This is a genomic window from Frigoribacterium sp. ACAM 257, assembly GCF_007954365.1.
Taxonomy (GTDB): domain Bacteria; phylum Actinomycetota; class Actinomycetes; order Actinomycetales; family Microbacteriaceae; genus Frigoribacterium.
The window spans coordinates 54,829-110,478 of the sequence record NZ_VOLO01000005.1; the positions used below are offsets into that span (position 1 = coordinate 54,829).

Below are 55,650 nucleotides of genomic sequence, written 5' to 3' on the forward strand. Positions count from 1 at the left end.
GAGGTCGGCCGGCTCCGTCGGGCTCGCGCCGCGCTCCAGGCCGTGGTCCGCGGGACGGGGTCCGAGGCCCTCGACGAGCTCGCGAGCGTCGCCGACGGTGCGGTGCAGACGCCCCGTGTCACGCACGACGGCGTGGTGTGGGACCTCGTCACGGCAGGCGACGCCCGTCTCGCGACCGAGGTCGTCCTGGCGTGGTCGAGCGTCAGCGACCGGCTCCCGGGCCGGCTGCGGGCCTGCGCGAACCTCGAGTGCAACTTGTTCCTCGTCGACCACAGCCGCCCCGGCACCGCGAAGTGGTGCTCCATGGCCAGCTGCGGCAACAGGATGAAGGCGCGCGCTCACGCCGGTCGCGGCAAGATCTGATCGCGGGCGACGGGCCGTCGCGGGCCGTGGTGCCGTTCCCCGAACTGGGGGAACCGGTCCCCATGCGGGCGCATACAGTGGCACCAGCACGCGGGGGAGCGCCCCTCATCCCCGTGGCTCCTCTGATCGGATCTGTCCATGTCGCTCGCGTCCGCGTCGCCCTCCGGTGCCGAGCTGACGAGCGAGCACCTCCTCGCCCTCGCTGCCGAGGGAGACGATCGTGCCTTCGCGGCGTTCTACGACCGGACGGCGTCTCGCGTGCTCGGGCTGGTCCGACGCATCCTCGTCGATCCGGCGCAGTCCGAGGAAGTCGCCCAGGAGGTGTTCCTCGCCACGTGGCAGGAGGCCACGACCTTCGACCCGACCAGGGGCACGGCCCTGGCGTGGCTCCTCGTCCGGGCCCGACGGCGGGCGATCGACCGTGTCCGGTCCTCGCAGGCGTCCCGCGACCGCGACGTCGGCGTCGGGCTGCGCGACCTCGAGGTCAGCAGGGACGACGTCGCCGAGAAGGCGGAGATCCTGATCGAGCACCATCGCGTCGCCACCAGCATGAGAGCGCTGACCGCTGCCCAGCGGGAAGCTCTCGAGCTGACGTACTTCGGCGGGTGCACCCAGTCGGAGGCGGCGATCAGGGCGGGGGTCCCGCTCGGCACCATGAAGACCCGGATCCGGGACGCCCTGACGGCGCTGCGCGCCCTCGTCTCCGAGCCTCGCCCCGCGGGGGCCTGAGGCAGCGGCGCCGCGGCGTCGCAGCTGCGCGCCGCTGCGACGGCCGGCGATCGAGCCCGGCTCAGCTGTGCGTCGTGCCCGCCCGCATCTCGTCGACGGTCATCTCCGGGGCGCCGCCGGCCGCCGCCTCCGGGTCCATCCAGACGTGGTCCCAGTGGTGGCCGTCGAGGTCGTCGAAGCTCTTCGAGTACATGAAGCCGTGGTCCTGCTCGCCGGCGGGCGTGGCGCCGGCCGCGAGTGCCTTCGCGTGGATCGCGTCGACCGCCTCCTTGCTCTCGGCGCTGAGGGCGAGCTGCACCTCGGTCGAGGTGGTGGCGTCGATGATCGACTTGCTCGTGAACTCGGCGAAGAACTCGCGCGTGAGCAACATCGCCGTGATCGTGTCGCTGATGACGACGCTGACGGCGTTCTCGTCGCTGAATCCCTCGTTGATCGAGTAGCCGAGCGACTGGAAGAACGCTCGTGAGCGCGACGGGTCGCTGACGGCCAGGTTGACGAAGATCATGGTGGACATCGGCGTCTCGTCTCTCTCCGGGAGACCGGCGGGCGTTCGCCTCCGGTCGTCCCTGCATGATGGCGAGGTGCCGGCGACCGCGTCAAGGCCCGGTCGTCGGCCCGGGTGACGAGAGGCCCCGGTCCGGCTCCCGCGTGGGCGGGGAGATCGGATCGGGGCCTCTCGTGGAGCTCGTGGAGAGCCGGCGGCGCGAGCGGACTCAGGCCTCGTCGGCGTCCGAGTCCTTGTCGTCGTCGACGAGACCGTCCTTCGAGCCGTCGGCGAGCTGCTCGGTGTGCTCGGCCTGCTCGTCGGTGACGTTCGTCGAGCCGTCGGGGGCGGTGTCCGGGGTGGTGTCGTCGTGATCGATCATGCGGGCGACGATACGCCGCCGTGCGGCCCGCAGTCCGGTCCGGCCGAGCCCCGAGCATGCCAATATGCTGGATGTGTGATTCCTATGAGAAGTACCTCACGCCGAAGAGGATGGGCGAAGGCAGCGATGCTGTGCCTGCCCCTGACACTCGGCCTCCTCGTCGCACCGTCCACAGCTGCAGGGTCGAGCACCACGGCCGGGCAGCATCAGACCCATCCCGGAGGCTGGTCCTCCTTCGTCTCGGACAAGAAGGCCACGTCGTCGTGCCTGCCGTCGGACTTCATGGTGGGCTTCAAGATCCGCGGATCCTCGATCGGCGGTGACACGGACTCCGCGACGCGGTGCGCCTGGGTCGGTCACCGTTCCAACGGGACGCGCGTCTTCAGGGGCGCCCTGCACAAGTCTCCGGTCATCTCGGACAAGACGAAGGTCTGGGAGTGCCCGGCGGACACGGCGATGTACCAGCGCCTGCACTTCAACAAGTGGCCGGGTCAGGCGCAGTTCCGGTGCGCCGAGCTGATCGCGTTCGACGACTCGATGCCCGGCGGCGACGGGACGGCGAAGCTGACCTTCGCGCGCTCGTGGTGGTCGGACTGGACCTACCCGCAGGGCGAGTTCAGCTGCCCCGACGGCTCACTCCTCGGCGGCGTCGAGTCCAGCATGAACGTCACGCACCGGTTCCAGTGCCGTGTCCTGGCCTAGGGGGACGACCGTGCACACCACCTCCTGCACCACTTCTCGATCCGCCACGCGTGCCAGGCGATCCGTCCGTTCGGTCCTCTCCGCCGTGGCGATGGTCACGGCCGCAGTCCTGCTCGCCACCGTCGTGCCGCCGCTGGCGCCATCGGCGTCCGCGGCGTCACCGGTCGCATCGGACGTCGGCACGCTCGCGCCCGGTCGGTTCCCCGCGCCCTCCCAGGTCCCCGACTTCGTCTACCGTTTCGACACACGATCACCTGCGGAGATCGTGGCCGCGGAGGGGTTCAACCCGAAGGGCGAGAACTGGAACCTCGCCGACCACGTGATCGGTGGGCGAGGTCGTGAAGCGACGTCGAAGTTCGTCTCGACGGCGGGCAGCGAAGAGTCCGCGGTCGAGTTCATGCGACGCACCGGCAAGCTCGAGGGCTACATCTACAAGATCCAGCCCGACCTGTTCTTCACGAACGTCCCGATCAGCATCAACGCAGCCCTGCTCGAGAACCCGTCGTGGTACGCGAAGTGGCAGAGCCGTTCGGGCGGGAAGTTCGCCCGCTTCGTCCGCAGCCAGAACGAGTGGGCCTCAGGCGGTCCGATCGACATCGGGCAGATCCACAGCGCTGACTACTGGGTGCACGCGAAGGTGGACGATCGTCCCCCGGGGTTCGTCAAGGCGAGGCCGGGCGATCCGCACCACTGGCGCAACCCGAGCCCCGAGCCGGTCGCGCCGGGGTGGGAGGCGACCCTGGACCCGTACGAGATCAAGAGCGACACGGGCTGCGTCGTGCAGTCCCTGTGCGACCTCACGCCGCCCTCGGAGGAGGAGCTCTCCGACCTGCACGGCGACCGCTTCGACGGCGAGGTCGACGACCTCGACCTCACGTTGCGTCCCGAGGACCTCGAGATGGCAGACGGATCCCTCCTCGCCCCTCTGCCAGAGTCGATCGCCACGGTCGACGCCTTCGCGGAGTCCTCGATGGACGCCGCGGAGCTCGGACGCTTCGGCGACGAGCTGACCGGCTCCTTCAGGGCCGACCAGGCCGCGCTGAAGACGCTCACGGCTGACGCCGACCTCCTCCGAGCGGTCGGTGCGAAGCTCGGCCGCGCCGTCGACCTCGGCAGCGAGCTCGTCCCCTACGTCGGCATCGCCGCGACGGGCTACGCGCTGGCCGAGGACGTCGAGGCAGGCAGGTGGGGCGACGCGTCGGCCGACGCGATCATGGAGGGGCTCCAGGTGACCGAGGCCGAGTTCCCCGAGTTCACGCCGTTCCTCGAGCCTCTCATCATGGCGACAGCCGTCGTCCAGATGATCGGCGACTTCCTCTGGTCGTGGACGCATCCGAAGCCGGCAGTCTCCGCGGAGCAGGAGGGCGAGATCCTCGGGGCCGCCGACGCCGCCGACTCCGTGCTGGGCAACAGCACGGAGGTCTGGAACAAGGAGAAGACGACCCTCGCCCAGTCCTACCTGGAGCAGCACGTGACGGCGGGCATGGCGGACGCCCTCGCGGCGCGGATCTCGGCGGACCTCGCGATCATCGTCGCGGGGCGTGACGCCGCCTACGACGAGCTCTGCGGAGCGCGTCACGCGGCCGAGCTCCAGGCCGGCGGGCCGACCGCGGAGATCCAGCGGCACTTCGACGAGTCCGTGCAGTCGCTCCTCCTGGCGGCCCATGACGCGCAGATCGACCGGCTCGAGCAGTACCGGGAGCGGATGGGCCCGATGATCGACGCCACCGCGGCGGAGATCTGGGCTCACGACGACCTCGGCGTGGTCCGCCAGAAGTTCATCGACGAGACGCTCCAGCCCTATGTCAGGGACTCGACGCGTGTCGTCTGGGAGGCCTTCACGGGCAAGAAGGAGTCGCACTGGTACAGCGAGCTCGGTGGCGACTGGGTGCACGACACGCAGGTGGAGCGGGCCGCGTGGGAGGCCAACACGGCTTGGGCGTTCGTCCAGATGGACGAGAACCGCCGGGCACCCTCGTCGGGCTACCTGCCCGACGAAGGGCACATCGGTCGCCTCCTGAGCGACGCGGTCGACGATCGCATCCAGGCGGCGCTCCTCGACCCGCTGCCCGGCCGAGCGCGCCTCGAGCGGGCCGAGTGGTGGGACGACTCCGTGCGTATCAAGGGGGCCGGCGTCCCGCAGACCGCCGTGGAGACCCAGCAGGAGAGCGGGGAGTGGCTCCCGAACAGGCCCGTCCTGTTCGAGACGGGTCCGGACGGCCGATTCGCCGACATCACCTGGGTGGAACGGATCGTGGACGGGAAGGCGGCCGTCCGGATCGGGGGGACGGTGTCGAACGCCGTCGCCCCGCGCCCGTCGATCACACGGGTGTCCTGGGACGGGAACTCGATCACGATCGAGGGCTACGGCGAACCGGGTGCCGTGGTCAAGACCACCAACGACCCGACGGCGGGGTGGTACGACATCGAGACCGGACGTGTGCGCACCGACTCGAGGGGGCACTTCACGGTGACCACGGAGCGCTCCGTCGGAGGCGCGGCGCAGGTGGCGTTGTTCGGCAGGACTCCGGGGCCCAGCCTCTCGGACATGAGGCGGCCCGGCTGACGATCGCGCCCTGATCGAGAACGCCGGCGGCGGGTCGCCGCCGGCGTTCCCCTCAGCCGGCTTTCGGCAGCGAACCTCGACCGCGCCTCCTGCGTTCGCCCCTTGCGCACCACACCCTTTACGGCGCAGTGCACCCCTGAATTCGGGGGTGCAGTGCACGGTAGGGGGTGCGGCAGCTCGAGTGGCCGCTCGCTAGCGCGCGGTCTCGCCCGCGTCCGCGATGCAGCTGAGCGCCTGCTGGCCCGCGTCCGACTGCTCGGCGGTGGCAGCCTCGGACGCGACGGGCCAGGTCGACGACGACTGCGCGTCGTCGTTGACCGACTCGAAGGTGCCGTCGAACTCGTCGGACTCGACGTCCCCCGTCGTGGTCCAGAGGCCGACGGTCTCGCTGAGCACGTTGTTCTCGCCGACGGGGGCGGCGACGTACCAGGTGCCGTAGTCCTCACGGGCGTAGGCGAGCAGCACGTCGTCGTCGACCTCGTCGCCGAGCGCGTTCAGCGCGCTGTCGAGCACGCGGGTGCAGTCGACCTGGTTCGACTGGGCGGGGCTGGTCGCCGTCTTCTCGCTGCCGGGCGCGTCGCCGGCCGGGTCGGTGACCTGCGCGCCCCCGGTGCAGCCCGTCAGCGGCAGCAGCAGGAGGGCGGCGAGGGGGAACAGCGTCTTCTTCGTGATCATGGGGCGACCGTACGGCGGTGGGCGGCGCGGCGTCCGCATTCACAGGAGGTCGTGCCCTGCGCGAGCACGGGGCCTGCCGCCACGTCGTCGTCAGGCCGCGCGACGTGCTGCACGAGACGAGGAGGCGCGGATCGGTATAGTGGACTCGCCCGCTCCTGAGCGGGACGGCCGCCCGAGCGGCTGCGCGAGTGTAGTTCAATGGTAGAACTCCAGCTTCCCAAGCTGGTAGCGCGGGTTCGATTCCCGTCACTCGCTCCGTGTCCACCACCCCCGCGCCGTCGAGCGCCTCTCCTGCTCCGCTGCCTGCCCTCACTCTCGGCCCGCACAGCAGGCGACTCGGTCGCATCGCCGTCGTCGCCACGTTCGGCGGGCTGCTCTTCGGCTACGACACCGGCGTGGTCAACGGCGCGCTCGACTCACTCGGGCGCAGCTTCGGCCTGACCCCCGTCACCGAGGGCGCGGTGGTCTCGGCCATCCTGGTCGGCGCGGCCGTCGGCGCCTTCTTCGTGGGACGCGTCTCGGACGCGATCGGCCGCAGGCCCACGATCCGGGCGCTCGCCGTCCTCTTCTTCGTGGCGGCGCTGGTCTGCGTCGTCTCGGCGACGTGGGAGGTCCTCGCGGCTGCCCGCTGCCTCCTCGGAGTCGCCGTCGGCGGCGCCTCGGTGACGGTGCCGGTGTTCCTCGCCGAGCTCGCGCCGACCGAGCAGCGTGGCGGACTCGTCAGCCGGAACGAGCTGGCGATCGTCTCGGGGCAGCTCGCGGCCTTCACGATCAACGCCGTGATCGGCAGCGTCTGGGGGCAGCACGACGAGGTCTGGCGCGTGATGCTGTCCGTGGCCGCGCTGCCCGCCGTCGCGCTGTTCGTCGGGATGCTCCGCGTGCCCGAGAGCCCGCGCTGGCTGACCGCGCAGGGCCGCGACGACGAGGCGCTGGCCGTGCTGCGGCAGGTGCGCTCGCACGGCCGGGCCGAGGCCGAGCTGGCCGAGGCGCGCCTCCTCGCGGCCCAGGGCGGGGAGGCGGCACGGGCTCGCTTCCGCGACCTCGTGTCCGCGTCGTGGCTGCGACGGGTGCTCGTGGTCGGGGTCGGCCTGGCCGTCGCGCAGCAGCTCACCGGCATCAACTCGATCATGTACTACGGCACGCAGGTGCTGCAGCAGTCCGGATTCTCGCAGTCGGGCGCGCTCATCGCCAACGTGGGGGCCGGGGTCGTCGCGGTCGTCGCGATGGTCGTCGCCCTGCGCGTCGTCGACCGGGTGGGCCGACGGACGATGCTGATCGTCGGCTTCGCGGGCATCGCCGTGTTCCACCTCCTGATCGGGCTGTCGTCCGTGCTCGTGCCCGAGGGGACGACCAGGGCGGTCGTCGTGCTCGTGTTCGTCATCTGCTTCGTCGGCACGATGCAGGGCACCATCGGCCCGCTCGTGTGGCTGATGCTCTCCGAGATCTTCCCGCTGCGGCTCCGCGGCGTCGGCACGGGCGTCACGGTGCTGGTGCTCTGGACGACGAACTTCACGGTCAGCCTGTCGTTCCCGGTGCTGGTCGCCTCCGTCGGCATCTCGACGACGTTCTTCGTGTTCGCGCTGCTCAACGTCGGGTCGCTGGTCTTCGCGGTGACGCGCGTCCCCGAGACGAGCGGCCGCTCGCTCGAGCAGCTCGAGGGCGACCTGCGCGGCTGAGGGCCGTGCGGCGGCCTCCGACGTGGCGGTGCGCGGCAGCTCCTGGTGACGTGCGGGCCGCTACTGTGCGGGGAGCACGAGAGGAGCCGCCCGTGACCTGGCAGATCGAGGTCGTGGTCGCGCCCACCGCCGCCGGCGCCCCGCCAGGCCGCTAGGCGGCGCGAAAGCGACAAGACGACGCGATGTTCCGCGTCGCCTTGTCGCGTTCGGGTCGTCGAGCGGCGCGCGCGTCAGGCGAGGCGAGGCGAGGCGAGGCGTCAGCGCGGGAGCGTCAGCCGGAAGACGGCGCCGCCTGCCGCGGCGGCGGTAACGGCTCCGGGCTCACAGACGAGGTCGCCGCCGTGCGCCCGTGCGATGCCGCGGGCGATGGGGAGGCCGAGGCCGGCGCCTCCGTCGCCCGTCCGCCGGGCCTCGTCGAGCCGGACCAGCCGGTCGAAGACACGCTCGCGATCGGCCTCCGGCACCCCGGGGCCGTCGTCGCCGACCTGCACGGCGACCCCCTCCGGGGCGGAGCCGTCGACCGTCAGCACGACCGTGCCCGTCCCGTGGGTGGCCCGGGCCGCGTTGTCGACGAGGTTGCCGAGCACCTGTGCCAGGCGGCCGGCGTCGCCCAGGACGACGAGAGGACCAGCGCCCCCGCCCGTGCGGCTCACCTCGACCCGCAGGTCGAGTCCCGGCCGCCGCAGCCGCTGTCCCTCCACGACCGAGGCGACCAGCTCCTCCAGGTCCACCGGGGCGACGTCGAGCTCGAGTCCGCGGTCGACGCGAGCCATCAGCAGCATGTCGTCGATCAGCCGTGACGCCCGGGCCGCCTCGCGCACGACGTGGACGGCCAGCCGTTCGCGCTCGTCGGGCCCGACGTCGCCGCCCGAGCGGACGAGGGTGTCCGCGGCCGCTCGCATGCCGGCGACGGGCGTCCGCAGCTCGTGGGCGGCGTCCGAGACGAACGCGCGCACTCGTTCCTCGGCGTCGAGGGCCGTGCGCTCTGCCGTGAGCGCCGTCTGCTCGGCGTGCAGCGCCGCGCGCTCGGCCTCGAGCGCAGCCCGTTCCGCGCCCTCGACGCCGTCGAGCATCTCGTCGAAGGCGGTGGCGACCCGGCCGATCTCGGTGGACTCGTTCGCCGGTCGCAGCCGCCGCCCACGGTCGCCGCGGGCGATCGAGCGTGCCACGGACGTCATCCGGTCCAGCGGCAGGAGGGTCGCCCGCACGACGAGCACGAGTCCCGCCGCCGCCACGACGAGGAACACGCCCGACGCGCCGAGCATCACCCAGCGCAGCTGCCCGAGCGTCTGCCCGACCGAGCTCGAGTCGGTCGTCAGGGTGATCGTCGACCCGTCGCTCAGCTCGCTGACCAGCGTCGTCACGTCGTCGTCGGCCGTGACGCTCGACGCGGTGACCGTGACGGCCGCGGCGTCGTCGGCGGCCGCGGCCGCGTCGGCGGGGTCGGAGGAGGTGCCCGTCGCCTCCTGCCCCGGAGCCGCAGGGTCTGCGGTCGTGCCGCCGGAGGGCGTGTCGGTGCCCGCGCCTCCTGCGCCCCTGCCCGGTCCGGCCGGAAGGCCGTCGCCGAGCGCGGGCGGGCCCTCGCGCAGCTCGTCGGGGGAGGGGCCGGCGACGATCGCGCCGCCGTCGGCGTCGCGGATCACGACCGAGAGTCCCTGCGCCGAGAGCCGGTCGGCGAGGTCGTCGCCGTCGACGGTGCCGACGAGTGCGGCGGCGGCGGAGGCGCGATCGCGGAGGCGGTCCTCGACCTGGGCGCGGAGCCGCTGGCCCAGGGTCGCCTCGACCGCGATCGACAGCCCCGCGAGCAGCAGCGCGAGCAGCACGAGCGCGGCGACGACGGTGCGGGCGCGGAGCGAGCCGGTGCGGAGCCGCGCCGAGTCGTGTCGCGCGGCGTCGCTCTGCGCCGCGTCCTGTCGCGCTGTGTCGTGTCGCGCTGCGTCCTGTCGCATCGTGTTCCGCGCGTCACGTCCCGTCACGACGTGACGCGATGCTCGGAACACGATGCGACCGCAGCCGCGGCGGCGGCGCGGCCCGTCACGCGCTCATCCGGTAGCCGAGCCCGCGCACGGTGTGGACGAGGCGCGGCCCCTCCCGCTCCATCTTCTTGCGGAGCGAGCTGAGGTGCACCTCCACGAGGTTCGGGTCGTAGTCGTCGTAGCCCCACACCTGGGTGAGGATCTGGGTCTTCGAGACGGTGCGGCCCCGGCTCTCGGCCAGGAACGTCAGCAGGCGCTGCTCGGTCGCGGTCAGGTCGAGCGCGACCCCGGAGCGGGTGGTGACCGCCGCCTCCGGGTCGACGACCAGGTCGGCCACCTCGATGACCGAGGGGATCCGCCCCCGGCGGCGCAGCACCGCGCTGATCCTGGCCAGCAGCTCGGCCACCGAGAACGGCTTGACGACGTAGTCGTCGACGCCCTCGGCGAAGCCACGGAGGCGGTCGTCCAGTTCGTCACGTGCGGTCAGCATGACCACGGCCGCGTCGCTGCTCGTGCGAACGGTCGCCGCGAGGCGGATGCCGCTCGCGCCCGGCAGCATCCAGTCGAGGACGACGAGGTCGGGGACGAACGCGCGCAGCGCCTCCGGCAGCTCGGAGCCGTCGGGCAGGCCCTTCACGGCGAAGCCCTCGGCGCCGAGCGCGGCGACGACGGACGAGAGGAGGGCAGGGTCGTCGTCGATCACGAGGACGCGGGCAGGGGAGATCACCGGGCCGACGGTACGAGGCCGAGATGCGTCGTCGCCGCCGACCGCCTATGGAAAAGCTGGGTGCCGAGGCGACTTAAGCGCGGCTTCAGGTGCGCTCCCGAGGTTGGTCACAGCGGCGGACGACCCGTCCGCGACAGCATCGGCACTCGTCAGGAGACGACATGAACGACCAGCAGAACCCCTTCGACCACGACCACGACCGCGACCGTGACGGCAACGGCAACGGCACCGGAGCCGGCGACGGCGACCGTCACCGCGACCAGCGCGACGCGTTCGGCGCCCCCCGCCAGGACTCGACGGCGCACGACTCGACCGCCCACGACGCGACTCGCGAGCTGCCCGTCTCCCCGCAGGCCGCGGCGGAGCAGGGCGTGCCCGCCGCTCCCCGTCGGCGCGTCTCGCGGCGCCTCGGGATCGGCCTCGGCGTGGCCGCGGTCGGGCTCGCGCTCGTCGGCGGATCGGCGGCGGTGGCGTCGTCGGGCGGCGGCGCGAGCACGGTGACGGCGGCGACGTCGAGCGCGTCTCCGACCCCCAGCGCGAGCTCGGACGCAGGAGGCGGCACGGACTCGACCGACGGGTCCCGTCCCGCAGCCCCCGGCTCGGACTCCACGGGGTCGCCGACGCCCGCCGCCCCGGGCGCAGTCGGCGACGCGCCGGGCGGTGACGCAGTGGACGGCGAGGCACCGGCCGGTCCCCGCGCCGGCAGCCCCGGCTGCGCGCCCGCCGCGCCCGCACCCGGTGACGCGCCTGCGCCCGGCGACGCCCCCGCCCCGGGCACGAAGAGCTCCGACGGAGCCGCGCCCGCGACGCCGCCCGCCCCGCCGACGGACGCTCCCGCCCCCGGCGAGGAGGGCGCTGGCAGCGGCGACCGCCCCACGCCGCCGACCGGCGCCCCCACGCCGCCGACCGACGCCCCGTCGGCCCCCGCCGACGAGTCCGCCACCGGCAGCTGACCTGCCCGCCCGGCCCGTGCCTCCTCGTGCACCCTGGAGTGGACGAAGCACCCCGTCGTTCCGGGGTGTCTCGTCCACTCCGGGGTGCGAGGCGGCCAGGCGGCCGCGTCGGTCGTCCGCTGCCGCCGGGGAAGCCGGAGAAGCCCGAGGCGCCCGATGAGCCCGAGACCCCTAGGGCAGACCGCTCTGTCTGTCCGCAGGACGTACGCGCCGCGACGACCGCTGGCGCCGTCGATCCGTGCGCATGTACCGTCATCGAGCGCCACCGCGCCACCCGACCGGGACGGAACCCGGCACCGCACCGCCAGGACGGCCCATGAACACCTTCCGAGCTCGCGCCGCAGAGACCCTGCTCGCGCTCGCGCGCCCCTACCTCGCCCTCCACCTGGGTGTGCTCGGCGTCGAGATCCGCCGGGCGCCGTTCCCTCGGGACTCGTCGTCGGCGACCCTGCCCGGACCGCGTGCCGCCCGCCTCCTCGTCGTCGGGGACCTCGCCGCCTCGGGGTACGGAGTTCTGCTGCACGGCATGGCGTTCCCGGCGCAGCTCGCGGGCGCGTGGTCGGTCCGCACCGGCCGGGGCTGCTCGTGGACGACGATCGCCGACCCGCTCATGACGGTCCGCCGGGCTGCTCACCACCCGCGCCTGGGCACCGCCGCGGCCGCCGCGGACGCCGTGGTCGTCGCCCTCGGCGTGCCGGACGTGCTCCAGCTCACCGCCTCTGCGGACGTCGTCGCGTCCGTCGGGCGTCTCGTCGTGCGCGTCCGTTCCGCAGCCGGCCGGGACGTGCCCGTGCTGCTCGCGGGGCTTCCCCCGATGACGCAGTTCCAGGGGCTCCCGCCTGCTGCCGCGCGCCTGATCGGCTCGCAGCTGCAGCGCCTGGACGACGCCCTGCGCCAGGTCGCCGCGCAGCACGTCGGCGTCGGGTTCGTCGCGTTCCCCTCGTGGGACCTCGGCGGCTCGACGCTCCGTCGGGCCTTCTCGTTCGGCGCGATGCACCGGGGCTGGGCGGTCGCCGTCGCGGCGCGGCTCGAGCTGCCCGACCTCGGCTCGGCACCCGATCCCGATCGCGATCCCGAGTCCGCGGTCGTCGTGCAGGCCGAGCAGGTCGCCGAGGAGGCGGCGGTCGCGCCCGACGCGACCGGCGGCCCCCTGACGCTGGCCGCGTAGCGACACGACCCGGCTGCGCGGAGACGCCGCGGTCGCGGTGACGAGCGGTCGCGCGACGAGCGCGCGCACGACGAGCGAGCGTGCGACGGAGATCAGCGAGCAGTCGACGGCGACCGTGACGGCCACCCTCAGCGGGGTCGTCTCCCGCGCCGCGCCTCCTCGGCTCAGCCGACCTGGTGCACCGCGTAGCTGGCGACGAAGCCGAGCACGGTCACGAGCCCGGTCAGCGTCTGCGCCTTGCGGAACGCCTCCGGGATCATCGTGTCGCAGATCATCGCCAGGATCGCCCCGGCCGCGAACGCCATGACGAACGACTGCGCGCCCTCCGGCACACCGCCGAGCAGCACGTAGCCGCCGATCGCCGACAGGGCGCAGATGACGGCGATCCCCGACCAGAGCCCGAACACGTACCGGGCGCCGCGCCCCGACTCCTTGAGGTCGGCCGTGCTCGACATGCCCTCGGGGAAGTTCGAGATGACGACCGCGACGAGGATCGCCACGCTCAGCGTGCCGCCGCCCGTCAGGCTGACGCCCTGCACCGCCGTCTCGGGCACGCCGTCGAGCAGGGCGCCGAGGGCGATGCCGAGGCCGGTGCCGCCGCTCGCCGCCGCGGCCTTCCCGCCGCGGCCGCCGCCTCCGTGGCTGTCGCTCGTGCTGTCGCCCTGGCTGCCCTCGCCGTGGTGCCGGCGGTGCCTCTTCCGCCGGAACCCGCCGTGCTCGAGCAGCTGGTCGAGCACGACGTAGACGACTGCGCCGACGACGAAGCCCGAGACCGTCGGCACGAAGCCGCCGCTGCTGGTCGCCTCGTCGACGAGGTCGAACGCGAGCGCAGAGATGAGCACGCCGGCGCCGAAGGCCATCACGAGGGCCACGAGCTCGCGCGGCACCCGCACGAACCAGGCGACCAGCGAGCCGACGACCAGCGACAGACCGGAGAGCAGACCGGCGAGGCCGGCGAGGAGGAGCGGTGAGGTCACGCGATCCGGTGTACTCCGCCTCGGGTGCGGTCGACCGTCGCCTGCCTGTACCCCGTTCGCCTGTGGTCGTGAGCTATAGCGCACCCCTCGTTCGGGGCGCAACCCCCTGCCGGACATCCGTCGCCGTCCCTAGATTCAGGAGACCAGACAGGGCGGTCACCGTGGTCGACACGGCCCTCGCCGCCCGCCTGATCTCTGCCTGCTTCCGCCTCACCTCCGCCTCACGGGAAGGACCACACGATGAGCCTGTACGTCTCGGATCCCCGCGTGCACCCTGCCTCGGTCGCCGCGTACCGCAAGCGCCGTCGACCGGTCACGGTGCTGCCGCCCATGCGGTCGGCTCGGCCGCCGGAGCCCGCCTACGCGGACTTCTTCGAGGTCGGACGAGCCGCGACGATCGCCGCCGGCTGACGGATCGCCCCCGGCTGCTGGTCAGGCCCGGCGCGTCCGCACGACGAGCTGCACGGCCGCCCCGGCCCCGACGAACGCCGTCATCAGCCCGCCCATCACGAGCGCCTTGCCGCCGAGAGCGCCCGCCAGCGGCGTCGCCAGGCCGCCGAGGCCGAACTGCAGCCCGCCCTGCAGCGCGGCCGCCGAGCCGGGCCAGCGATGTCCGAGCGCCTGGGTCAGCGTGATCGACCCGGGGATCACGAAGCCCCAGCCCGCCGTGACGAGCGCGAGCGCGGGCCAGATCAGCACGGGGCCGACGCCGGTCGCCGCGCCGACCAGCACGAGCGCCGACCCGGCCGTGCAGGTGACGAGTCCGGCCGTGTAGAGGGAGTCCTCGGCGAAGCGCCCCACCAGCCGGCGGAACAGCAGGGTCGACAGGATCATGCACGACGCGTTCGACGCGAAGACGAGGGTGTAGCCGAGCTCGCTGAAGCCGTACTGCTCCTGGAACACGAACGACGACGTCGAGATGTACGAGAAGAAGCCGATCGTCGCGGCGCAGCCCGTGATGAGGTACCAGCGGAAGCGCGGGATCCGCAGCAGCTCGGCCATCCGGCTGCCGGCTGCGCCGAGCGAGGCGCCCGACCGGGAGGCGGCGGGCAGCGTCTCGGGGAACCTGACGGCCGACAGCAGCGTGAGCGCCAGGCCGAACACGGCGAGCACCACGAAGAGCGACCGCCAGGCGGCGAACGTCAGCACGACGCCGCCGACCAGGGGCGCGACGACCGGGTCGAGCGAGTTCACGACCGCCAGGGAGGCGAAGAGCCGGCTGCGGCGCGTGCCCGTCGTGGAGTCGCCGACCATCGCCCGCCCCGCGATGCTGCCCGCCGCCCCGCCGAGGCCCTGCAGCACCCGCGCGACGATCAGCGTCGTCGCGTCGGGCGCCAGGGCACAGCCGAGGGAGGCGACGGTGAAGATCGCGGTGCCGATCAGCAGCACCCGGCGCCGGCCGATCCCGTCGCTGAGCGGGCCGATCACGAACTGGCCCAGCGCGAAGCTGACCAGGAAGGCCGTCAGGCTGAGCTGCGCGACGGCCGTCGTGGTGCCGAGGTCGCGGGCGATGGCGGGCAGGGCCGGGACGTACATGTCGGTCGCGAACGGCGAGATGCCGACGACGAGGGCGAGCAGGGTGACGGACGACCGCCGGCGGGTCCACGAGGAGGCGGGGTTCGTGTCGTCGTCGTCCACCTGACCGACGGTAGTCGTCCTGCGTCCTGGGCCGCGCCTCCTGCGGGGTGCCGGTCGTCTCGCTCTTCTCAGGAACTCGGCCGAGGCAGATCCTGGATCGTGCACGAATCAGGACTCGCGCTCACCCCGCCTCGGGACTCAGGACGGAACTTCCTGAATGAGGAGGTCAGGAGGCGCGTGAGCGCTGGCGGACCCGGATCGTGAGCACGGCCGCGCCGATCAGGGCCGAGACGAGCGAGCCGACGAGCACGCCGACCTTGACGACGTCGTCGCGCTCGCTGCCGGCGCCGAACGCCAGCTCGCCGACGAGCAGCGACACGGTGAAGCCGATGCCCGCGACGAACGAGAGGCCGACGACGTCGGGCCAGCGCAGGCTCGGGTCGAGCCGGATGCCGGGGAGGCGCGTCACGAGCAGCGACGACACGGTGATGCCGATCGACTTGCCGAACACGAGGGCCAGGATGATCCCCAGCGCGACGCTGTCGGTCAGGGCCTCGCGCAGGCCGGCCAGGCCGCCGACCGTGACCCCGGCGGAGAAGAAGGCGAAGATCGGCACGGCGACGCCCGATGAGAACGGGCTCCAGCGCTCGGCGAAGTGGTGCGTCAGCGGGTGCCGCTCGACGTGGCCGTCCGGGCCGGTGTGGTCGACGCCGGCGCGGCGCGTGGCGATCGCGGGGACGAGCAGGCCGAGGACGACCCCGGCGATGGTCGCGTGGATGCCCGACGCGTGCACGAGCGCCCACGCGACGACGCCGAGCGGGATCAGCAGCCACCACGACCGGACGCCGCGACGGACGAGCAGCGCGAACGCCGCGAGCGGGAGGACCGCGGCGAGCAGCGGCAGGAACAGGATGCCGGAGGTGTAGAACACGGCGATGATCGTGATGGCGAGCAGGTCGTCGACCACGGCCAGGGTCAGCAGGAACGTGCGGAGCGCCGGCGGCAGCCGCTTGCCGACGACCGCGATGACCGCGACGGCGAACGCGATGTCCGTCGCGGCGGGGACGGCCCAGCCCTGCAGGGCGTCGCCGCCTGCGTCGAGGTTCACGAGCGTGTAGATGACGGCGGGCAGGGCGACGCCGCCGAACGCGGCGGCGATCGGCAGGGCCGCCGCGCGCGGGTCGCGGAGCGAGCCCGCCACGAACTCCTGCTTCAGCTCGAGGCCGACGACGAAGAAGAAGATCGCCAGCAGGCCGTCGGCCGCCCAGGTCCCGATGCTGAGGTCGAGGTGCAGCGCCGCCGGGCCGATCGTCGTGTCGCGGACGGCGCCGTACCAGTCGGCGGCGGGGGTGTTCGCGAGCACGAGCGCGAGCACGGTCGCGCCGAGCAGCAGGAGCCCGCCCGTCGTGTCGCGGCTGACGAAGCGGGCGAGACGGGCGCCGCGGCCGAGCGGGCCGGGGGCGTGGGCGGGCGGCGCGGGTGCGCTGGGCGCAGCGGCAGCGGCGGGCGCACTGCGCTCGGGGGAGGGGGACGAGGAGGCGTCGGGGACGTCAGGGGACACGGTGGCTCTCAGAGGGGGTCGCGGGACGGCGGGCACGGGACTGCGCCCGGGTCGTCGACGACCCGGACGTGGTCACGCCGTGGGCGGAGGGCATCCCGCGATCTCGCCGTGGGCGTTGCTGCCCCAGAGGCTCATCCAGCCGTTGGTGCCGCACGTGCGCTTGGTCAGCACGAGCCGCTTCGGGAACGCCTGCCGGGCCGCGCGCTGGCGGCGCGTGCTGCGGGCGATCGGGTGGCTGGTCACCCTCCGAGACTACCCGCGCCTCCTGCCTGAGCACGCGGCGTCTGCCCTCGACGGGAGATCGTGCGCGCGGGCCGTCAGCCGAAGGAGGTGCGGCGGGAGTCCGCTGAAGGAGGCGCGGTCGCGTGAAACTCCGCGAAAGCGACGAAGCGACGCGATGTTCCGCGTTGTCTTGTCGCTTTCGCGGAGGGATGCGGGCGGCGCGGCGCGCGGCGCGGCGGGCAGCGGGCGGCGGGCAGGCGGCTGCCGCGTCAGCGGGCGCGGGCGGCGAGCCGCAGGTCGACTCCGGCGTCGCGCAGCGCGGCGGCGGCCTCGTCGCCGAGCGCGTCGTCCGTGATGACGCCGTCCAGCTCGTCGAGCCGCAGCGCGCGGTAGCGCCCGAAGCGCCCGTACTTCGAGCTGGCGGCGACGAGCACGGTCCGCTCCGCGACCGCGAGGGCCGCGCGCTTCGCCTCGATCTTCGCCTCCACCGGGGTCGTGACGCCGTGGGCGAGGTCCCACGAGCTGGACGAGACGAAGGCGAGGTCGAGCGAGAGCTCGGCGAGGGCGACGCCGGTCAGGCGTCCCATCGTCGACTGGTTCGCCCGGTCGACGCGCCCGCCGATGCAGATCAGGTCGACAGTGGGGTGGTCGACGAACGCCTGCACCGTCGCGAGGTCGTTCGTCACGACGGTCAGGTCGGAGACGTCGTCGAGGTGCCGGCGCATCGCCTGCACCGTGGTGCCCGCGTCGAGGTAGACGGTCATGTGGTCGTGCACGAGGGCGGCCGCCTCGCGGGCGATGGCCTCCTTCTCGGCGACGTCCGCCTCCTGCTTGACGGCTCGGCTCGGCTCCTCGACCAGGCGAGAGGCGAGCTTGGCGCCTCCGGCGGTGGCGCTGACGCGACCGGCGTCCTCGAGGGCGGCGACGTCGCGGCGGACCGTCATCTGGCTCACGCCGAGCAGCTCGGTCAGCTGCCGGTAGCTCAGCACCCGCTCGCGCTGCAGGTGCTCGACGATCGACTCGCGGCGCTGCTCGGGGATGAGGGGGGTCGACACGCGCGCCAGCCTAGTTGCCGGTGTCCGCGCCTGCGGCGGGCGAGACCCCTGCCGAGACCGCCGCCGAGGAGGCGCCCGCCTCGTCCGCGGGACCGGTCCAGGGCATCCCCCACGCGGCCGTGATCGCCCGGACCTGGTCCGCGGCGATCAGCCGGCGGGCGGCCCCCTGGGTGAGCAGGGCGATGCGGCACGCCTCCTCGAGCTCGATCGTGCTCTGCACGGCCCGGTCGAGGTCCTCGCCGCTGACGACGGCGCCGTGGTTGGACAGCAGGGCGGCCCGGAACGGCAGCGGGCTGTCGCCGACGAGCGCGCCCATGGCGGGGTCGCCCGGGGCGACGAACGGCAGCAGTGGCACCTGGCCGACCCGCATCAGCGAGTAGGGCGTCAGGGGAGGGACGGCGCTGTGGGCCGACCACGGCTCGAGGCACGACAGCGCGACGGCCGACGGCGAGTGCACGTGGACGACGGCGGTGTGGGCAGGGTCCTTGGCGTACATCGCGAGGTGCAGCGCCACCTCCTTCGAGGGGGCAGGACCGCCCAGGTGCGTGCCTGCCAGGTCGAGCACCGACAGATCGGCGAGGGCGAGGTCGCCGAGCTGCGTGCCGGTGCCGGTCATCAGCAGGCGGTCGCCGTCGCGGACGCTGACGTTGCCCGAGCTGCCGGGGCTCAGCCCGGCCGCGACGAGGGCGCGACCGGCGGACACGAGGAGGCGGCCTGCCGTCGCGTGCTCCGCCGCGGTCTCGCTGCTGCTCGCGTTCGTGCTGCTCGCGTTCGTGCTGCTCACGCCGGAGCTGCTCACGCCGGAGCTGCTCGTGCCGGTGCCGCTCATGCCAGCGCCTCCCAGGCGGTCGAGAAGAGGTCGACCGCGCCGAAGTTGCCGCTCTTGAGGACGAGCGCGACCTCGCGGCCGTCGTCGGTCCTGGCTGCGCTCCAGCAGACGCCGGGCGCGAGCAGGGGGCCGATCGTGAGCAGGCCGATGCCGAGGCAGCCGACCACGGCGCCGCTCGTCTCGCCGCCCGCGACCACCACCTGGTCGACCGTGCCGTCGGCGACGAGGTCGAGCACGACGCCCGACAGCACCGCCTCGACGGCGTCCGCGGCGCTGACGACCGCGCCCACGCCTCCTGCGGGCAGTGCCCCCGCGGGGACGACGTCCGACGGCTGGCCGACCGAGTAGACGACCGGCACGGAGCCGGCGTCGAGTCCGCGCACCCACTCGGCCACCGAGGCGGTCTCGGCCTCAGGGTCGGCCAGGGCCTGTGCGATGTCGACCTTGCGGGTCGGGTGCCCGGCGGCGACCGCCGCGGCGACCTGAGCCTGCGTCGTGGTCGAGGCCGAGCCGCACACGACGAGGCGACGACGCGAGAAGGAGGGGAACGGGGCGACCTCGCGCGCTGCCGACGCCGGCTCGACCGGCTCGAGCCCCAGTGCGAGCCCGGCCCCGCCGCTCACGAGCCGGTGCCCGGCCGTCGCCCGCGAGATCGTGCGCAGGTCGTCGTCCTCGACCGCGTCGACCACCAAGTACCCCGCGGGGGCGTCGTCGAGCGCCGCGCGCAGTGCCTCGGACCCTCGGCGCACCACGTCGAGCCCGATCTCCGTGACGGTCGCCGTCGTCTGGGGCGCGAGCAGGTCGCGCAGCCGCGACCGCGTCATGGGCGTGAGGGGGTGGTGCCGCATCGGCGAGTCCTCGAGCAGGTCGTCGCCGACCCAGAGCGAGCCGTCGCGCACGGTGCGGCCGTTCGCGGGGAACGCGGGCACGACGACGCTGCGGTCGGCGCCGAGGCGCTCGCGGAGCGCGTCGAGCACCGGCCCGATGTTGCCCTCGTCGGTCGAGTCGAAGGTCGAGCAGTACTTCGCGTAGAACCGGTCGGCACCCCAGCCGAGGAGGCGGTCGGCGGCCCCCAGGGACGCGGCCACCGCCTCCTCGACCGGCGCCGTGCGCGACTTCAGGGCGACGACGACGGCGTCGAGGCCGTCGACCTGCTCGTCGGCGACGGGGCGGTCGCCGATCACGACGGCGGTGCGCAGCCCGCGCGAGTGCAGGGCGGCGGCGAGATCGGTGGCTCCTGTGAAGTCGTCGGCGACGGCACCTGTGAGCATGGGGACCTTCCGGTGGAGACGTTCGTCCGTCGTCGGACGCGACGGAGCCATCTCAGCATATGTGATTATTTGGTGCGATCTTTGACAATCTGTGAAGTCAGGCTACGGTTGCCCACGAAGCTCAGGCCGACCGACCCCTCTCGGACGACAGGCCACCTCGAACGAACGGGAACAACGGTGATCCTCCACTCGACGTCGCGCCGCGCGACCCAGGCCCGCGAGACCCCGGTCCGCGTCCTCCTCACCGGAGCGAACGGCGGGTACGGCCGCACCCTGCTCGACCAGCTGCGCCGGCTCGACGACATGGTCGCGACCCAGCTCGTCGACCCCGACGTCAGCGGCACGATCCGGATGCTCGACGAGCTCGGCGTCCCCGCCGACCGCGTCGCGACCCCCTCCACCGTCGCCGAGACCGCCGCCGCGCTCGCCGCCGGCCGGGTCGCCGTCGTCGCCGACGGCGCCGCCGTCGACTGGAGCGCCGCCGACGTGCTCGTCGAGGCCACCGGGCGCATCGAGGCCGGCCACGGCTACGCCGACACGGCCCTCGACCACGGCGTGCACGTCGTCATGGTGAGCAAGGAGATCGAGTCCGTCGCCGGCGTCGCCCTCAGCGCCAAGGCCCGCGCCGCCGGCCTCCGCTACCTGCCCGGCGACGGCGACCAGCCCGCGAACCTGCTGCGCCTCGTCGCCTGGGTGCTCGACTGCGGCTTCGACATCGTCGCCCTCGGCAAGTCGAGCGAGTACGACCTCGCCTTCGACCCGGCCACCGGCGTCGTCGACCAGGCCGGCACGACCGTCGACGCCCCCGGGCTCGCCGACCTGCTCGAGCTCGGCGACCGCCCCCTCGAGACGGTGGAGGCGCGGGCCGCCCAGGTCGCCTCGCTCAAGCGCAGCGCCGCGGCCGACCACTGCGAGATGACCGTGGTGTCGCTCTACACCGGCGCCCGTGCCGACGTCGAGGGCATGCACTATCCCGTGGCCCGGCCGCACGAGCTCGCCGACCTCTACGCCACCCGTGAGGACGGCGGCCTGATCGGCCGCACCGGCAGCGTCGACGTCTTCTCGATGCTCCGCCTGCCGGGCGAGGCCAGCTTCGCCGGCGGCGTCTTCGTCGTCGTCCGCACGGGCGACCCCGTCACCTGGGAGACCCTGCGCGGCAAGGGCCACGTGGTCAGCCGCGACGGCCGGTACGCCTGCATCTACTGGCCGTACCACTTCATGGGCGTCGAGACCCCGTTGACCATCGCGGCGGCCGTCGACGGCACCTCGTCCGTCGCCGAGCCGCGGCAGCACACCGTGCTGGCCGCACGCTCCGCCTCGGCGCTCGCCGCGGGCACGACGTTCCGCGTCGAGGGGCACCACCACGAGATCGCCGGCGTCGCGCCCGTGATCGTCGATCCCGACGACCACGGCGTCGCGCCGTACTACCTGCTCAGCGGCGCGCGGCTCGTGGCCGACGTCGCCCCGGGCGAGCTCGTGCGCCTCGACGACCTCGCCGACGTGCCCGCCGCCGCGCTGGCCGCGTACCGGACGGGCCTGGCCCTCGGGGTCTGACCCGCGCCTCCTTCCTCTCTTCCCGCCCCCGCAGCACCCACCGCCCCCACCGCACAGGAGATCGACGACGATGCCCCTCAGCCCGACACCGCCCGCCCCCGCCCCGACCGAGGTGACCTCGTGAGCGTCGAGATCATCGCGCTGATCGTGCTGGTCGCCGTCTTCACGATCTCGGCCGTGCGCAACGTCCACATGGGCGCGCTCGCGCTCGTCGCCGCCCTCGTGGTCGGCGTGCTCGTCGTCGGCGAGAGCCTCGACGACGTGCTCGGCGGGTTCCCCGTCGACGCCCTGCTGATCCTGCTCGGCATCACGTACCTGTTCGGCATCGCTCGGGTCACCGGCACCATCGACTGGCTGGTCGACCGCTCGGTGCGCCTGATCGGCGACCGCGTCGCGCTCATCCCGTGGGCGATGTTCGTCATCGGCACGCTCGTGGCCTGCCTCGGCACCTCGCACGCCGCGTTCACGATCGTCCCGATCGCGATGAGCCTCGCGCACAAGCACAAGATCCACTCGACGATGATGGGCATCGTCATGAGCTCGGCGATCGTCGGCGGCGCGCTCGCCCCGACGAGCATCAACGGCATCACCGTGATGACCGTGGCCCGCACCGCGGGGATCCCCTACAACCCCGCGCTGATGTTCGGGCTGTCGATCGGCATCAACACGCTCGTCGTGCTGGTCGCGTTCTTCCTGTTCGGCGGGCGCGAGCTGATCGCTCGGACGCGCGCAGCAGGTGCCGCCGCCGCCGCGGGCGGCTCCGGTTCCGGTTCCGGCTCGGGTCGTCGCCGTGCCGGCGGCCCCGGGATCGGCGGCTCCGGCCTCGCGACGACCGTCGCCACGAGCGAGGGTGCCGTCGGAACCGCGGCCACCGGTGCGGACCGCGCCCAGGCGGGCGCCGCCTCCTCGGACACGACCGCCTCCGTGACCTCGACGGCCACCGCGACCGCCGCCTCCTCGACGAGTTCGACCTCGGTCGACGCCGCGCCGTCGGAGAAGCTGAGCGGCTACCAGCTGCTCGTGCTCGTCTCGATCCCGGTGCTGATCGTCGGCTTCTTCACGATCACGCTGCTCGACGTCGACCTGAACCTCGGCGCCGTGGCCCTGACGATCGCCGTGCTGCTCGCCTTCGTGAACCCCGACGTGGGTCGCCAGGCGCTCGGCCGCATCGACTGGGGCACGATCCTGCTGCTCGGCGGGATCATCACCTACGTCGGCGTCCTGACCCGCCTCGGGGCGATCGACCAGCTCGGCGAGGCTGCTCGCTCGGTCGACTCGCCGCTGCTGGCCGCCCTCGTGATCTGCGTGATCGCGGGGCTCGTGTCGGCCTTCGCGTCGACGATCGGCATCCTCGGTGCGCTCATCCCGCTCGCCGTCCCCCTGCTGATCCCCGGCGGCGGACTCGAGATGACCGGCTTCATCTACGCGCTGGCCATCTCCGCGTCGCTGGTCGACTGTGCCCCGTTCGGCACGACGGGAGCGACGATCGTCGCCTCGGGAGTCGAGGAGGAGCGACCGCGCCTCTACCGCCACCTCATGCTCTGGGGCCTGTCGATGGTGGTCATCGGGCCGGTCGTGACGTTGGCGCTGTTCGTGGTGCCCTTCCTCTGGGCGTAGCCCTGCGCCCCGTCGGGCACGACCCGACGCAGAAGCGACGAACCTCCGTGATCTCTCACGGAGGTTCGTCGCTTCTGCGTCGGCATCCGCGCCTCCGCGCCGCGCCCGCACCTCCTGCGGTCGGCAGTTCTTCTCGAGGGCGGGTCATCGGGGTCGAGGGCGGGTCGCCGCTGACCCGCCCTCGACCTCGCTGACCCGCCCTCGGCCTGGTGGCGGTCGCGGCGAAGGAGGCGCGGGTCGGGCCTCGGGGAAAGTGCGGGTCAGGCCGCGGGGGAGTCGCCCGCCGCGGGGCGCAGCAGCGCGGCGACGACGTCGCCCATCAGCTCGCCGGGCGCGACGTCGCCGGTCGCCGGGGCGTCGAAGGCCGAGCCGACCGAGATGGTGATGAGGAGGCGCGCCAGCTGGTCGGAGGAGAGCCCGGTCGCGTCCGGGGTGCGTCCCTGGAAGACCTGGTCGACGAGGCCGCGCAGCGTGTCGAGCACGGCCCGCCGCTGCTCGACGAAGACCTCCATGACGAGGGGATCGGCGAGGGCCTGCGAGCGCAGCTCGGACATCAGGCTGAAGTCGTCCGCGGTGCCGGGCCCGTAGGGCGCGAACGCCGTCCGGATCGCGGCGGGCAGGTCGGGCAGGTCGGTGCCGGGCACCCGCATCTCGTGCAGCGCGCGGAGCGCCCCGTCCGTCTCCCGGCGCAGCAGGGTGACGACGAGGTCGGCCTTGGAGTCGAAGTTCGAGTAGACGGCGCCCTTGCTGAACCCCGCCGCCCCTGCCACGTCGTCGAGGGTCGTCGCGTGGACGCCGTGTCGTGCGAAGAGCCGACTCGCGGCCTCGATCAGACGTTCGCGCACCTCGGCTCGGGGCGGGCGCTTGGCGGGGGCGCTCCCGGTCGCGGACATGCGGTCACCCTAACCTCCGCGCGACGGCTGTCGTCCGCGGCGCGCAGATCGGAGAATCGTTACATACTCACGGGTATCCCCGCGCTACGATCGTCTTGCCTGGTGGACCCGAGACATCAGGAACGACCGAGTGCGCGTCGAGCGCGGCCGCCCGAACGAGCCGCCGCTCCGCGCGCTCGGTCCCGTCCCGGCGTCGACGCGCCTGTCGCGTCAGTCCGCCCGGGGCCCCGCGGCGCTGCCCCTGTGGATCGAGGAGGCGCGGCGCCTGTGGACTTGTCCACAGGAGGCCGGGCATGAAAAGCCCAGATCAGAGACCGACAACGGAGTTACACGGCTGTAATTTCCACATCATGATCCACAGCCCCGCGAGGTTATCCCCGAAAAAAGCCGCTCTCGACACAAGTTGTCCACACCCTTTTCCACATGTTGTGGGGAGGTCTCGGACGGGGGCGGCTCACCCTCGGGCTGGGTGTGCCGGCCAGCCGGCCGGTCGGCCTGGGCCGCGCGCCCGCTGCACGACTCGGACCGCGCCCTCAGTCGTAGACGCGACCGAGCACCCACTGCCCCGCTCCGTCGCGGAGCACCTCGAACATGTGCGTCGTGCCGACGCCGTCGGTGGCCTGGAACCGCCACCCCACGAACTGCTGTGGAGGGTGCGTGATGAGCGCGGGCACGAAGGCCGGCTCGTGCCACATCTCGGTCGGGGTGTCCGTCACGCGCCAGCGGGTGCCGTCGTGCACGAGCCGGTCGGGCGTGCCGTCGACGAACCAGAGCGCGACGGCCGAGCGGGTGGTGGAGATGTTCATCGAGGCCGCCTCTCTCTCGAACACGTGTTCGAACAGATGGTGAGTGTAGGCAGGCCGGATCGGCTCGCGCAACCGCTCCGGCGTGTCGTCCGCCGCGCCTCCTGAGGGCCCTCTCGGTGGTGTCGGCAGCGTCAGGCGCGCGCGGGCGGCGCTCCGAGCGGCATGCCGAGCGCGGCGGCGACGCCCGGCGCGACGACGGCGCCCGCGACCACGTTGAGCCCGGCGGCGAGTGCCGGGTCCGCCGCCGTGGCCGCCTCCCAGCCCCGGTCGGCAAGCGCCGCGACATAGGGCAGCGTCGCGTTCGTCAGCGCTCGGGTCGACGTCTCGGGCACGGCGCCGGGCATGTTCGCGACGCAGTAGTAGACCGTGTCGTGCACGGCGAAGGTGGGGTCGTCGTGGGTCGTCGGCCGCGACCCCTCGAAGCAGCCGCCCTGGTCGATGGCGATGTCCACGAGCACGGCGCCGGGCTTCATGGTCGCGACCATCTCGTCGGTGACGAGCTTCGGGGCCGCCGCCCCCGGGATCAGCACCGAACCGATCACGAGGTCCGCCTCGCGCACCTGCGCCGCGATCTCGAACGGTGACGAGTGCCGCGTCGCGACCCGGCCGCCGAAGCGGGCCTCGAGCGCACGGAGGCGCGGCAGCGACAGGTCGACCACGGTCACGTCGGCGCCCAGGCCGAGCGCGTTGGCGGCCGCGTGCTCGCCGGCGACCCCGCCGCCGATCACCACGACCTTCGCGGCCGGCGTGCCGGGGACGCCGCCGAGCAGGGTGCCCCGACCGCCGGAGGCGCGCATCAGGTGGTACGCCCCGACCGTGATCGACAGACGCCCCGCGACCTCGCTCATCGGCTGCAGCAGCGGCAGCGAGCGGTCGGGCAGCTGCACCGTCTCGTAGGCGATCGCGGTCGTGCCCGAGGCGACCAGCGCCTCCGTCAGGGCCCTGTCGGCCGCGAGGTGCAGGTAGGTGAAGACGACCTGGTCGGCACGCAGGTGGCGGTGCTCGGAGCTGATCGGCTCCTTGACCTTGAGCAGCAGGTCGGCGGCCGCCCAGACCTCGTCGGCGGTCTCGACGATCGTCGCGCCGACCGCGGCGTAGTCGTCGTCGTGGATGCGCGAGCCGAGGCCCGCCCCCGCCTGGACGAGCACCTCGTGGCCCCGGCGCACCAGGGCGTCGGCCCCGGCGGGCGTGAGCGCCACCCGGTTCTCGTTGTTCTTGATCTCGGTGGGGACTCCGACGCGCACGGCTGCTCCGATCTTCGTCAGGGCTGCCTCGTCGCGACCCTGCTCCTCCAGTGTGGTCCGATCGTGGCGATCGTTCGTTTCTGGCCTGTTTCAGTCGAAGGATCTTCTGCGAAGATGCCACCATGACCGACGACGAGCCGAGAAGAGACCTCCCCTCCCGGTCCGGGCCGAACGATCTTCGCGCCTCCGGGCCGCTCGACGAACTCGACCTGCGCCTCCTCGACGTCCTCGGGACGGACGCGCGCATCTCGAACGCGGCGCTCGCCGCGGCCGTGGGCGTCGCGCCCTCGACGGCGCACGTGCGGCTGCGCTCGCTGATCGACCGCGGGGTGGTGACGGGGTTCCTGACGAGCATCGACCAGCGCAGCCTCGGGCTGCCGTTGCAGGCGATCGTCGGCGTGACCCTGCGGCCGGGGTCGCGGCAGGCTGCGATCACCGCCTTCTCGGAGGCCGTGCGGAGCCTGCCGCAGGTGCTGCAGGTGTTCTTCCTCGGTGGTCACGACGACTTCATCGTGCACATCGCCGTGGCCGACTCGAGCGAGATCCGCACCTTCGTGGTCGACCACCTCTCGGCCCAGCCGTCGGTCGCCTCGACGCGCACGAGCATCGTGTTCGACTACCACCGCAACGGGGTCGCGGCGTCGTTCCGTTGAGGAGGCGCGGGTCACGGTCCCCTGGGAGTCGCGGTCGACCTCCGCCCGCCTCGCCTACCGTCCGGCTCATGCGATCGACACGAGCAGCCCTCACCGAGCAGGCCCCCGTCCGCACGACCCTGACCGGCGCCGCACTCGCGGTCGCCGTGCTCGCCGCCACGGCCGGCTGCACGTCAGCCGAGGCCGAGGCCGAGGGCGCGACCCCCACGGTGACGGTCACCGCGGCCCCCGCGCCCGCCCCGTCCGCGTCGGCGACCCCCGCCGAGTCGCCCGAGGTCCAGCTCGTCCGCGAGTACCTGGACGCCGCCGCGGCGGGCGACGCGGCGGCGGCCTGGCCGCTGCTGACGCCCGAGGCGCAGGCCTTCTACCCGTCCGAGCAGCAGTTCGCGTCGGCGTTCGGCCGTGACGGGACGGTCACGCCCGAGGCGGCCGGCCAGCTCGTCGGCGCGACCTTCCAGGAGGCGGAGGCCCTCGAGGGCGCCGTCACCGTCGTCAGCGTGACGACCGAGGCCGAGGCCGACGCGTGGGTCGTCCGGGAGTCGTCGGCCGGCCTCCGCATCGACGACGCCGGGGTGCCCTCGACGGGCGACTCCGTCTACGAGTGGACCAACCCGGCCGCAGGAGCGGAGGACGTGCAGTCCGACGCGGGCGCCGCCTCCTTCGACGACTCGGCCCCCGCCTCGATCTCGTTCGCGTCGCCGGCCTCGGCCGACGCGACGGGGCCGTCGGTCGTCGGGTACCCGACCGGCCTCTTCGCCTTCGTCGACGGGGTCGAGACTCCTGTCGACGAGCCCGTCTCGGCGGGCTCGGGCAGGCAGTTCACCATCCCCGTCGGCTCGGCCTCGACCGACGGGGCACCAAGGGGGCTGACCGTCGTGTGGCAGGTGGGCGACGCGCCGGCGTCCTTCCGGAGCAGCACGGTGCTTCTCTGACCGCGGCAGCTACGGCGGCCGGAGCGGCTGAGTCGGCGGCGGCGTGCGCCGATGTCCGTCCGGCGCACTGACCCCCGTCCTGCCCGCCGGGGCAGGTAGCCTCGCCCTCATGGACGACAGCGACCTCGCGGGATCCCTCCTCGCGGCCCTCCCGGTGTCGGGAGTGTCCGTCGCGACGATGGGCGGGCTGCTGCGCACCGAGACGGTGTCGGCGAGCGACCCGGTGGCGGCACGGCTCGACGAGCTCCAGTTCGACCTCGGCGAGGGCCCCTGCTGGGACGCTGTCAGCGAGCGTCGCCCCGTCTTCGAGGCCACCCTCAGGATCGCGCCGCGACGCACCTGGCCCGCCTTCTCGCGCGCCCTGCTCGACCACGACGCCGTCGAGGCCCTGCACGCGTTCCCCCTCCTGCTCGGCCCCCTCGCCCTCGGTGCGATGGAGCTCTGGTGCGACCGCCCGGGCGACCTCCCCGACGCGAGCGCGCGCCGCGCCTCCGCCCTGGCCGGTCAGGTCAGTCGTCACCTGCTGCGGCGCGCGGTCAGCGACGTGGCCGACGACCAGGCCGAGGAGGTGCGGGTCGACAAGTACTCGCGGCGTCGCATCCACCAGGCGACCGGCATGGTGCTGGCCCAGGCCGACCTCTCGGCCGAGGACGCCGAGCTGCTGCTCCAGGGCCACGCCTTCGCCCAGGGCGTGCCGATGCGCGAGGTCGCGGACGCGGTGCTCGACGGCCGGCTCAGCTTCGCGTCCGGGGCCGACGGGATCGTGGAGCGATGAGCGCCGACGACCGCGACGTCCGCGGCGACGCCCGCGGCGAGGCCAGCCGCGAGGCCGTCCTCGTCGACACCTTCGCGACCCTCGCCGACAGCCTCGTCGCGGGCTTCGACGTCATCGAGCTGCTGCAGACGCTGGTCGACACCTGCAGCCGGGTGCTCGACGTCGACGAGGCGGGGATCCTGCTGGCCGACGAGGACGGCGACCTCGAGGTCGTCGCCTCGACCAGCGAGTCGAGCACGCTCGTCGAGACCATGCAGCTCGACGCCCGCTCCGGCCCGTGCTGGACGAGCTTCACGACCGCCGCGCCCGTCTCGCTGCCCGACGTCGACGTCGACCGGGAGCGCTGGCCCGAGTTCGTCGAGGTCGCACGGCAGCAGGGCTTCCGCGCGGCGCACGCCGTGCCGCTGCGGCTGCGCGGCACCGTGATCGGCACCCTGAACCTGCTCCGCAACTCCGTCGGAGAGCTGAACGACCGCGATGTCCGGGTCGCACAGGCGCTCGCCGACGTCGCGACGATCGGCATCCTGCAGGAGCGCACCGTGCGCGAGAGCGCCGTCGTGCAGCAGCAGCTGCAGGGCGCCCTCGACACCCGCGTCGTGATCGAGCAGGCCAAGGGCGTCGTCGCGCACGTGCGCGGCGTCAGCACGGACGAGGCGTTCGCGCTGATCCGCCGCCACGCGCGCGAGAACCGGCTGAAGCTGGCCGACGTCGCCGCGCAGCTCGTCGACCGCCGCCTGACGCTGTAGCGCCCGCGCTCGCGCTCGCGTCACGCTCCGCACCCCGCGAACCCGCGCCCACCCCTCGGCGCGGGCGCGGGTCTGCGCGGGTCCTGAGGGTGCGGACACCGCTCGCAGGGCGAACGGAGCGGCGTCGGGCCGCGCCTCCGTGAACCGCGACGGCGGCAGCGCCGTACATTCAGCAGATGCACCTCTCCCACGAGGTCGACCCCCGGTCGGCCACGGCTGTCGTCCGCGCACGCCTGCCGCGCTCGGTCGCCGACTCCCTCGCCCTCGCCGCCGACCTGACCGGCCGAGGAGGTGCGGCGCCCGTCCCCGGGGCCGGCTCCACCGCCGACCTCTGGCTGGCCCTCGCCACCCTCGCGGCCCACGACGTCGGAGCGGCCCGGGCCGTCGAGCCGCACCTCGACGCCACGGCGATCCTCGACCAGGCACGGGAATCGGGCACGGTCGTGCTGCCGGCCCGCGCCTCCTCGGCGGAGGGGTTCACCTGGGGCGTGTTCGCGGCCGAGGGCCCGGGCGCGAAGCTCGTGGCCGAGCCCGCCGATGGTGCCCGCACCTCCTGGGTGCTCACCGGCACCAAGCCGTGGTGCTCGCTCGCGGGGGTGCTCGACGGCGCGCTCGTGACCGCCTGGGTCGGCGACGAGCGGCGCCTGTTCGCCGTCGACCTCCGCCGGCCCGGCGTCGAGGTCGTGCCCGGCGCCTGGCACGCGCGCGGCCTGGTCGAGATCCCGTCGGGGCCCGTGACGTTCGCGTCCGTGCCGGCGACGCCCGTCGGGGAGCCCGGCTGGTACCTCCGCCGCCCCGGCTTCGAGTGGGGCGGCATCGCCGTCGCCGCCTGCTGGTACGGCGGGGCGGTCGGCGTGGCCGGCGCCCTGCTGAGGTCCGCGGTCGCCCGCGACCCCGACCCGTGGCTGCTCCGTGCGCTCGGCGTGGTCGACGAGCGCCTCGGCGACGCACGTCGCGCGCTCGAGGCGGCGGCGGTCGCCGTCGACGCCGGCCGAGCGGTCGGGCAGGAGGCGCGGCTCCTGGCGAAGAGGACGCGCTCGACGGTCGCCCACGCGGCCGAGGACGTGCTCGCCGCCGTCGGCGGAGCGCTCGGCCCGGCGCCGCTCGCCTCCGACCCGGAGCACGCCAAGCGCGTGGCCGACCTCGAGCTCTACCTGCGGCAGCGGCACGCGTCGAAGGACGACGCGTCGCTCGGCGGCGCCGTGCGCGACGCGGCCGTCGCCGCGGCTGCAGCCGCCGCGGCCGCGGCCGGGACGAGCGAGTTGCCACGTCGCGGGGGTCTCGCGACGCCGGACGCCCCCGAAACGGCAACTCGAACCGGCTCCGCCAGCACGAGCACCGCGGGGATCGCCCCGTGGTGAGCTTCGACGCCCGCGAGCCCGGCACCTCCGTGGCGACCTGGCGCTCCGACCCGCGCTGGGCGACGCTGCCGTCGCCGCGCCCGCTCGACCCCGCGATCGTGCCCGCCGTCGCCGAGCCGGACGCGCCCGGCGCGTTCGACCTGGTCGGCGCCTCCGGCCCGGTGGTGGTCCTGGCCGCGCACGCCGACGACGAGACCCTGGGTGCCGGCTCCCTGATCGCGCAGCTCGTGCGGCACGGACGCGCCGTGACGGTCGTCGTCGTCACCGACGGGGCGGCGTCGCACCCGCGCTCGACGTCGACGCCGGCCGGATCGCTCCGCGAGCTGCGCCTGGCGGAGGCCCGCGCCGCCCTCGACGAGCTCGCCGGGCTCGGCGCCCCTGCCGGGCTCAGCGACCCTGCCGGGCTCGCCGACCCTTCCGGCCAGCGCGCCCAGGGCGCGCAGATCGAGCTCATCGCCCTGGGCGTCGCCGACGGCGGCCTCCGCGAGGCCCGCGACGACGTCCGCCGCCAGCTCGCGGACCTGCTCGACGCACGGCAGCCCGTGCTCGTCCTGACCCCGTGGCGGGGCGACGGCCACCGCGACCACCGGGTGCTCGGCGAGGTCGCGGCGGAGCTCGTGGGAGGCGACGGGTCCGCGCTGCCGGACGCGCGCCTCCTCGAGTACCCGATCTGGATGTGGCACTGGGGCGGGCCCGACCACCCCGACGTGCCGTGGGACGCGCTCGTGCGCGTCGACGGGGACGAGGAGGCGGGCCTCGCGAAGCAGCGGGCGCTCGCGCGGTACTCGTCGCAGGTGCTGCCGCTGAGCGACCGGCCCGGCGACGAGGCCGTGCTGCGGCCCGACTTCGTCGAGCACTTCGTCGGCGGCGCGGAGGTCTTCGTCGAGGCACCCGTACCCGCACCCGCCCCCGCGCCCGAAGATTCCCCCGAGGGCGGGTCGTCTTCGCCGAGGGCGGGTCGCGCGGAACCCGCCCTCGACGCAACCGACCCGCCCTCGACGGACAGCACGCTCGAGCTCGCACCTGCGCCTGAGCACGTGCCCGGCGACACGCTCGCGCCCACGTTCGACGCGACCCACGCGCGCCGCGACGACCCCTGGGGCGTCACGACGCGCTGGTACGAGCGCCGCAAGCGCGCCCTCGTGCTCGCCTCCCTGCCCGACGAGCGCCTCGGCCGGGTGCTCGAGATCGGCTGCTCGATCGGCGTCGTCACCGAGCAGCTCGCCCTGCGTGCGGACTCCGTGCTCGCCGTCGACGTCTCGTCGGTCGCCGTCGAGCGGGCCCGCGAGCGCCTGGCCGCCCACCCGCACGTCCGCGTGGAGGTCGCCGACGTCTCGGCCGGTCTCGACCAGGGAGACGGCGACCTCGACCTCGTCGTGCTGGGCGAGGTCGGCTACTACCTGTCGCCCGGGCACCTCGGCACGCTGCTCGCCGACGTCGACCGGGTGCTCGCGGCCGGCGGGTCGCTCGTAGCCTGCCACTGGCGGCACGGTGCCGACGACTTCGCGCAGTCCGGCGACGCGGTGCACGAGGCGCTCGCCGCCTGGGCTCGCGGCGCCGACCTGACGCGTGTCGTCAGCCACGTCGAGGAGGACTTCCTCCTCGACGTCTTCTCGCGCGACCCCCGGTCGGTCGCGAGCCGGACGGGCCTCCAATGACCCGCACGGTCGCCGGCCGCCTGGTCACCCGCAGCCGGATCGCCGGCGTCGCCGTGGTCGTCCCCGCGCGCGACGAGGCCGAGCTGATCGCGCGGTGCCTGTCCTCGGTGCGCGAGGCGCGCCTCCTGCTGGCCGGTCGTGCCGCAGGCGAGGGCCGACACGAGGAGGTGCGGGTCGTCACCGTCCTCGTCGCCGACGACTGCTCGGACGAGACGGCCGCGATCGCGGCCGGGCTGCCCGACGTCACGGTGGTCGAGACCCGCCTCCGCTCCGTGGGCGCGGCCCGCTCGGAAGGCGCCCGCGTCGCGTTCGACCGGCTCGCCGAGCTCGGGGTGCCGCTCGACGCCGTGTGGCTGGCGAACACGGACGCCGACTCGGCCGTGCCGCCCGCCTGGCTGACGTCGCAGCTCGACCTGGCCGACGACGACGGGGCCGACGTCGTCGTGGGGACGGTGCGCCCCGACTTCGCCGACCTCTCCGACGCGCAGGTCGCCGCGTGGCTGTCGCGCCACACGCCGGGCAGGCCGAACGGCCACGTGCACGGGGCCAACCTGGGCCTGCGCGCCGCGGTCTACGAAGCGGCCGGGGGCTTCGGCGAGCTCGACCTGCACGAGGACGTCGAGCTCGTCGCCCGTGCCCGTGCCGCGGGTGCGGTCGTCGTCGCGTCCGAGGCAGGAGAGGTGCTCACCTCGGGGCGCCAGGTGGGACGGACCCGCGGCGGCTACGCCGGCTACCTGGCCAACGACCTGCTCGCCTAGGCGCGACCTGGTCGCGGAGGGACCGCGACGAGACGGACCCGTCACGGCCCGGCTCGTCGGCGTGCCCGACGGCGAAGACGACCCGCGCGGTCAGCCCGCCGGTCGGCGGCGCCTCCAGGGAGAGGGCGGCCCCGTGCCCCTCGGCGACGGCCTGCACCAGGGCGAGTCCGAGGCCGTGCGAGCCGGCCACTCGCCCCTCGGCCCGGAAGAACGGCTCGGTCAGGCGCTCCGCGACGGCAGGGTCGATCACGGCGCCGCCGCTGGACACGTGCAGCACCGGGGCCCCGTCGTCGTCCTGCCCCACCACGACCCGGAGCCAGCCGCCCGGCTCGTTGTGCACGATGCCGTTGCGCACCAGGTTGCCCACGAGCACGCCGAGCAGGGCCGCGTCGCCGTCCACGGTCGTGGGGCGGCCGGTACGGCGGACGTCGATCCCCAGCTCGTCCGCCTGCTCGCGCGACGCCGCGAGGGCGTCGTCGACGACCGAGACGAGGTCGACGCGCTCTCTGCCGTCGCCCAGCCCCGAATGGGCGTCGGAGAGGCTCAGCAGGGCCTCGACCGTGTCGATGCTGCGCGTGTTCATCTCGCGCAGACGGGTCGCCAGGCGCTCGTCGACCTGAGGGGTGCCGAACGACGCGTCGAGCATCGCCTGGGTGGTCGCCAAGGGCGTTCGCAGCTCGTGCGAGGCGTTGGCCGCGAACCGCCGCTGGGCGTCGAACGAACGGTCGAGCCGCGCGAGCATGTCGTCGAAGGTCGTCGCGAGGCGGCCGAACTCGTCGTCCGGCTGCCCGGGGGCCCGGTCCGCCAGGTGCTCGCGGAAGAGCCCCGGCCGGCCGTGCTCGGCCTCGCGGGCGGCGGTCGCGAGGTGCTCGACCGGCCGGAGCAGGCGGCCGGACAGGATCCAGCTGGCCCAGACGCCGACGGCGAGCACCGCGGCGAAGACGACGAGGGAGGTGGTCAGCAGCACCCGCAGCAGGTCGCCTTCGCCGGCGATGGTCACCATGGAGTGCAGGCGGAGGACCGTGACGAGGGAGTCGGCCACGATCGCGACCGGAGGGTCGTCCCCGGCCGGCGCCGAGAACGACGTGTCGGGCCCGACCGTGGTGACCCGGCCGGTCGTGGGGGGAGCGCCGCCCCCACGGTCGCCGTCGGCCCCGCCTCCGTCGGCGCTGCCTCCGTCGGCGCCGCCGAGGTCAGGAGGCTCCCCGGGGCCGACGCTGGCGAGTTCGTAGTGGGGGACGAGCGCCATCACCAGGAAGATGGTCGCGACGATCGAGATCCCCACGGCGGTCAGCACGACGCTGAAGGTGGCCGTGAGCCGGAGGCGTGCGCTGCCCCGCGCCCACGACCTCGGACGGGGTCGGAACCGCCCGGGGAACGCGGCCCGGCGGGCGTTCACGGTGCGGACCGGTCAGCTGCCGCGATCCGGTACCCGCGCCCGGTGACGGTCTGGATCAGCCACGGCTCGCCCAGGCGACGACGGAGGTTCGAGATCGTGACGCGCACCGAGTTGGTGAACGGGTCGGCGTTCTCGTCCCACGCCTTCTCGAGCAGTCGCTCGGCGCTGACGACGCCGCCGTCGGCGTCGAGCAGGACGCCGAGCACGGCGAACTCCTTGCGGGTCAGCGTGACCGAGCGTCCGGCCCGCCGGACCTCGTGCCGGAAGGGGTCGAAGCTCAGGTCGCCGCAGACGGCGACCGGCGGCCGCGCCTCCTTCGACCGGCGGGCGAGTGACCGGATGCGGGCGATGAGCTCGGGGAACTCGAACGGCTTGGCGAGGTAGTCGTCGGCGCCGAGCTCGAAGCCGTCGACCTTGTCGCGCAGACGACCCGCTGCGGTGAGCATGAGGACGCCGGGCCCGGTGGCCGACAGGGCGACGGTCGAGCAGACGTCGTCACCGTGGGTGCCCGGCAGGTCGCGGTCGAGCACGACGACGTCGTAGTCGTTGACGGCCAGCCGCTCGAGGGCCGAGTCGCCGTCGTGCACGACGTCGACGGCCATCGCCTCGCGCTCGAGGACGGTGTGGACGGCCTCGGCCAGGTAGACCTCGTCCTCGACGATGAGCACGCGCACGGCGGCTCCCTTCTCAGCAGGGTTGATGGTCTCCTGAGTGTGACATTCCGGACGTGACGCCGAGATAAAGAAGACGGTTTACGGGACGACAACGCCTCCTGCGGTGGTCTGGGACCCGTCGCCCGCCCCGGGCGACGACGACGTGCACCTCAGCACCTCGCACGTCAGAACGACCCCCCGTCCCACCTGGAGACCCCATGCTCAAGAACCGAGCCACCTTGCTCGTCGCCCTGCCCCTGCTCGTCGTCGCCTTCACGGGCTGTTCGTCCGAGGGCGGCGGCACGTCCCCCACCACCAAGAGCGAGTCCCAGCTCGCCGCCGACGCCAAGACCTGGGACGTGGCCATCGCCCAGTGCATGCGCGCCGAGGGCCTCGACTTCGCGGACCCGTCCGACTCCGGGGGCAACGCCGTCGACGTCGGCGACGACTTCGACCCCGACGCCTTCCAGGCCGCTGCCGAGAAGTGCCAGGACGAGGTGACGGAGGAGCTCGGCGAGCGGCCCGTGACGGCGGCCGGGAAGAAGGCGCAGGAGGACTTCGAGGAGCAGCTGCGCGAGACGAACGAGTGCCTGCGCGACAAGGGGTACGACGCGCCTGACCCCGAGGAGGGCGACGGGGGCGCGATGATCTCGGAGGCCTCGGACGACGAGATCCCGGAGAGCGTCCTGGAGGCCTGCGGGGCCTTCGGCGACTCCGGCCCGACGGGCCAGGAGTGAGCACCCGGCGTCGCACCGTCGTCTGGTCCGGCCTGGGCCTGGTCCTGGTCGGCTGCGTCGTGACGGCGTCGGTGCTGGCCGGGCTGCCCCGCGACGCCTCGGCCGAGGCAGGGGAGGACGAGCACCGCGGGGCCGACCGTTCGACCTCGACCGTCGACCGCGGCACCCTCACCGGCAGCACGAGCAAGGCGGGCACGCTCAGCAGGCTCGACGGCCCGACGATCGTCGGCGCGGCCCAGGGGACCATCACCTGGCTGCCCCAGGTGGGCGAGGTCCTCACGCCCCGGAGCGAGCTGTACCGGGTCGACGACCGGCCCGTCACCGCGTTCGAGGGCGTCCTGCCGCAGTGGCGCGCCTTCGAGTCGGGCATGTCCCCGGGGCCCGACGTGCAGCAGCTCGAGCAGTCGCTCTCCGACTGGGGCCACCTCGTGGGCACCCCCGACCAGACCTTCGACGCCCGCACGACGCGGGCCGTCCTGGCCTGGCAGAAGGCCAGCGGGCAGACGCGCACCGGCACGGTCGACCTGGGCGGGCTGCAGTTCGTCTCCGGCGAGTTCGTGGTCGCGGGCCTGTCGGCCGCGGTCGGCGATGCGTCCGGCGGCGGTGACCTGTACGAGACCGCACGCACCGAGAAGGTGGTGACGGTCGACCTGCCGGTCGGCTCCCCCCTCGCGACCGTCGGCGGCGTCGTCTCGACGGAGCTGCCGTCGGGCACCGACGCCCCGGGGCACGTCACGGCCGTCGGGGCCGCCGAGGCCGACGCCGACTCCGGGAAGACGACCGTTCCGGTGACCGTGTCGTTCGACGACCCGGCCGCGCCCGGCGACCTGACCGACGCCTCCGTCGTCGTCGAGTTCGTGTCCGAGGTGAGGGAGGACGTGCTGTCCGTGCCGGTGCTCGCGCTGGGAGCGGCGGCCGGGGGCGGCTTCGTGCTCGAGGTCGTGCAGCCGGACGGCAGCACCGAGGCGGTGCCCGTCGAGACGGGACTCTTCGCGGGCGACCGCGTGGAAGTGACGGGCGACGTCGCCGAGGGCACAGAGGTCGTGGTGCCGGCATGAGCGCCGTCCTCGAGCTCACGGGCGTGACTCGTGAGTACGGCAGGCCGCCCACCACCGCCCTCGACGACGTCTCGCTCCGAGTCGACCACGGCGAGATGGTGGCCGTCGTCGGGCCGTCGGGATCAGGCAAGTCGACCCTGTTGAACGTCCTCGGCACGCTCGATCGACCGACGTCGGGCACCGTGGCCGTCGACGGCGTCGACGTCGACACGCAGAGCGACGCCCAGCTCTCGGCCCTCCGGGCACACCGCATCGGCTTCGTCTTCCAGCAGTTCCACCTCAGCGACGGGGTCAGCGCCACCGACAACGTCGCGAACGGGCTGCTCTACACGGGGACGCCGATCAGGGAGCGCCGGAGGCGCGCCACGGAGGCCCTGGTCCGCGTCGGTCTCGGCCACCGCCTCGGGCACCGGCCGAATCAGCTGTCCGGCGGTGAACGACAGCGGGTCGCCATCGCCAGGGCCGTCGTGAACCGGCCTGCCCTCCTGCTGGCCGACGAGCCGACGGGCAACCTCGACCAGCGTGCCGGCGCGGGCATCGTGGCGCTGCTGCACGAGCTGCACGCCGACGGCACCTCGATCGTCGTCATCACGCACGACGTCGAGCTCGCCCAGCTGCTGCCCCGGCGCGTCACCATCCGTGACGGACGGGTGGCCGGCGACAGCGCCTCCTCGCCCGCGGTCACGGAGTCCGTGGTCGCCGAGTCCGCGTCGGGCCGTCCCGCCGTCGGGGCCGACTCGTGAGGGCGCAGGACGCCGTGCCCGGCGGCGCCCGCTCGCGGCTGCGCGCGTCCGACGTCACCAGGCTCGGCGTCTCCGGCATCGTGTCGCGCCCGGCCCGTGCCGTGCTGTCCGCGCTCGGCATCGCCATCGGCATCGCGGCGATGATCGCCGTCGTGGGCATCTCGACGTCGAGCCAGGCGCAGCTCGCCGCGACCCTCGACGCGCTCGGCACGAACTTGCTGACGGCATCGCAGGGAACCGACTTCTTCGGCGAGACCGTTCCGCTGCCGCTCACGGCGGGAGCCTCGGCGCGGCACGTCCAGGGCGTCGAGTCCGCGGGGACGACCGGCACGGTGGTCGACGTGGGCGTCTACCGCAACGGCCGCGTCCCCTCCGGCAACACGAACGGCATCACGCTGCGCACCGCGTCGCCCGAGCTGCTCGAGGTGCTGGAGGCCGAGCTCGCGACCGGGTCGTGGCTCACGGCGGGCACCGCGCAGTACCCGGTCGTCGTGCTGGGCTCCGCGGCGGCGAGGTCGCTCGGCATCGCCGAGCCGGGGCGACACGTCGTGATCGCCGACGCCGAGTACGTCGTCGCCGGGATCCTCGATCCCGTGCCGCTCGCTGACGAGATCGACGTGTCCGCCCTGATCGGCGAGGTCGCTGGCGAACGGCTCACGGGCGAGCCCGTGGTGCCCACGGCGGTCTACACGCGGGTCGACCCGGAGCGCGTCGACGAGGTGCGCGAGCTCATCGCCCCCACCGTCCAGCCGCGTTCCCCGTCGGACGTCCAGGTGAGCCGTCCCTCCGACGCGCTCGCGGCCGAGCAGGCCGCCGACCAGGCCTTCACCGGCCTGCTGGTCGGCCTGGGCTCCGTGGCCCTCCTGGTGGGAGGCATCGGCGTCGCCAACACCATGGTGATCTCGGTGCTCGAGCGGCGACGCGAGATCGGCCTGCGCCGCGCCCTCGGCGCCACCAGGCCGCACATCCGACGCCAGTTCCTGGCCGAGGCGCTGGTCCTCTCAGCTCTCGGCGGGGTGGCGGGCGTCGCGCTCGGGGCGGGCGTGACCGCTGTGTTCGCCACGACGAAGGGGTGGCCGATGGCGATCCCGCCCGTCGTGCTCGCCGGCGGCCTCGGCGCCACCCTGGTCGTCGGGGCCCTCGCCGGGCTCTGGCCCGCGGTGCGGGCGGCGCGCATCCCGCCGACCGAGGCGCTGCAGTCCTGACCGGCACCGCGCCTCCTCGTCGCTCGGTCGTCTGCCGAGAGGCGGAGGAGGCGCGGGTGCGGCAGGTCGGGCCGGTCAGGCCGGTGCGGGCAGCTCAGGCAGGTGTGGGCAGCGCCGCCTCGATGACGCCGACGATCGCGGGGTCGTCCGGCTCGGTCGTCGGCCGGAAGCGGTGCACGTCGCCCGACGGCGTCACGACGAACTTCTCGAAGTTCCACTTGACCTTGCCGGCCTTGCCGTCGGCGTCGGCCGTCTTCTTGAGCTCGGTGTAGAGCGGGTGCTCCGAGCGCCCGTTGACCCGCACCTTCTCCATCATCGGGAAGGTCACGCCCCAGGTCGCCGAGCAGTACTCGTCGATGGCCTCCGCCGAGCCGAGCTCCTGGAGGAACTGGTTGCTCGGGAACCCGACGACCGTGAAGCCGCGCTCGCCGTAGGTCTTCTGCAGCTGCTCGAGCTTCTCGTACTGGGGCGCGAGCCCGCAGCGCGACGCCACGTTGACGACGAGCACCACCTTGTCGGTGAAGGCTCCGAAGCGGGTGTGCTCGCCGCGGAGGGTGGTCAGGTCGATGTCGTCGAGGTCGCTCATGCGCGCGACGCTACTCGCACACCTGCCGAGCGACCTGCGCCACAGCACGTCGCCCCTCCTCCCGTCAACCCCCTCTCGGCAACTTGTCCCGGCCCCCGCGGCCCGCCAAGATCGGAGGGATGTCCGACGACCCCCGACGCAGAGTCCTCGTCGAGGCACACGGCGACGACCTCGACGGAGCGGCCAGGTTCTTCGGCTCGGGCTACGGCGAAGTGGGCGGCCTCCGCTTCGTCGAGACGGAGGACGCGTTCCGCTGGCGGCACACGACGCGCGGCGACGGCGAGCTGACCCTCCGCACGACGCACTTCTCCGGCGAGGTCACCGGCACGATCCAGCCCCGCGGCGAGCGGATCATCCAGTGGATCGGCCGGGGCTCGGCCCTGATGGACATCGGCCGCGACGAGGTGACGCCCGAGGTCGGCCAGCCCATGCCGTTCCCCTACGGGAGGCCCTTCTCGTTCCGGGTGACCGACGTCGAGCAGAACCTGCTGCACCTCTCCGACAGGGTGCTCGACGAGGTCGCCTCCGAGCGCGAGGACGCCTACCCCGGCTCGGTCCGCTTCGACCACACGGCCGTGATCGACGACGAGGGGCGAGTCCGCTTCAACGCCGCCCTGCGCCACATCGCGCGGGTCTACCTGGACGACGAGTCCGACGACGCCGCCCGGGCCGAGACCGCGCGCTGGGCGGCGGGCGTCCTGCTCGACACGTTCCCGCACACCTCGCGCCGCCTCCCCGACGAGGTCCTGGCGCCGCGGAACGCGTCGCTCCGCCTCGCGGTCGAGTACGTCCACGCGCGTGCGCACGAGCCGATCACGCCCCGCGGCGTCGCGACGCACGCCGGCCTCACGCCGCGCGGCCTGCAGCAGGCGTTCAGCCGTCACCTCGACACGACGCCGTCCGAGTACCTGCGCGCCGTGCGGCTCGACCGCGTGCGGGACGAGCTCGTCGAGGGGTCGGCGGACACCGTGACGGTGGCCGAGGTGGCCCAGCGGTGGGCGTTCGCGCACCTGGGGCGCTTCTCCGCCTCCTACGTCCACCGCTTCGGCGAATACCCGCGCGAGACGCTGCACGGCGCCTGACCGGCGACGGGCCGGGTCGCAGGAGGTGCGGCGCGCGTACCGTGGACCGTCCCACCCCAGCCAGCCGGAAGAGCCGTCATGAAGCGCATCAGCTACGCCGAGGACCACCTGGTCACCGGCGACGACATCGCGGACGCGGTGATGGCGTACGCCCAGGCCCTCGCGATGAAGGGGCAGTCGGACTCGATCGACGTCCCCGCCGTGGACGCGGCGGGGACTCCCCGGGTCTTCAGCATCCTGGTCGGGCCCGCGAGCCAGATGCTCACCTCCGACTCGATCAGCGTGGACGAAGCCCGCGGCGACGAGATCCGCGACGAGCGGCTCGTCGTCGACCTCGCAGCGCGGACGGCTGCGCTCGCCGGCGCCTCGCCCGTCCCCGTGCCGGTCGGCGTCGACTCGGTCGACCTCGAGACCGAGCAGTTCGACGTCGCCGTCCTCGACAGCGACGCGCCGGACCAGGACGGCGGCCGCCCCGGCCGTCAACCCGGCGGCCGCCCCGGCCGTTAACCCGGCGGCCGCCCCGGCCGTTAACCCGGCGGCCATCTCTGCGGCACGTGTCGTGCATATGGTCGTGGCGTCCCCGACGCCCGACCGCACCAGAGAGAGCTCCCGCATGCGCGCACGCCGCCCGGCCTCCCGCCTCCCGTCCTCCACGTCCACGTCCGCCCCGCACGCCGCGCGCAGCCGGCGTCCGCTCGGCGCCGTCGCCCTGACCGGCACGGCCGCCCTCGCCGCCGCCGGCCTGATCGGCCTCTCGGCGCCCGCGAGCGCGGCCGTCGTGGCGGCGCCCGTCGAGGTCTTCGCCGACCAGGAGGCCTTCGACCTGCAGCCCGTCGGCTCGTACGAGACCGGCACCTTCGACGCCAGCGCGGCCGAGATCGTCGAGCACTGGACCGGCCAGGCACGGGACTCCTCCGGCTCGGTGCTGCACCGCCTCCTCGTCGTCAACGCGGCGGAGGCGGTCGTCGAGGTCCTCGACATCGGCACGCCCTCGGCGCCCGTCTCGGCCGGCTTCACCGTCCAGACCACCGGCGTCACGGCCGCCGACGGCTCGGTCGTGCCCGCGGGCGCCGTCGCCAACTCGGTCTCGGTGCGGGCCGACGGCCTCGGCGCCGTCGCCGTCGAGAGCGACGACAAGACCGACCTCGGCTGGGTCGTCTTCTTCGACGCCGCGGGCGACGGAGGCGCCCTGGGCGCCGTGCGCGTCGGCTCGCTGCCCGACATGGTCGCCTTCAGCCCCGACGGCACCCGGGTGGTCGTCGCGAACGAGGGCGAGCCCGCCGAGGACTACTCGGTCGACCCCGAGGGCACGATCAGCGTCGTCGACGTGCCCGCGACCGTCTCCGCCCCCGCGCAGCCGGCCGTCAGCACGGCCGACTTCCACGACTTCGAGGTCGGCGGCAGCTCGGTGCTCGACCCCGAGGTGCGGGTCTTCGGCGGCCGTGAGGACGCCGGCACGGTCACGCCCGAGTCGCCCCTGCTGTTCCCCGTGAGCGAGAACCTCGAGCCCGAGTACGCCACGTTCTCGGCCGACGGCGCGACCGCGTGGGTCTCGCTGCAGGAGGCGAACGCCCTCGCGATCGTCGACGTCGCCACGGCCACGGTGACCGACGTCGTCCCCCTCGGCACGGTCGACCGCTCCGTCGTGCCGTTCGACCCGTCCGACCGTGACGGCGCCGACGGCGGCCCGGCGATCGCGATCGGCACCTGGGCCGGCGTCGAGGGCTACCGGATGCCCGACACGATCGCGAGCTACGAGTCCGGCGGCTCGACCTACGTCGTCACCGCGAACGAGGGCGACTCGCGCGACTGGGCCGGCTACGGCGAGGTGTCGCGGGTCAGCGCCCTCGGTCGGGGCGGCGTCCCGCCCGTCTGCGCGACGTCGCCCGCCGCCGGCTCGCTGGCGCCCGCCGCGCTCGGCCGCCTGAACGTGACCACGGCGAACGGCCTCAGCGCCGACGGCTCCTGTTACGAGACGCTCTACACGTTCGGGTCGCGGTCGTTCAGCATCCTCGACGCGAGCGGTCAGCAGGTCTTCGACTCGGGCTCCGACTTCGAGGAGGTCACCGCGGCGGCCGCGCCGGAGTCCTTCAACTCGAACCACACGGAGTCGAACCTCGACGGCCGCAGCGACGACAAGGGCCCCGAGCCGGAGGGCGTCGCCCTGGGCGAGATCGACGGACGCACCTACGCCTTCATCGGCTTCGAGCGCGTGGGCGGGATCGCCGTCTACGACGTGACCGTGCCGACCGCCGCCTCCTTCGTGGCCTACGTGAACAACCGCGACTTCGCCGTCTCGGGCGAGGACGCCGCCGACCCCGCCGCCGCCCTGTCGGCTGCGGGCGACCTCGGGCCGGAGGGGCTGGCGTTCGTCCCCGCCGCCGACTCGGCGACCGGCGAGCCGATGCTCGCGGTCGGCAACGAGGTCTCGGGCACGACGACGCTCTTCGCGATCACGGTGCCCGCGGCGGCCGAGCCGCCCGTCGTCGTGCCGCCGGTCGAGCCGCCCGTCGTGGTCGAGCCGCCGGTCGTCCCGCCCGTCGCCCCGGGTGACGGTGACGGTGCCGGTGCTCCGGGCGCGGGTGCGCCGGGTGCCGGTGCCGGTGCCGGGAACGGTGCAGGCGCGGGAGGCGCGGACACGTCGACCGCAGCCGGCACGACTCGGGACGGCCTCGCCTACACCGGCTCGGAGCTGGCCGCCTGGGCCCTGCCCCTCGCCGGCGGACTCGTCGCCCTCGGCGCCGTGCTGCTGGTCCGCGCCCGTCGCAGGGCGGCTCGCCTGCGCGGCTGACGCCTCCTCGGCCCTCACGAGAGGCCCCGGATCGACCTCCCCTCGTGGGCGACGGTCGAGCCGGGGCCTCTCGTCTGTCCCCGGCCGAGGAGATCAGAGTGGTGCGTGCCGAGCGGTCCGATCTGGTTCCCCTCGACCTGCCGGAGACCCAGATCGGACCACTCGACGGACGGACGGACGGATCGGTTGGCGGGGGCAGTGCGGAAGAGGAGGTGCGGTGCGAGGCGTCAGGCGCGGGGCGCGCCCTCAGGCGGAGGCCGAGGCGGCAGGCGCGATCACGTGCAGCACCCCGGGCGCGACCTCGACCGTGACCGGCAGCGGTCCGACCAGCTCGCCGTCGGCGTAGGCGACGATCCCGTCGTCCGACTCGATGACGACCTTCCGCACCCGGTGCACGTGCACCCTCGGATCGGCGAGGTGCGTGCCCTTCGCGACCTTGAGGAACAGGCGGAGGAACTGCAGCCGCCCCAGCCGCTCCACGATCAGCACGTCCAGCAGGCCGTCGTCGAGACGGGCCTCGGGCAGCACGGTCGTGCCCCCGCCGAACGAGCGCCCGTTGCCGACGGTGACCAGCGTGCCCTCCACTTCGCGCGAGGCGCCGTCGAGCTCGAGCCGGTACGACAGCGGCCGCAGGCGCAGCAGCTCGATCAGCAGCGCGAGGTCGTAGCGGCGGCGGCCCTTGGGCCAGCGCAGGGCGTTCGTCCGCTCGTTGACCACGGCGTCGAAGCCGGCCGAGACGATGCAGCCGAACCAGGTGGACTCGTCGCCGCGCGTCACCCTGCCCGCGTCGATCACGAGCGGCGGCCGGTCGAGCAGCGAGACGAGGAGGCGCGTCGCGGCCTCGGGGTCGTCGTGCGGGATCCCGAGGGTGCGGGCCATGTCGTTGCCGGTGCCCGTCGGCACGATCCCCAGCGCGACCGGCACCCCGACGACGAGTCCGACGCCGAGGTTGACGACGCCGTCGCCGCCCACGACGACCAGGGCGTGGGGGAGCGTCAGCACCTGCGCGCGCGCGGCCGCGACGAGGGCTTCGACGGTGGGCTCGCGGAGCGGGACGACGTCGTGGCCCGCCGCACGGAGGGCCTCGACGACGGCGTCGCCCACGCCTCGTCCGCGTCCGGACGACGCCGACGGGTTGATCGCGACGACGACGCGGCGGCGGGGAGTCGGTTCCATCCCCCGATCATGTCAGCGGACGCGCCGCGCCGCCCCTGCGGCCCGCCCCGGCGGCCCGGCGGAAGCACACTGCACCGGGACTAGACCCGGTGCAGTGTACGAAACGCGGTGCGATGCCCGCGGCAGCTCCGCGGCGGCGGCTCAGCGGCGGCGGCGGCGCTCCGCACCGATCGCGGTCAGCAGCAGCACGCCGCCGGCCAGCAGGTGCGTGATGTCGTCGCCGAGGTTGAGGGCGAGGAAGTTGACGTCGGTGTCGCGCACGAGGAACCCGGCGACGCCGAAGACGACGAAGAGCAGGCCCACGACCGTGTTGATCGTGCGGGCGGGGGCGCTGCCGGAGGCGCCCGCGATGAGCAGTGCCGCACCCGAGAGCACCCAGATGACGACGAGCGCGGGGTTGACGTTGAGGAACCCGAGCGCCGCCCCGGTCGTCCCGAAGAACGGCCCCATGTTCTCGGCGAAGAACCCGCAGGCGCCGACCAGCAGGACGATCGTGCCGATCGTCAGTGCGGCCGCGCGGTTCGGCGACTCGCGGATGGTGGGCTCGTAGGCGGCAGGAGTCGTCGTGGTCATCCCCCGATCATGCCAGAGCACCACCCGAGGAGGCGCGGCTCAGCTCGAGGGCGCCGCCGCGGCACCCGGGCCGGTGCCGGCCGCATCGCCCGCGGCGGCCGCGTCCTCTGCGGCGCGGATCGCCGGCACCCGGGTCGCCTGGCTCATGAACCGCCGCACGTCGAGGTCGACGATGATGTCCGCGGGCCGCAGCGGGCGGGTCAGGTACAGCCCGTCGAGGGCCGTGATGCGGCTGAGCGCGACGTAGGTCTGCCCGGCGCTGAAGACCCGCGTGCCCAGGTCGACGATGGCGCTGTCGTAGGTCTTGCCCTGCGACTTGTGGATCGTCACGGCCCAGGCCAGGCGCAGGGGGAACTGCGTGAACTCGGCCACGACGTCCTTGCGGAGCTGCTTGGTCGAGGCCGACCACGAGTAGGCGAACTTCTCCCACACGGCGGGCTGCACCTCGTGTTCCTCGCCGTCGACCTCGACGAAGACGGTGTCGCGCACCTTCGTCACGGTGCCGGTGGTGCCGTTGACCCAGCGCTGGTCCTGGTCGTTGCGGAGGAACATCACGCGCGCCCCGCGCTTCAGCTCGAGAGCCTCGTCGGCGGGGAACGTGCGCCCCCCGAACTCGCCGCTGACCTCGGCCTTGGCGGTGAGCACCCGCCCGGGCAGCCGCTCGAGCTCGACCTTGTTGATGCGGGTCACGGTGTCGTTCCGGGTCGCGAGCGTGATCGCGGTGCCGTCGGTCGGCGCGGGGCGCGCCCCCGCCCCGTTCAGCGCACCGGCGATCTCGGCGGTGACGCGGCCGTGGCGGACGGCGTTCAGCATCTCCTTGAAGTCGCCCTCGGTCTGCCGGTGGATGAACGCCAGCTCGTAGATCCGCAACGACGCTTCTTGCCAGACGTGGGCGTCGAAGAACCACATCGACCGGTAGTTGTCGCGGAAGTACGCGCGCTCCTCCGCGTCGCCGGGCACCGGGGGCAGTTGGTAGGGGTCGCCGAAGAGCACGACCTGCACGCCGCCGAACGGCTCGGACCGTCGCTGTCGTGCCTGGCGCAGGGAGCGGTCGATCGCGTCCATCAGGTCGGCGTTCACCATCGAGACCTCGTCGATCACGAGCGTGTCGATCGTGTTGAGCAGCTTGCGCAGCTCGCTCTTCTGCTCGATGTCGTGGTCGGCGATCAGCCCGATCGACAGCCGGAACAGCGAGTGGATCGTCTGCCCGCCGACGTTGAGGGCGGCCACGCCCGTGGGGGCACAGATCACGACCTGCTTCGACGTGTTCCACGACAGGTGGTTCAGCAGGGTCGACTTGCCGGTGCCGGCCCGGCCGGTGACGAAGATGTGCTCCTTGGTGTCCTCGATGGCGTCGAACACGGCCTGCTGCTCGGCGGAGAGGGCGACGGACACGGCGACACGGACCTTTCGGGCTCGAGGAGCAGGGGAGGCGGCAGGGGCGGACGGGGTGGAGCCGCGATCTCGAGGAGGCGCGTCCAGGTCTCCAACCTACCCGCGCCTCCGTCGCTGCACGGCTGGTCGTGACCTCCGTCGACCTATGCTGTGGACATGTCTTCGTCCGTGGGGGAGAGAAGGCGCCCGTCGTCGTGGTGGCCCTTCGTCGCCATCTGGGGCGGTGCCGCGCTCTTCGTGGTGATCGGGTTCGCCGTGACGGTCGTCGCGCTGAACGCGACCGTGTACAGCGCGGGCGGCTTCGCGCGCGGCTACCTCGACGCGATCGACCGTGGCGACACCGCCAGCGCCCTCACCCTCGCGGGGATCGAGCCGACGGGCGATCTCGAGGACGCCCTGCTGACCGTGCCCTCGCTGGGCGGCCTCGCCGACGTGCACGAGGAGCGCGAGCTCGACCTCGGCGACGGCACCCGCGCCGTGACGCTGTCGTACACGCTCGACGGCACCCCCGGGCAGTCGCAGTTCGTCGTGCAGCAGGCCGGCACGCGGTTCGGCTTCTTCCGCGCCTGGAGCTTCGCGCAGAGCCCGACCGCGACCCTCGACGTCACGCCGATGAACGACCCGCGCTTCACGGTCGACGGCCGGCTCGTGACGACCGAGAGCGGCGACGTCGCGACGCGCTTCGAGGTGCTCGCGCCCTCGCGCTTCGTCCTCTCGCACGAGAGCGCGTACCTCGAGGCGCCGACCGTCGGCGTGACGGTGATCAGCGCGGGGGGCACCTCCTCGGCCAGCGTCGCGACCGTGGCCCGCGCCTCCTTCTCGCAGGTGCTGCAGGAGCAGCTCGACACGATGCTCGACACCGACTGCGTGACGCAGCCGGTGCTGCTGCCCGCCGGCTGCCCCTTCGGGCGGCAGGTCGACGACCGGGTCACGGGCGAGCCCGCGTGGAGCATCGTCGCCTACCCGCAGGTCGCCGTGCAGCCCGGCACGGTCTCCGGCCAGTGGCTCGTCACCGAGGCCGCGGGCACGGCTCACCTCGTCGTCGACGCCCAGTCGCTCTTCGACGGGCGTCGCTACGCGATCGACGAGGACGTCCCCTTCACCGTCAGCTACACGATGAGCATCGGCACGGACGACGTCCTGACCTTCCAGCAGTAGGCCCCGGCCTCCGGCCCCGGTGAGCCGGCACGAGGTGCTGTCCCCGGGGCGGCAGGGAGCACTTCCTGCCGGTTCACCCCGACTGGGGAGGGGAGGCGACGTGCGCGGCGAGGACGTCGCGGGTCGACGTCCAGGTGCGGCCCTCGCCCCAGCGGTCGTTGTCGACGCGGCGCAGCTGGCCGTCGCCGCTGTACATGCTCACGAGGTACTGCATGCCCTGCCAGGCGGGGAAGGCCTCGTCGGTCTCGCGCGAGAAGCGCCGCATGCCCTTGCTCATCGCCGACAGCAGGCCCGTCGTGCCGGCCCACTGCACGCGGAAGGGCTCGCCCGTCAGGGACGACATCGTGCGGGCGAGCTCGCGGGCGGTGACGCGGTCGCCGGCCACCTCGACGTACCGGGGAGCCGTCGGGTCGAGGGCGACGGCGGCCGTGACGGCGGCGGTGTCGTCCTTCGAGGTGAAGTCGAGCACCTGGTCGGCGTCCGACCAGAACAGCACGAGCTTCCGGTCGGCCAGCACGATGGGCGCCTGCCCCGTGAGCATGTCGGCGAAGGCGCCGTTCAGCACCGAGGTGGCGCGGATCGGCGAGGCGTCGAGCACGCCCGCGAACTCCCGACGGAACTCGAGGTTCCGGTTCGACCGCGGGGGCAGGTACCGGTAGTCGGCCGAGTAGTCGGACGGCACGAACCGCGGCACGCCCTCGGCCACGGCGGCCTGGAGCAGCGCGGTCTGTGCGTCGACGATCACGTCCCGCACCCCGCTGACGGTCGACACGACGACGTCCACGCCGCGGACCGCGTCGCGCAGCGCAGCAGGGTCCCCGGAGGAGGCGCGGGTCACGACGACCCCCTCGGTCCCGCCGAACAGGCGGTCGGCCGCGCTGCTCGCGGGGCGGGTGAGCACGCGGACGTCGGCGCCGCGGGCGAGCAGCTCGCGGACGACGCGGCGACCGAGGTCGCCGGTCCCCCCGGCGACGAGGACTGTGGGCATGGGGGCTCCTGACGTGGGTCCCCACCGGACGCGGGTCTTCCATCAGTACGCGCCCCGCGCCTCCTGCGCCTGTGGGCAGTGCGCGCTGCGCCGCGGCTGCCGCGCGCCGGAGTCCGCCCACACCCTCGAGACCCGCGCACACCCGCGCTCGCGCGGAGGGGTCTGCGCGGGTTCGGGGGGTGTGCGGGTGCGCGAGGTTGCGGGCGCGGCCCGGCCTACCGGACGGAGGCGCGGCGCAGGAAGCCGAAGGTGCCCGAGACCGACAGCGAGATGAGCGCCACGGCCGCGACGGCCAGCCACCAGGGGCGGAACGCCTCGGCGACGGCGGCGAACGACGGCACGGCCGCGAGCACGACGACGGCGAGCACGACGACCACGGCGACGCTGATGACGAGCGGACCGCGCGGCCCGAAGCGCAGCCACGAGGCACCGTAGACCCCGCCGATCGCCAGCGCGAGCCACGACCCGAGGAGAGCGGCCAGGGCGAGCACGAGCGGGTCGCCGGCGCCCAGGACGTCGACGTCGAAGACGTAGAACCCGCCGAACCAGTGGCCCGTGAGTCGTTCGAGGCCCAGCATCCCGACGAACACGGCCGTGACGAACAGCGCGACCAGGGCCTGCGTGGCAGCCGTCCCGAGCGCGAAGTCGCGCCGGGTCGTGCCGAGGGCTGCCGCCAGCGGGAACGTCGACGCGACCGTGGCGACGCCCGTCGCGACGAGGTAGCCGCTCAGCGCCCACGCGACGCCCGGGTTGGACCGGGCCCCGGCGACGTACTCTGCGCTGCCGGGGTCGCCGCCGGCCCGCTGGATCGCGAGCTGGATGACGATCGAGACAACGAGGGTGACGCCCAGGACGAACAGCGGCACGAGCAACAGGTTCGTGCGGCGGGCGAAGTGCAGCGTCACGACGGGGGCGGTGCGGGAGGCGGCGCGCGCCTCCTCGGGTCGGCCGTGTGCGGTGAGCGGTGCGGCGGTCATGAGCGGGCTCCGTCCAGGGTGGTGTCGGTGGTGTCGGTGGTCGCCGAGGAGGCGGCGCCCGAGGCCCCGAGGGCGGCCACGACCTGCTGCAGCCCGACGGGCGACAGCTCGACTCCCGCTGCGGCGGCGTCGGCGCGGACCCGCTCGTCGGCGGCGCCCTCGACGGTGGCGGTCGTGAGACCGCCGATGCCGTGCGTGCTGAGCACGGGCCGACCGGCGAGGAAGGCCGTCACGGCCCGGGTCGTGCCGGCCACGGAGTACGCCGAGGCCCGGGCGGCGTCGACGTCGCAGTCGAGCCGGACGCGACCCCGTTCGAGCACGACGACGTGCTCGAGCAGCGACTCCATCTCGTCGATGAGGTGCGTCGACAGCAGGATCGTCCGGGGGTGCTCGGAGTAGTCGGCGAGGAGGCGGTCGTAGAAGAGCTGCCGGGCGGTCGCGTCGAGGCCGAGGTACGGCTCGTCGAAGATCGTGAGCGGCGCCCGCGACGCGACGCCGATCACGATCGCCACCGCAGAGGCCTGGCCGCGCGACATCTTCTTCACCGGCGTCTTCTCGGGCACCCGCAGGTCGGCGGCGAGCGAGCGCGCCAGCTCGGCGTCCCAGCCGCGGTGGAACGCGGGGCCGACGGCGAGCACCTCACGCAGCCGGAAGTCGTCGGGCCAACGCTGGTCGTCCTTCACGAAGGAGGTGCGGGAGGCCACGCGGGAGTCGTCGGCAGGGTCGTGCCCGAAGACGCGGACCCGGCCGCCCGAGGGGCGCTCCTGCCCCGCGACGACGCCCAGGGTCGTCGTCTTGCCGGCGCCGTTGCGGCCCAGCAGGCCGCAGATCGTGCCGTCCTCGACACGGAACGAGACGCCGGAGAGGGCGTCGGTCGAGCCGTAGCGGCGCGACAGGTCGGTGATCTCGATCGCGATGGTCACGGTGCGGTCTCCTGATCGATCATGCGCCGCAGGTCGGCGGCGTCGATGCCGAGGGCGGCTGCCTCGAGCACCAGGGGTCGGACGTACTCGGCCGCGAACGCGGCGCGGCGCTGCTCGGCGAGGTGCTCGCGGGCACCGTCGGCGACGAACATGCCGATGCCGCGGCGCTTGTAGAGCACACCTCGGTCGACCAGCAGGTTGACCGCCTTGCCGGCGGTGGCGGGGTTGATCCGGTAGAACGCGGCGAACTCGTTCGTCGAGGCGACCTGGTCGCCCTCGGCGTACGTGCCCGAGAGCACGTCGCCGGCGATGCGGTCGGCGAGCTGCTGGAAGATGGGCGTCCCGTCGTCGAACACGTCGCCTCCTTCGCGTTTCTGGTGCATTGGTTAGTTGGTTCAGTAATGAACCTAGGAGGTGTGGATCACTCCGTCAAGGTCGCCTGCGTGGCGATCGACGCGCCGTTACCGATTCGTGACCCATGACTCCCGAGCACTGGTATTGACTAATGTCGTGTACAGAGTCTCAAATACTACAAAGATGTTGTCAGGACTGATCGGTGCGGTCGCGTTGCTCGGTTCGCTCGCGATCGCGCCCGCCCCCGCGGTCGCCTCCGCACCGGAGGGAGGCATCTCGGCCGAGGTCGACGCCGCGCCGACGAGCACGACGTTCTCGTTGGCGTGCACGAACGGGAACTTCCGGGGCGAGGCGCAGGTCACGGCGTCGCTCGAGTACAGCGGCGGTCAGGCGAACTGGACGACCACGGTCGACCGATACCGCATCACTCGCTCGAACGGCCAGAGCCGTGGCGACAAGGCCAACATCGACCTCGAGTTCGTGGTGAAGGCAGGCGTCCTGAGCAACCTCAAGACGGCGTCGGCGAACTCGTCGGACGCCATGCGGCAGGACGGCTCCTGGCACGACCTGGGCCTCGGCAAGACGATGTCGAACGCGCCGCTGCAGCATCCCTACCCGTCCGAGCCCCTCTCCGCGATGGTCGACGTGAGGTTCACGTTCGACAAGTCCAACGGCGACCCGTCGTGCCGGTCCTGGAAGATCGGCGACTGGGGCCGTGCCGTGAAGGACGTCCGCACGTCGCCCGGAGCGTTCGGGCGGGACGACGAGATCAGCTCCTGCACCGTCCAGACCAGCGGCGCGACGTGCTCCATCGCCAAGACCGACACGAAGGCGAGCACGGTCTCCGTCACGTCGGGGCTCGACAGCGGATGGGTCAGCGGCCAGCTCAGCGCGTCGTGGACGACCTCCCGCGCCGTGTCCGTCTCCTGTACCTCGCCTCAGCTCACCGCGGGCCAGCGGTGGGCCGCCTACCCCAGCGGCACCTACTACACGTTCTCCACGTTCGCGCGGCTCTTCGACGTACAAGCCCTCGTCGCGCCCGGCCACGCCTTCGAGGTCGACGGCGGAGTCGGCTGCGAAGCCACCGGGACTCCGTACTGCGGGACGAGCCACGCCGTTCCCCTGATCCGGTCGGCCGAGCACACCGCACAGGGCATCCGCATCACCGGCTGCGGCGAGCCCGGAGCGCAGATCAAGACCACGAACGACCCCGGCGTCGGCTGGTACACCATCGAGTCCGGGGCGGCCTACGTCGGACTCGACGGTTCGTTCGACGTCACCACGAAGCGTCGCGTCGATCAGCAGGCAGTGGTCAAGTCGATGGGAACGATCGCGGCCGAGTCGAACAGGGTCACCCCGCAGGCGCGCCTGACGGCTGCCACGTTGGCTCCCTCCGGCGGTGTGCAGATCACTGGTTGGGCCGAGCCCGGTTCTGAGATCAGGTCCACCAACGATCCTCACGCAGGGTGGTACTCCATCGAGGGCGGGCGCGTGCACGCGCAGTCCGACGGCTCGTTCCGCCTGACGACCGGGCGCCTCGTGGACGGCTGGGCGGTGATCCAGTCCTTCGGGCGGCACCAGTCCGTCTCGAACAAGGTGATCCCCACGAACTGACCCGGCGGGCCGACCGGCCGACCGGTCGGCCGGTCCCCGGCCCCGGCCCCTGTGGCCCCGAACCGACGAGAGATGCTCCCCGCACCAGTGCAGGGAGCATCTCTCGTCGGTTCACGGCCTCGCAGGCCGGGGGCCGGGGCCGGGCCCGGGGCCCGAGGCCGGGTCAGTCGGCGTCGATGACGACCGTCGTGATGACGGGCGTGCGACGGTGGCGACGGAAGAACCATCGGCTCAGGCCGTCCTCGATGGCGCGCTCGGCGGCCTCGCCGTCGACGTGGCCGCGAGCGGTGGCCTGCTCGAGGGCCTTGGCCGCGACGTCCTCGGCCTGGTCCTCCCAGCCGACGGCCTCGACGAAGCCGCGCGGGATGAACTCGACGGGCTCGACCAGCTTCTGCGTCGCGAGGTCGAAGATGCCGAGCACCGTGATGTGGCCCTCCTCGGCGAGCGACAGGCGGTCCTTGAGGGCGTCCTCGGTGGCGACGCCGATCGTGGCGCCGTCGACGAACACGTAGGGCGCGGGGATGCGCCCGGCGATGCTGGCGCGGCCGCGGTCGAGGTCGACGACCACGCCGTCCTCGACGACGAGCACCCTGTCCTCGGCGACGCCGGTGGCGATCGCGAGGTCGGCGTTGGCCGTGAGGTGGCGCCACTCGCCGTGCACGGGCAGCACGTTCTTCGGCTTGACGATGTTGTAGCAGTAGGTGAGCTCGCCGGCGCTGGCGTGGCCGGAGACGTGCACCTTGGCGTTGCCCTTGTGCACGACGGTCGCGCCCCAGCGGATCAGGCTGTTGATGACGCCGTAGATCGCGTTCTCGTTGCCGGGGATGAGCGAGCTGGCGAGCAGGATCGTGTCGCCCTCGCCGACCTTGATGATGTGCTCGCGGTTGGCCATGCGCGACAGCGCCGCCATCGGCTCGCCCTGCGAGCCGGTGCAGATCAGGACGATCTTGTTGTCCTGCATCTTGCTGAGCTGCTTGAGGTCGACGACCAGGCCCTTGGGGATGTTCAGGTAGCCGAGGTCGGAGGCGATGCCCATGTTGCGGACCATCGAGCGGCCGACGAAGGCGACCTTGCGGCCGTGCTTGTGGGCGGTGTCGAGCACCTGCTGGATGCGGTGCACGTGGCTGGCGAAGCTCGACACGACGATGCGCTTCGGCGCCTCGCGGAAGACGCGGTCGATCGCGGCGCCCAGGTCCTTCTCGGCCGTCGTGAAGCCGGGGACCTCGGCGTTGGTCGAGTCGGTCATGAACAGGTCGACGCCCTCGTCGCCCAGGCGGGCGAAGTGGTTGAGGTCGGTGATCCGCTTGTCCATCGGGAACTGGTCCATCTTGAAGTCGCCCGTGTGGAGCACGAGACCGGCGCTCGTGCGGAGCGCGACGGCGAGGCCGTCGGGGATGGAGTGGTTCACGGCCACGAACTCGAGGTCGAACGGGCCGGCCTGGTGGTGGTCGCCGGCGGCGACCTCGTGGGTGATCGGCGTGATCTTGTGCTCCTGCAGCTTCGCCGTGATGAAGGCGAGGGTGAGCTTCGAGCCGACCAGGGGGATGTCGGGGCGCTCCTTGAGGAGGTAGGGCACGCCTCCGATGTGGTCCTCGTGGCCGTGCGTCAGCACGATGGCCTCGACGTCCTTCAGGCGGTCGCGCAGCGGCGTGAAGTCGGGCAGGATCACGTCGATGCCGGGCTGCGTCTCTTCCGGGAAGAGCACGCCGCAGTCGACGACGACGAGCTTGCCCTTGTGCTCGAAGAGGGTCATGTTGCGTCCGACGTCGCCGAGGCCGCCGAGCGGGGTGACGCGCAGGGCGCCGCGCTTCAGGGGCTGGGGCTTCTTGAGGTCGAGGGAGTGCTTGGTCGCTACGTTCGGCATGCTGGCCGCTTTCTGTGGGGGAGTCGCGCGAGGTGTGCCCGCACGGAGGTGTCGGTGTTCTGCCGGCGTCGACCCGCTCGGCGGGCTGCCCGGCCCGCTGTGGCGGGACCGGCGGGGGAGGCTCAGGTCTCGGTCGGCGACTCGCTGTCGAGTGCCGTCGAGATCGACCACGTGGCGATCCGCCTCGCCGCCCGTGTGGGTTTCGGTGGAGGCGTCCGTTGCGTCCACTGGCGTGGTCGCGTCGACCACAGAGAGCGTGGCCAGACGAACTGTCGGACCGCAGTCTAGGCCACCCGACCCGGCCCCCGCCTCCTGCGCCTCCTCATTCAGGAATCTCAGTCCTGAGCCGCGCAGCGGGGGGACCTACCGTCCTGACCCGTGCACGACTCAGGACCCGACCCCCGCGACTTCCTGGATCAGGCCTTCGCGAGCTGCGGGTACAGCGCCCCGAGCGGTGCCGAGAGCGCCGCCCTCACCTGGCGCGAGGTCTCGTCGGCGAGCACCTCGTGCTCGCCGGCCTCGAGGGCGTCGAGGACGTCGGCGACGCGCGCGGCAGGGTCGGTCTTGGCGTCGCTGACGCCGGCGGCCATGCCGGTGTCGACGTAGCCCACGTGCACGCCGACGACCTGGACGCCCGCGGGCTGCAGCTCGAGGCGCAGCGAGTTGGTGGCCGACCAGAGCGCGGCCTTCGTCGCCGAGTAGATGCCGGCGACGGCGTACCAGGACAGGACAGGGCGGAGTGGATGTCGATGATCGCGGTGCCGCCGCCGTGGGCCGAGAGGAGGGGCGCGTAGGCCCGGGCGAGGAACAGCGGCCCCAGGAAGTTGGTCTCGACGTCCGCACGGATCTCGTCGTCGGTGTGGCTGAGGATGCCCGGCGTGGAGCGCCTCACCTCGGCGACGCCCTCCGACGCGGCCGCGCTCGCGCACGTGGTGTCGGCGGTCATGATGCTCGCGATGTCGTCGGCGGTCGACGAGTCCGTCCCCGCCGACGAGATCGTCGCCGGGGTGCGCCGCCAGCTCGAGGTCGTCCTGCCGCGCTGACCTACGGGAGGGTGACGACGGCCTTGCCGCGGATGCGGGTCTTCCCGAGGTCGTCGAGGGCGGCTGCCGTCTCGGCGAACGGGTGGGTCGCGCCGCGGGCTCACACGACCCCGCGCGTCCTGCGGCTCGCCTCATTCAGGAACACAGATCCTGATCCGCGCACCCGGGGGACTCGCCGTCCTGAGTCGTGCACGATCCAGGATTCGCACCCCGAGAATTCCTGGACTGGCGACGCCGATCCCGACGAGCGAGGACGGCCGACACCTCGCTAGGGTCGCGGCATGGACAGCGACGTCGGGCAGACCCCCGCTGAACGGACCCGTGTCGAGCTCGCGGCGTGGCAGCCGCGCGGACGCGAGCAGCAGGAACTCCGCGATCGGCTCCTGACGTGCCTGGAGGCTGAGGGCGACCTGTTCCTCAGCCGGGAGGCCGGCCGCGAG

Annotated in this window: 55 protein-coding genes, 1 tRNA gene and 1 pseudogene (2 of these 57 cut by a window edge); 29 read left to right on the forward strand and 28 right to left on the reverse strand. The window is 73.5% G+C overall.

Going from position 1 to position 55,650, the window contains the following annotated elements:
- Both ES689_RS13315 and ES689_RS13320 read left to right on the forward strand, forming a co-directional pair.
- Positions 1-363: the 3' portion of a CGNR zinc finger domain-containing protein gene (locus tag ES689_RS13315; protein ID WP_146905581.1), read on the forward strand. 135 nt of this gene lie to the left of the window's left edge; 363 of the gene's 498 nt are visible here — the last part of the coding sequence; its start codon lies off the left edge, out of view; it ends in the stop codon at positions 361-363.
- A gap of 138 nt (positions 364-501) precedes the next feature.
- Positions 502-1,092 carry a sigma-70 family RNA polymerase sigma factor gene (locus ES689_RS13320; protein WP_146905584.1) on the forward strand — a complete coding sequence of 197 codons (591 nt, stop codon included), beginning with the start codon at positions 502-504 and terminating at the stop codon, positions 1,090-1,092.
- 61 nt (positions 1,093-1,153) lie between these two features.
- Here ES689_RS13320 and ES689_RS13325 read toward each other — a convergent pair whose 3' ends face one another.
- Both ES689_RS13325 and ES689_RS15685 read right to left on the reverse strand, forming a co-directional pair.
- Positions 1,154-1,606, reverse strand: a complete 453-nt coding sequence (locus ES689_RS13325) for a VOC family protein (protein ID WP_146905587.1) — start codon at positions 1,604-1,606, stop codon at positions 1,154-1,156.
- A gap of 199 nt (positions 1,607-1,805) precedes the next feature.
- Positions 1,806-1,958, reverse strand: a complete 153-nt coding sequence (locus ES689_RS15685; protein WP_191330464.1) for a hypothetical protein — start codon at positions 1,956-1,958, stop codon at positions 1,806-1,808.
- Between the two features lie 126 nt (positions 1,959-2,084).
- Between ES689_RS15685 and ES689_RS13330 the strand changes: the two genes are divergently transcribed.
- Both ES689_RS13330 and ES689_RS13335 read left to right on the forward strand, forming a co-directional pair.
- On the forward strand, positions 2,085-2,660 hold the full coding sequence (locus ES689_RS13330; protein ID WP_146905590.1) for a hypothetical protein: 576 nt from the start codon (positions 2,085-2,087) through the stop codon (positions 2,658-2,660).
- 10 nt (positions 2,661-2,670) lie between these two features.
- Positions 2,671-5,226, forward strand: coding sequence for a hypothetical protein (locus ES689_RS13335; protein ID WP_146905593.1), 2,556 nt, complete (start codon positions 2,671-2,673; stop codon positions 5,224-5,226).
- A 192-nt stretch (positions 5,227-5,418) separates the two neighbouring features.
- On the opposite strand, the gene ES689_RS13340 is transcribed toward ES689_RS13335, so the two are convergent.
- On the reverse strand, positions 5,419-5,901 hold the full coding sequence (locus tag ES689_RS13340; protein ID WP_146905595.1) for a hypothetical protein: 483 nt from the start codon (positions 5,899-5,901) through the stop codon (positions 5,419-5,421).
- 184 nt (positions 5,902-6,085) lie between these two features.
- On the opposite strand from ES689_RS13340, the gene ES689_RS13345 reads away from it, so the two are divergent.
- A tRNA-Gly gene (locus ES689_RS13345) sits at positions 6,086-6,156 on the forward strand.
- Between the two features lie 2 nt (positions 6,157-6,158).
- Positions 6,159-7,577, forward strand: a complete 1,419-nt coding sequence (locus ES689_RS13350; protein ID WP_146905598.1) for a sugar porter family MFS transporter — start codon at positions 6,159-6,161, stop codon at positions 7,575-7,577.
- A 257-nt stretch (positions 7,578-7,834) separates the two neighbouring features.
- Here the strand turns inward: ES689_RS13350 and ES689_RS13355 are convergent, their stop codons facing one another.
- The gene (locus tag ES689_RS13355; RefSeq protein WP_223269606.1) at positions 7,835-9,553 is read right to left on the reverse strand and encodes a HAMP domain-containing sensor histidine kinase; all 1,719 of its coding nucleotides are present in this window, start codon (positions 9,551-9,553) and stop codon (positions 7,835-7,837) included.
- Positions 9,554-9,611: 58 nt separating this feature from the next.
- Positions 9,612-10,280: a response regulator transcription factor gene (locus ES689_RS13360; RefSeq protein WP_146905601.1), complete on the reverse strand. Its 669-nt coding sequence runs from the start codon at positions 10,278-10,280 to the stop codon at positions 9,612-9,614.
- 161 nt (positions 10,281-10,441) lie between these two features.
- Between ES689_RS13360 and ES689_RS16065 the strand changes: the two genes are divergently transcribed.
- Positions 10,442-11,233 (forward strand): hypothetical protein, encoded by a 792-nt coding sequence (locus tag ES689_RS16065; RefSeq protein WP_146905604.1) that lies wholly within the window; start codon positions 10,442-10,444, stop codon positions 11,231-11,233.
- Positions 11,234-11,549: 316 nt separating this feature from the next.
- Complete coding sequence (locus tag ES689_RS13370) at positions 11,550-12,401, forward strand: GDSL-type esterase/lipase family protein (RefSeq protein ID WP_191330466.1); 852 nt, start codon at positions 11,550-11,552, stop codon at positions 12,399-12,401.
- Between the two features lie 164 nt (positions 12,402-12,565).
- Here ES689_RS13370 and ES689_RS13375 read toward each other — a convergent pair whose 3' ends face one another.
- A complete protein-coding gene (locus ES689_RS13375; protein WP_146905610.1) occupies positions 12,566-13,378 on the reverse strand; it encodes a ZIP family metal transporter in 813 nt (270 codons plus the stop codon).
- Positions 13,379-13,618: 240 nt separating this feature from the next.
- Here ES689_RS13375 and ES689_RS15690 point away from each other — a divergent pair, with 240 nt between their 5' ends.
- Complete coding sequence (locus ES689_RS15690) at positions 13,619-13,789, forward strand: hypothetical protein (RefSeq protein WP_191330468.1); 171 nt, start codon at positions 13,619-13,621, stop codon at positions 13,787-13,789.
- Between the two features lie 21 nt (positions 13,790-13,810).
- Here the strand turns inward: ES689_RS15690 and ES689_RS13380 are convergent, their stop codons facing one another.
- The 6 genes from ES689_RS13380 to otnK all read right to left on the reverse strand — a co-directional run bounded on the left by ES689_RS13380 (position 13,811) and on the right by otnK (position 19,894).
- Complete coding sequence (locus tag ES689_RS13380) at positions 13,811-15,016, reverse strand: multidrug effflux MFS transporter (protein WP_146905613.1); 1,206 nt, start codon at positions 15,014-15,016, stop codon at positions 13,811-13,813.
- Between the two features lie 166 nt (positions 15,017-15,182).
- Positions 15,183-16,517, reverse strand: coding sequence for a Na+/H+ antiporter NhaA (nhaA, locus tag ES689_RS13385; RefSeq protein ID WP_146905616.1), 1,335 nt, complete (start codon positions 16,515-16,517; stop codon positions 15,183-15,185).
- Between the two features lie 72 nt (positions 16,518-16,589).
- On the reverse strand, positions 16,590-16,760 hold the full coding sequence (locus ES689_RS15695) for a hypothetical protein (protein WP_191330470.1): 171 nt from the start codon (positions 16,758-16,760) through the stop codon (positions 16,590-16,592).
- A gap of 248 nt (positions 16,761-17,008) precedes the next feature.
- Positions 17,009-17,794 carry a DeoR/GlpR family DNA-binding transcription regulator gene (locus tag ES689_RS13390; protein ID WP_223269607.1) on the reverse strand — a complete coding sequence of 262 codons (786 nt, stop codon included), beginning with the start codon at positions 17,792-17,794 and terminating at the stop codon, positions 17,009-17,011.
- Between the two features lie 10 nt (positions 17,795-17,804).
- Positions 17,805-18,623, reverse strand: a complete 819-nt coding sequence (locus ES689_RS13395; protein WP_146905621.1) for a class II aldolase/adducin family protein — start codon at positions 18,621-18,623, stop codon at positions 17,805-17,807.
- Entirely contained in the window at positions 18,620-19,894 is a 1,275-nt protein-coding gene (otnK, locus tag ES689_RS13400; protein WP_223269608.1) for a 3-oxo-tetronate kinase, read from the reverse strand. The genes ES689_RS13395 and otnK overlap by 4 nt, the downstream gene beginning before the upstream one ends.
- A gap of 177 nt (positions 19,895-20,071) precedes the next feature.
- On the opposite strand from otnK, the gene ES689_RS13405 reads away from it, so the two are divergent.
- Both ES689_RS13405 and ES689_RS13410 read left to right on the forward strand, forming a co-directional pair.
- Positions 20,072-21,448, forward strand: coding sequence for a homoserine dehydrogenase (locus tag ES689_RS13405; RefSeq protein ID WP_223269609.1), 1,377 nt, complete (start codon positions 20,072-20,074; stop codon positions 21,446-21,448).
- 120 nt (positions 21,449-21,568) lie between these two features.
- Positions 21,569-23,065 carry an SLC13 family permease gene (locus tag ES689_RS13410; protein WP_146905627.1) on the forward strand — a complete coding sequence of 499 codons (1,497 nt, stop codon included), beginning with the start codon at positions 21,569-21,571 and terminating at the stop codon, positions 23,063-23,065.
- 260 nt (positions 23,066-23,325) lie between these two features.
- Here ES689_RS13410 and ES689_RS13415 read toward each other — a convergent pair whose 3' ends face one another.
- The 3 genes from ES689_RS13415 to ald all read right to left on the reverse strand — a co-directional run bounded on the left by ES689_RS13415 (position 23,326) and on the right by ald (position 26,008).
- Positions 23,326-23,958 carry a TetR/AcrR family transcriptional regulator gene (locus ES689_RS13415; protein ID WP_146905630.1) on the reverse strand — a complete coding sequence of 211 codons (633 nt, stop codon included), beginning with the start codon at positions 23,956-23,958 and terminating at the stop codon, positions 23,326-23,328.
- Positions 23,959-24,491: 533 nt separating this feature from the next.
- Positions 24,492-24,764, reverse strand: coding sequence for a hypothetical protein (locus tag ES689_RS13420; RefSeq protein WP_123548591.1), 273 nt, complete (start codon positions 24,762-24,764; stop codon positions 24,492-24,494).
- Between the two features lie 131 nt (positions 24,765-24,895).
- Positions 24,896-26,008, reverse strand: coding sequence for an alanine dehydrogenase (gene ald / locus ES689_RS13425; protein WP_146905633.1), 1,113 nt, complete (start codon positions 26,006-26,008; stop codon positions 24,896-24,898).
- A gap of 122 nt (positions 26,009-26,130) precedes the next feature.
- Here ald and ES689_RS13430 point away from each other — a divergent pair, with 122 nt between their 5' ends.
- The 7 genes from ES689_RS13430 (at position 26,131) to ES689_RS13460 (ending at position 32,891) form a co-directional block, all read left to right on the forward strand.
- A complete protein-coding gene (locus ES689_RS13430; RefSeq protein ID WP_146905636.1) occupies positions 26,131-26,661 on the forward strand; it encodes an Lrp/AsnC family transcriptional regulator in 531 nt (176 codons plus the stop codon).
- Between the two features lie 68 nt (positions 26,662-26,729).
- Complete coding sequence (locus tag ES689_RS13435) at positions 26,730-27,593, forward strand: hypothetical protein (protein WP_146905639.1); 864 nt, start codon at positions 26,730-26,732, stop codon at positions 27,591-27,593.
- A 109-nt stretch (positions 27,594-27,702) separates the two neighbouring features.
- Positions 27,703-28,368, forward strand: coding sequence for an ANTAR domain-containing protein (locus ES689_RS13440; RefSeq protein ID WP_146905642.1), 666 nt, complete (start codon positions 27,703-27,705; stop codon positions 28,366-28,368).
- Positions 28,365-29,114: a GAF and ANTAR domain-containing protein gene (locus ES689_RS13445; protein ID WP_146905645.1), complete on the forward strand. Its 750-nt coding sequence runs from the start codon at positions 28,365-28,367 to the stop codon at positions 29,112-29,114. Before ES689_RS13440 ends, ES689_RS13445 begins: the two co-directional genes overlap by 4 nt.
- A gap of 176 nt (positions 29,115-29,290) precedes the next feature.
- Positions 29,291-30,475, forward strand: coding sequence for an acyl-CoA dehydrogenase (locus tag ES689_RS13450; RefSeq protein WP_146905648.1), 1,185 nt, complete (start codon positions 29,291-29,293; stop codon positions 30,473-30,475).
- A complete protein-coding gene (locus tag ES689_RS13455; protein ID WP_146905651.1) occupies positions 30,469-32,133 on the forward strand; it encodes a bifunctional PIG-L family deacetylase/class I SAM-dependent methyltransferase in 1,665 nt (554 codons plus the stop codon). The genes ES689_RS13450 and ES689_RS13455 overlap by 7 nt, the downstream gene beginning before the upstream one ends.
- On the forward strand, positions 32,130-32,891 hold the full coding sequence (locus ES689_RS13460; protein ID WP_146905654.1) for a glycosyltransferase family 2 protein: 762 nt from the start codon (positions 32,130-32,132) through the stop codon (positions 32,889-32,891). The genes ES689_RS13455 and ES689_RS13460 overlap by 4 nt, the downstream gene beginning before the upstream one ends.
- On the opposite strand, the gene ES689_RS13465 is transcribed toward ES689_RS13460, so the two are convergent.
- Complete coding sequence (locus ES689_RS13465) at positions 32,818-34,290, reverse strand: HAMP domain-containing sensor histidine kinase (protein WP_146905657.1); 1,473 nt, start codon at positions 34,288-34,290, stop codon at positions 32,818-32,820. The two genes, ES689_RS13460 and ES689_RS13465, sit on opposite strands and share 74 nt — an antisense overlap.
- The gene (locus ES689_RS13470; RefSeq protein WP_146905660.1) at positions 34,287-34,964 is read right to left on the reverse strand and encodes a response regulator transcription factor; all 678 of its coding nucleotides are present in this window, start codon (positions 34,962-34,964) and stop codon (positions 34,287-34,289) included. The genes ES689_RS13465 and ES689_RS13470 overlap by 4 nt, the downstream gene beginning before the upstream one ends.
- 197 nt (positions 34,965-35,161) lie before the next feature.
- Between ES689_RS13470 and ES689_RS13475 the strand changes: the two genes are divergently transcribed.
- Genes ES689_RS13475 through ES689_RS13490 form a run of 4 tightly spaced genes read left to right on the forward strand, consistent with a single transcriptional unit; the run spans position 35,162 to position 38,686 of the window.
- A complete protein-coding gene (locus ES689_RS13475; protein WP_146905663.1) occupies positions 35,162-35,680 on the forward strand; it encodes a hypothetical protein in 519 nt (172 codons plus the stop codon).
- Complete coding sequence (locus ES689_RS13480; protein WP_146905666.1) at positions 35,677-36,738, forward strand: peptidoglycan-binding protein; 1,062 nt, start codon at positions 35,677-35,679, stop codon at positions 36,736-36,738. The genes ES689_RS13475 and ES689_RS13480 overlap by 4 nt, the downstream gene beginning before the upstream one ends.
- A complete protein-coding gene (locus tag ES689_RS13485) occupies positions 36,735-37,481 on the forward strand; it encodes an ABC transporter ATP-binding protein (protein ID WP_146905669.1) in 747 nt (248 codons plus the stop codon). Before ES689_RS13480 ends, ES689_RS13485 begins: the two co-directional genes overlap by 4 nt.
- Positions 37,478-38,686 (forward strand): ABC transporter permease, encoded by a 1,209-nt coding sequence (locus ES689_RS13490; RefSeq protein WP_223269610.1) that lies wholly within the window; start codon positions 37,478-37,480, stop codon positions 38,684-38,686. The genes ES689_RS13485 and ES689_RS13490 overlap by 4 nt, the downstream gene beginning before the upstream one ends.
- Positions 38,687-38,780: 94 nt before the next feature.
- Here the strand turns inward: ES689_RS13490 and ES689_RS13495 are convergent, their stop codons facing one another.
- Positions 38,781-39,272 (reverse strand): glutathione peroxidase, encoded by a 492-nt coding sequence (locus ES689_RS13495; RefSeq protein ID WP_146905671.1) that lies wholly within the window; start codon positions 39,270-39,272, stop codon positions 38,781-38,783.
- Between the two features lie 119 nt (positions 39,273-39,391).
- On the opposite strand from ES689_RS13495, the gene ES689_RS13500 reads away from it, so the two are divergent.
- The 3 genes from ES689_RS13500 (at position 39,392) to ES689_RS13510 (ending at position 43,145) form a co-directional block, all read left to right on the forward strand.
- Complete coding sequence (locus ES689_RS13500) at positions 39,392-40,354, forward strand: helix-turn-helix domain-containing protein (RefSeq protein ID WP_146905674.1); 963 nt, start codon at positions 39,392-39,394, stop codon at positions 40,352-40,354.
- Positions 40,355-40,432: 78 nt separating this feature from the next.
- A complete protein-coding gene (locus tag ES689_RS13505) occupies positions 40,433-40,861 on the forward strand; it encodes a hypothetical protein (RefSeq protein WP_146905677.1) in 429 nt (142 codons plus the stop codon).
- 106 nt (positions 40,862-40,967) lie between these two features.
- Positions 40,968-43,145 (forward strand): choice-of-anchor I family protein, encoded by a 2,178-nt coding sequence (locus tag ES689_RS13510; protein ID WP_223269611.1) that lies wholly within the window; start codon positions 40,968-40,970, stop codon positions 43,143-43,145.
- Between the two features lie 246 nt (positions 43,146-43,391).
- Here the strand turns inward: ES689_RS13510 and ES689_RS13515 are convergent, their stop codons facing one another.
- From ES689_RS13515 to ES689_RS13525, 3 genes are all read right to left on the reverse strand, one after another.
- Complete coding sequence (locus ES689_RS13515; RefSeq protein ID WP_146905680.1) at positions 43,392-44,321, reverse strand: diacylglycerol kinase family protein; 930 nt, start codon at positions 44,319-44,321, stop codon at positions 43,392-43,394.
- Between the two features lie 141 nt (positions 44,322-44,462).
- Complete coding sequence (locus tag ES689_RS13520) at positions 44,463-44,894, reverse strand: DUF4383 domain-containing protein (RefSeq protein ID WP_146905683.1); 432 nt, start codon at positions 44,892-44,894, stop codon at positions 44,463-44,465.
- Positions 44,895-44,933: 39 nt separating this feature from the next.
- Positions 44,934-46,289, reverse strand: a complete 1,356-nt coding sequence (locus ES689_RS13525; protein WP_146905686.1) for an ATP-dependent RecD-like DNA helicase — start codon at positions 46,287-46,289, stop codon at positions 44,934-44,936.
- A 156-nt stretch (positions 46,290-46,445) separates the two neighbouring features.
- Between ES689_RS13525 and ES689_RS13530 the strand changes: the two genes are divergently transcribed.
- Positions 46,446-47,447, forward strand: a complete 1,002-nt coding sequence (locus tag ES689_RS13530; RefSeq protein WP_146905689.1) for a hypothetical protein — start codon at positions 46,446-46,448, stop codon at positions 47,445-47,447.
- A 73-nt stretch (positions 47,448-47,520) separates the two neighbouring features.
- Here ES689_RS13530 and ES689_RS13535 read toward each other — a convergent pair whose 3' ends face one another.
- From ES689_RS13535 to ES689_RS13550, 4 genes are all read right to left on the reverse strand, one after another.
- Positions 47,521-48,435 (reverse strand): NmrA family NAD(P)-binding protein, encoded by a 915-nt coding sequence (locus tag ES689_RS13535; RefSeq protein WP_146905691.1) that lies wholly within the window; start codon positions 48,433-48,435, stop codon positions 47,521-47,523.
- A gap of 215 nt (positions 48,436-48,650) precedes the next feature.
- Positions 48,651-49,412 (reverse strand): hypothetical protein, encoded by a 762-nt coding sequence (locus tag ES689_RS13540; protein WP_146905694.1) that lies wholly within the window; start codon positions 49,410-49,412, stop codon positions 48,651-48,653.
- Entirely contained in the window at positions 49,409-50,335 is a 927-nt protein-coding gene (locus ES689_RS13545) for an ABC transporter ATP-binding protein (protein WP_146905697.1), read from the reverse strand. Before ES689_RS13545 ends, ES689_RS13540 begins: the two co-directional genes overlap by 4 nt.
- Positions 50,332-50,718, reverse strand: coding sequence for a GntR family transcriptional regulator (locus tag ES689_RS13550; protein ID WP_223269612.1), 387 nt, complete (start codon positions 50,716-50,718; stop codon positions 50,332-50,334). Before ES689_RS13550 ends, ES689_RS13545 begins: the two co-directional genes overlap by 4 nt.
- Positions 50,719-50,872: 154 nt before the next feature.
- Here ES689_RS13550 and ES689_RS13555 point away from each other — a divergent pair, with 154 nt between their 5' ends.
- Entirely contained in the window at positions 50,873-52,303 is a 1,431-nt protein-coding gene (locus ES689_RS13555) for a hypothetical protein (RefSeq protein ID WP_146905700.1), read from the forward strand.
- Positions 52,304-52,466: 163 nt separating this feature from the next.
- On the opposite strand, the gene ES689_RS13560 is transcribed toward ES689_RS13555, so the two are convergent.
- From ES689_RS13560 to ES689_RS16020, 3 genes and pseudogenes are all read right to left on the reverse strand, one after another.
- Positions 52,467-54,167: a ribonuclease J gene (locus ES689_RS13560; protein ID WP_123548473.1), complete on the reverse strand. Its 1,701-nt coding sequence runs from the start codon at positions 54,165-54,167 to the stop codon at positions 52,467-52,469.
- Positions 54,168-54,583: 416 nt separating this feature from the next.
- Positions 54,584-54,784 (reverse strand): hypothetical protein, encoded by a 201-nt coding sequence (locus tag ES689_RS16015; protein ID WP_255515956.1) that lies wholly within the window; start codon positions 54,782-54,784, stop codon positions 54,584-54,586.
- A gap of 12 nt (positions 54,785-54,796) precedes the next feature.
- Positions 54,797-55,096 (reverse strand): annotated as a pseudogene (locus ES689_RS16020) (hypothetical protein); the annotation flags it as partial.
- Between ES689_RS16020 and ES689_RS15700 the strand changes: the two are divergent.
- Both ES689_RS15700 and ES689_RS13570 read left to right on the forward strand, forming a co-directional pair.
- Positions 55,046-55,210, forward strand: coding sequence for a hypothetical protein (locus ES689_RS15700; protein ID WP_191330472.1), 165 nt, complete (start codon positions 55,046-55,048; stop codon positions 55,208-55,210). The pseudogene ES689_RS16020 and the gene ES689_RS15700 sit on opposite strands and share 51 nt — an antisense overlap.
- A gap of 281 nt (positions 55,211-55,491) precedes the next feature.
- On the forward strand, positions 55,492-55,650 hold the 5' end (the start) of the coding sequence (locus ES689_RS13570; RefSeq protein ID WP_146905703.1) for an NUDIX domain-containing protein. It continues 429 nt past the right edge of the window; 159 of the gene's 588 nt are visible here — the first part of the coding sequence; its start codon is at positions 55,492-55,494; its stop codon lies off the right edge, out of view.

What these genes read in the sequence shown, in the direction of transcription:
- ES689_RS13320 (WP_146905584.1), top strand. Translation starts at nt 502, where the DNA reads ATGTCGCTCGCGTCCGCGTCGCCCTCCGGTGCCGAGCTGACGAGCGAG.
- ES689_RS13325 (WP_146905587.1), bottom strand. Translation starts at nt 1,606, where the DNA reads ATGTCCACCATGATCTTCGTCAACCTGGCCGTCAGCGACCCGTCGCGC.
- ES689_RS15685 (WP_191330464.1), bottom strand. Translation starts at nt 1,958, where the DNA reads ATGATCGATCACGACGACACCACCCCGGACACCGCCCCCGACGGCTCG.
- ES689_RS13330 (WP_146905590.1), top strand. Translation starts at nt 2,085, where the DNA reads ATGCTGTGCCTGCCCCTGACACTCGGCCTCCTCGTCGCACCGTCCACA.
- ES689_RS13340 (WP_146905595.1), bottom strand. Translation starts at nt 5,901, where the DNA reads ATGATCACGAAGAAGACGCTGTTCCCCCTCGCCGCCCTCCTGCTGCTG.
- ES689_RS16065 (WP_146905604.1), top strand. Translation starts at nt 10,442, where the DNA reads ATGAACGACCAGCAGAACCCCTTCGACCACGACCACGACCGCGACCGT.
- ES689_RS13370 (WP_191330466.1), top strand. Translation starts at nt 11,550, where the DNA reads ATGAACACCTTCCGAGCTCGCGCCGCAGAGACCCTGCTCGCGCTCGCG.
- ES689_RS15690 (WP_191330468.1), top strand. Translation starts at nt 13,619, where the DNA reads ATGAGCCTGTACGTCTCGGATCCCCGCGTGCACCCTGCCTCGGTCGCC.
- ES689_RS13395 (WP_146905621.1), bottom strand. Translation starts at nt 18,623, where the DNA reads ATGAGCGGCACCGGCACGAGCAGCTCCGGCGTGAGCAGCTCCGGCGTG.
- otnK (WP_223269608.1), bottom strand. Translation starts at nt 19,894, where the DNA reads ATGCTCACAGGTGCCGTCGCCGACGACTTCACAGGAGCCACCGATCTC.
- ES689_RS13415 (WP_146905630.1), bottom strand. Translation starts at nt 23,958, where the DNA reads ATGTCCGCGACCGGGAGCGCCCCCGCCAAGCGCCCGCCCCGAGCCGAG.
- ES689_RS13420 (WP_123548591.1), bottom strand. Translation starts at nt 24,764, where the DNA reads ATGAACATCTCCACCACCCGCTCGGCCGTCGCGCTCTGGTTCGTCGAC.
- ES689_RS13430 (WP_146905636.1), top strand. Translation starts at nt 26,131, where the DNA reads ATGACCGACGACGAGCCGAGAAGAGACCTCCCCTCCCGGTCCGGGCCG.
- ES689_RS13435 (WP_146905639.1), top strand. Translation starts at nt 26,730, where the DNA reads ATGCGATCGACACGAGCAGCCCTCACCGAGCAGGCCCCCGTCCGCACG.
- ES689_RS13440 (WP_146905642.1), top strand. Translation starts at nt 27,703, where the DNA reads ATGGACGACAGCGACCTCGCGGGATCCCTCCTCGCGGCCCTCCCGGTG.
- ES689_RS13445 (WP_146905645.1), top strand. Translation starts at nt 28,365, where the DNA reads ATGAGCGCCGACGACCGCGACGTCCGCGGCGACGCCCGCGGCGAGGCC.
- ES689_RS13450 (WP_146905648.1), top strand. Translation starts at nt 29,291, where the DNA reads ATGCACCTCTCCCACGAGGTCGACCCCCGGTCGGCCACGGCTGTCGTC.
- ES689_RS13460 (WP_146905654.1), top strand. Translation starts at nt 32,130, where the DNA reads ATGACCCGCACGGTCGCCGGCCGCCTGGTCACCCGCAGCCGGATCGCC.
- ES689_RS13475 (WP_146905663.1), top strand. Translation starts at nt 35,162, where the DNA reads ATGCTCAAGAACCGAGCCACCTTGCTCGTCGCCCTGCCCCTGCTCGTC.
- ES689_RS13485 (WP_146905669.1), top strand. Translation starts at nt 36,735, where the DNA reads ATGAGCGCCGTCCTCGAGCTCACGGGCGTGACTCGTGAGTACGGCAGG.
- ES689_RS13495 (WP_146905671.1), bottom strand. Translation starts at nt 39,272, where the DNA reads ATGAGCGACCTCGACGACATCGACCTGACCACCCTCCGCGGCGAGCAC.
- ES689_RS13500 (WP_146905674.1), top strand. Translation starts at nt 39,392, where the DNA reads ATGTCCGACGACCCCCGACGCAGAGTCCTCGTCGAGGCACACGGCGAC.
- ES689_RS13505 (WP_146905677.1), top strand. Translation starts at nt 40,433, where the DNA reads ATGAAGCGCATCAGCTACGCCGAGGACCACCTGGTCACCGGCGACGAC.
- ES689_RS13510 (WP_223269611.1), top strand. Translation starts at nt 40,968, where the DNA reads ATGCGCGCACGCCGCCCGGCCTCCCGCCTCCCGTCCTCCACGTCCACG.
- ES689_RS13515 (WP_146905680.1), bottom strand. Translation starts at nt 44,321, where the DNA reads ATGGAACCGACTCCCCGCCGCCGCGTCGTCGTCGCGATCAACCCGTCG.
- ES689_RS13520 (WP_146905683.1), bottom strand. Translation starts at nt 44,894, where the DNA reads ATGACCACGACGACTCCTGCCGCCTACGAGCCCACCATCCGCGAGTCG.
- ES689_RS13530 (WP_146905689.1), top strand. Translation starts at nt 46,446, where the DNA reads ATGTCTTCGTCCGTGGGGGAGAGAAGGCGCCCGTCGTCGTGGTGGCCC.
- ES689_RS13535 (WP_146905691.1), bottom strand. Translation starts at nt 48,435, where the DNA reads ATGCCCACAGTCCTCGTCGCCGGGGGGACCGGCGACCTCGGTCGCCGC.
- ES689_RS13540 (WP_146905694.1), bottom strand. Translation starts at nt 49,412, where the DNA reads ATGACCGCCGCACCGCTCACCGCACACGGCCGACCCGAGGAGGCGCGC.
- ES689_RS13550 (WP_223269612.1), bottom strand. Translation starts at nt 50,718, where the DNA reads ATGCACCAGAAACGCGAAGGAGGCGACGTGTTCGACGACGGGACGCCC.
- ES689_RS13555 (WP_146905700.1), top strand. Translation starts at nt 50,873, where the DNA reads ATGTTGTCAGGACTGATCGGTGCGGTCGCGTTGCTCGGTTCGCTCGCG.
- ES689_RS13560 (WP_123548473.1), bottom strand. Translation starts at nt 54,167, where the DNA reads ATGCCGAACGTAGCGACCAAGCACTCCCTCGACCTCAAGAAGCCCCAG.